This is a genomic window from Agromyces sp. Soil535, from assembly GCF_001428255.1.
In the GTDB taxonomy this organism is placed as follows: domain Bacteria; phylum Actinomycetota; class Actinomycetes; order Actinomycetales; family Microbacteriaceae; genus Agromyces.
In genome coordinates this window covers 1-57671 of sequence record NZ_LMRW01000010.1, presented here as the reverse complement: position 1 = coordinate 57671, position 57671 = coordinate 1, and the positions used below count along the sequence as shown (strand labels likewise).

Sequence of the window (57671 nt, the reverse complement as noted above, 5' to 3'; positions counted from 1 at the left end):
CGAGGATCGCGTCCTCTGCGGAGGGTGCGGTCGTCGGGTCGGGCGGGCCCTGCTGCATGGTGCCCGAGAGGGCCACGGCGATGCCGATCGCACCGACCACCACGACGCCGGCGGCGATGCCGACGACCGAACCGACACGCGAACGCCGCGGCGCGACCGTGCGCGTCTCGACGGCGACCGCATCGGCGCCTGCGCCTCGCGATCGCCCGTGCGTGGCGTTCACCGGCGCCGGACCCACCGGCGTGGAGCGCACGGGCCGCACGATCGTCTCGTCGCCGGGGTCGGGCTGCGAAGGTGCGCTCCGGGTGGCCGGGCCTCGGAGGACGCTGCCCTCGTCGGGCGTCGGCCCCGGATCGATCATGGGCTGCGCGTCGACCTGCTGCGGTTCGCGCACCCGCGTGGCGTCCTCGTCGGCCCGCGGCACGGGGCGCGGCTGCGCCTCGACCGAGCGCACCGCGCGGGCACGCGTGGCATCCGCGTCGTCGTCGGCGACCGTCGTGCGCTCCGACGCGAGGTTGGGCACTTCGATCGTCGTCGCCGCGTACCCGAGCTCGAGCTCGACGCGCTGCAGCGCGCGGGCGAATTCGATCGCGCTCGGGTACCGGTCGGCACGACGCTTGGCCATGCCCTTCGCGAGCACGGACGCCAGGCTGCGCGGCACGTCGGCGCGATCGATGGGCGTGATCGCGCCGCGCTCGATGCGGCCGATGAGGTCGAGCGAGCCGTTGGGGCGGCCCGGGATCTCGAACGGCGTGCGCCCGGCGAGCAGGGAGTGCACCGTCGCGGCCAGCGAGAAGACGTCGCTGCGCTGGTCGGGCTTCGGCTCGTCTTCGAACATCTCGGGCGGCGACCACGGCACGCTCATGCCGACGGCCGACTGCCCCGACGAGGTCGACGACCCGTCGATCGGGGAGGTGACCGTGTGCACCGGGAGCTCGCCCTCGAGGTTCGAGGAGATGCCGAAGTCGGTGAGCGCGGGCCATCCGTAGTCGTTGGTGAGCACGTTGGCGGGCTTGATGTCGCGATGCAGGATGCCGGCGGCGTGCGCCGTGGCGACCGCTCCCGCGAGCCGGATGCCGGTGCGCAGTGCGTCCTCGACCGCGAACCGCTCCCGCTTGTACCGCTCGGCGAGGCTCGGACCGGAGCAGTACTCCATGACGAAGTACGGCCGCCCGTCGCCCGAGACGTCGGCGTGGAAGATCGTGACGATGAACGGGTGCGCGCTCAGCTGCGCCATGAGGTTCGCCTCGGCGACGAACTGCGCGCGCGTGTCACGGCCGAGCTCCTCGGTGAGCAGCACCTTCACGGCGACCCGGCGTCGCGGCAGCCGCTGCTCGTAGAGGAACACGTCGGCGAAACCGCCGGAGCCCAGCAGCTGCAGCGGCGTGTATCCGGGCAGCTCGGGCGGGGTGGACGGCGCGCGGCGCATCACGCTCCGATCACCTGGATGGTCCAGCCGCCGCCGAGGTCGACGACCGTGCCTGCCAGCACCGGAGTGGGGTCGCCGGCGCGGAGCTTCACGGGCGGCTTGCCCGGTGCGACCACGTGGGTGCCGTTGCGCGAGTGCAGGTCGGTCACGACGACCGTGTCGCCCTCCACCGCGACCCGCAGGTGGTTGCGGGAGATGTCGGGGTCTCCGGCGCCGAGGGTGATGAGCCGCGGGATGCGACCTCCGGACACCTGGCTGACACTCGGCGCCCGACCGAGCACGACCTCGTGCCCGATCGCCTCGACCGATCCGTCGGGCATGCGAAGGCTCGACGACGCGGGCGGTACGGTGACGCCGCCCGCCGGCGTGGCCTCGCCGCCGCGGGACGCCCGCTCGGCGCGGAGTCGCCGCAGGTCGACGCTGGCGACGGTGAGTCCGTCGTGGTCGCCGTCGTACGGGGCAGGGGGCGCCTCCGGCAGCGCCGGCGTCGCATGCGGGGGCGTCGACGGGCCGGCGACCGTGTCCTCCGCCGGCACGATGGTCTGCTCGGCGAGCGCGGCCGGCGGTGCGGGGAAGGTCGGCACGATCGGGCTGGGCACGGATGCCGCAGGCACGGGCGCCACCGGCACGGCCGGCACGGATGCCGCGGTCGGCATACGCACTGGCGCGACCGGCTCGCGATCGCCCGAGCTCACGGCTTCGGCGTGCACCACGCCCTCCACCAGCGGCAGTCGACCCGCGGCGGCATCCGGCGAGGCGCCCTCGACTTCGACCTGGATCTCGGCGTCGCCGACCTCGACCATCCGCTCCGCCCACGTGGACACGCCAACGCCGGAGACCGTGACATCGCCGGCGCGCACCGAGAGTGCTCCGCGCACGACGACGCGTGCGGATCCGCCGTCGGCGTCCCGGACGACGAGTGCGAACGGCGGCGTCGCCGCCAGGCCGTTCGCGGCGAGGGCGTCGAGCACCTTCGGGGTGGGATCGGACTCGACGAGGTTGGGCCAGAGCGCGGCGACCTCGGCAGCGGAGTCCGACGGCGCCACTAGGACGACGCCGCCGCGCACCGCGGCGAGCCACCCCGCTGCAGGATCAGGCCGATACGTCGCCATGCTCGCCTTCCCCGGTACGCGGCGTGGTGTCCTCGGCGGCGCCGGACAGCGAGTCCGCCCGGTCGCGCGTGGTCTCGTCGTCGTCGTCGCCGTCGGAGCCGAGCTGGGACTCCACGACGATGACGGTGACGTTGTCGCGGCCGCCGTGCTCGAGCGCCGCGTCGACGAGCACTCCGGCCAGGCCTGCGGCGTGACCGGTTTCGCCCGCGAGGAGGTGCGCGAGCCGGTCGTCGTCGACCTCCTTCGAGAGCCCGTCGGAGCAGATGAGGAATACCTGACGGCCGCCGGCGGGAATCAGCCACACGTCGGGGTCGACGACGTCGTCGGCGCCGATCGCGCGCGTGATCACGTTGCGGTCGGGGTGGCGCTCGGCCTCCTCGGGGCGGATGAGGCCCGCGTCGACGAGCTCCTGCACGGCGGAGTGGTCGACGGTCAGCTGCTCGAGGGTACGGCCGTCCCACGAGTAGACCCGCGAGTCCCCGATGTTGAAGACCATCCAGTGGAAGCCCGCGTCGTCGCCCGCATCGACGAGCACGACGCCCGTGAGCGTCGTGCCGGCCACGGCGGTGCCCTCCTCGCCTTCGGCGCTCAGGGCGCGCACCGCCTCGTTGGAGCTGTGGATCGCATCGAGCACCTGCTCGGGCGAGGACGGCCGCCCCGCCTCGATGTGGCGGCGGAACGTCTCGACCACGGCGCGGCTCGCGGCGTCGCCGCGGGCGTGCCCGCCCATGCCGTCGGCCACGAGGAACACGGGCGCCTCGGCGAGGAACGTGTCCTCGTTGACGCTGCGCACGCGCCCGACGTCGGTCTGCGCACTGTGTGCGATCACCGCGGAACCGCGCGGGAGCGGGACGATGTCCTCGCCATCAGCGGACACGGTTCTCCTCGTCGCAACTGCCACCGGGCCCCCCGGCCCGGGCGCCCCACCCAGGCGCCGCCTCCCCACGCTAGCAAGTCCCGGCGGGTGTCGCGGACCGCTGTGCACAACCGAGCCCGCCGGACGGCCTCAATGCTCGCGGCGGGCGGCGTCCTCGGTGAAGTGGGGCACCTCGTCCATGAGCTTCGCGCCCCGGCGCTTCGAGTCGACGCGGGCCTTCACGAGGCTCGCGATCGTGGCAACCGCCATCGCCACGACGATCACGCCGAGCGAGGCCCACGTGGAGATCTCGGGCGCCCACTCGAAGGGCTCGCCGCCGTTGAGGAACGGCAGCTCGTTGACGTGCAGGGCGTGCAGCACGAGCTTCACGCCGATGAACGCGAGGATGAATGCGATGCCGTACTTGAGGTACTCCAGGCGCTCGAGCAGGCCACCGAGCAGGAAGTAGAGCTGGCGCAGTCCCATGAGCGCGAACACGTTGGCTGTGAACACGATGAACGCGCTCTGGGTGATGCCGAAGATCGCGGGGATCGAGTCGAGCGCGAACAGCAGGTCGGTCGTGCCGATCGCGATGAAGACGATGAGGATCGGCGTGAACATCCGCGTGCCGTCGACGGTCGTGCGCAGCCTGATGCCGTCGTAGTCGTCGGAGATGCGGACCCTCCTGCGCAGCATCCGCACCAGCCCGCTCTCGGTCTGCTCGGCGTTCTCCTCGCGGTGCAGGAACGCCTGTTGGATGGCCGTCCACACCAGCCACGCGCCGAAGATGTAGAAGATCCAGCTGAAGTTCTCGATGAGCTGGGCGCCGAGCAGGATGAAGACGCCGCGGAAGATGAGCGCGAGGATGATGCCCACCATGAGCACTTCCTGCTGCATCTTCTTCGGTACGGCGAACCGCGCCATGATCACCACGAAGACGAACAGGTTGTCGATCGAGAGGCTGTACTCGGTGAGCCATCCGACGATGAACTGGCCGGCGTGCTCGGCGTCGCCGAGGAGGAGCATCAACAGCGCGAAGATCAGCGCGAGCCCAACGTAGAACACGACCCACAGCGTCGACTCTCGGAACGACGGGACATGCGGCCGCTTGATCACGAGGAGCAGGTCGGCGACGAGGATGAGGGTGAGGACCACGAGGGATCCGATTTCGAACCAGGCGGGGAGCTCGAGCACAGGGTGCCTTCCGGGTGAGTCGAGGGTACAGATGGACCCGAAAGTCTCTCCCGACCGCGCCACCCGGCGTGCCGCCACGACCGGAGCGGCGTCTCTGACGCTCGTATTGACGAATCGTGGCTCGGGGCCTGCGCCCCGCGGGATACTCCCCTTCGCTCGGATGAGTCTATCGGATGCCCCGGCGCCTTCCCCGACGGGATGGCACGGGATCACCGGATGCCGCACGCCGCACCGACCCCGGAAATGCCGAATGCCCTCGCCGGAGCGAGGGCATTCGGTTGGTTGTCGTATGTCAGCGCGTGACCCCAGCGGGATTTGAACCCGCGCTACCGCCGTGAGAGGGCGGCGTCCTAGGCCGCTAAACGATGGGGCCGGATCGACAACTTGAAGAGTATGACACAGGCGCAGGGCTGCCGCAAAATCGAGGCCGCCGCGGCATCCGCGCCCAGGTCAGGCGAACACGGAGAGCGCACCGGGCACCACCTCGACGTCGATCGGAAGCGCACCGATGCGCTCCCCGTCGGCGTACGCGACGATGTCGTCGGCCTCGATCGTCACCCGCCTGCCCCGCACGAACTCGACGGCAGGATGGTCGGTGTGCTCCCCCGCGAAGACCTTCGGGAACACCCGGAGCAGCCCCACCCGCGACAGCGGATGCACGATGAACACGTCGAGCACCCCGTCGGCCAGGTCGGCGTGCGGCACGATCCGCATGCCGCCGCCCAGCGACGCGTTGTTCGCCACCGAGACGAGCATCGCCTGCTGCTCGCGGCGCACGCCGTCGATGGTGATCGTGTAGGTGCGCGGGCGGAAGGTGGCGAGCTCCCGCACCAGGGCGATCGTGTACCGGCTCGGGCCGTGCGGCCGCGACATCCGGTTCGCCCGCTCGTTCACGACGGCGTCGAACCCGGTCGAGACGACGACCGCGAACCACGTGCGCAGCTCGCCGTGCCGGATCACGCCGGCATCGATCGACCGCGGCTCCCGGGCGAGGGCGGCGATGAGCGCTTCGGTGGCCGCAGCCGGGTCGTCGTGCGGGATGCCGAGCCCGCGAGCGAGGTCGTTGCCCGTGCCGGCCGCGACGATGCCGAGCGGGACGCCCGTCTGCGCCACGAGGTTCACGCCGAGCGAGACCATTCCGTCGCCGCCGACGACCACGAGACCGTCGGTGCCCTGCGCGAACGCCGACTCGGTCTCGCGCCGCAGCAGCTCGAAGTTCGCCTCGCGGAGCATCGACACCTCGTAGCCCTCGGCCACCAGGCGCTCCGCGACCGCGGGACCGACCGCGCGGTTGCGACCGAACGAGGCCGCCGGGTTGACGGCCACGAGGAGGCGCAGGGGGGCTCGGATCATGGAGCGATTCTGGCAGGCGCCGGGCTTGCGTGCCGACCGGCGGGCGGTGTTGGCTCGACGCATGCGACTCACGAAGCTCGAACACGCCGCACTCGTCGTCGACGACTCGGGCGACAAGCTCTACATCGACCCTGGCAAGTTCACCACGCCCATCACCGAGTCGGCGGGCGCCGTCGCCATCGTCATCACCCACGAGCATGACGACCACTGGACGCCCGAGCAGCTCCGGCGCATCATCGCCGCGAATCCCGACGTGCGCATCCTCGGCCCCTCGGGCGTCGCCGCCGCGGCATCCGGGTTCCCGGTCGAGACGGTGTCGGCCGGCGACGAGGTCGAGGCCGGCCCGTTCCGGCTGCGGTTCTTCGGCGGCCTGCACGCGCAGATCCACCCGTCCATCCCGATCATCGACAACCTCGGCGTGCTCGTGGACGACGCGCTGTACTACGCCGGCGACTCCTTCACGGTGCCAGAGGGCGTCGCGGTGGAGGTGCTCGCCGCTCCTGCAGGGGCGCCGTGGATGAAGATCAGCGAGGCGATGGACTACATCATGGCGGTCGCGCCGAAGCGCGCGTTCCCCACGCACGAGATGCTGCTCTCGCAGGCCGGCAAGGCGCTCTCGAACACGCGCCTCGGCTGGGCGACCGAGCAGGGCGGCGGCGAGTACCTGCCGCTGCAACCGGGCGACTCGATCGACTTCTGACGCGACGGATGCCGCGCCCGTCGTGGGGCGACGGCCGACCCGACCTCGTCGTCGGGACGGCCGTCGTCGCTCAGCCCGGTCTGCCGCCGTTGCCGTTCCCGTTCCCGTTGCCGTTGCCGTTCCCGGGCCCCTGCTCGGGCGCCTGGTCTTGCGGTGCGGCCGGCTGCGGGGCACCACTGGACGGCGCCACCGGCCCGAGCCCCGCCTCCGTGAACGGATCGCCGCCGTACTTCGCGGCCGCCACCGACATCACGATCGGCCACATCCGGTGCCTGGCGGTCGCGGCCTGGCCGCTGCTGAACCTGATCCCGCGCTGGTTCGCCTCGCCGTTCACGCTGACCACGGCGGCGACCGTGGCGACCTTCGAGCTCGACCCGACCATCCAGGTGTCCTTGGCGCCGTCCGTCGTGCCGGTCTTGCCGATGAGCGGCACATGCGGAACTGTCAACCTGTTCGACTCGGTGGCCGTTCCGCCGGTCATCACGCGCCCCAGCGCGTAGTGCATCGCCGCGGCCACCTCGGGCGACACCGACTGCGCGCACGTGGACTTCGGCGCAGGGATCTCCTCGCCGTCGCGTCCGACGATGCGATCGATGGCGATCGGCGTGCACGTGACGCCGTTGTTCGCGATGCCCGCGAAGGCCACGGCCATGCTGAGCGGCGCGACCTCGTTGATGCCGATCACCGCCGCGGCGCTCTGCACGAGCGGGTCGCCGTCGGCCCGGTGCATCCCGAACGCCTCTGCCGTCTTGCGGATGCCGCAGAGATCGAGTCGCTTCGCCATGCCGATGAATCCCGTGTTGATCGAGCCGATGGTCGACTCGAGCGCGCTGTAGTTCCCACCGGACTCGTTGGCGTCATTCCTCGGCGCCCAGTGCTCGCTGTCGTAGTTCTGCGGCCCGAGGCAGCTGTCCTGGAACGTGCCCCAGGCGCTCTTGGGCCGGGAATCGACGCGCTCGGCCAGCCCGTGGCCCGTCTTCAGCCACTCGGCGAGCGTGAAGATCTTGTACGACGAGCCCGGCTGGAAGCCGCGGGAACCCCCGTAGTCGAAGTCGGTGTTGTAGTTGATGCTCGTGAACTGCGGTCCGGTCTGCAGCACCGCGGGATCCTGGCTGTAGGTGCGGTTCTGGGCCATCGCGAGCACCCGGCCGGTGCCGACCTGGACACTGGAGATGACCGCGCCGACGTCCCAGCCCGGGTACGTCTGCGGCACGTTCTGCGCGATCGCCGCCTCCGCGGTGTTCTGCAGGTCGACGTCGAGCGTGGTGTACACGTCGTACCCGCCACGCCGGAAGTTGAGCATGCGGGTTTCCTCGTCCTCGCCGAAGGCGGGATCGTTCTGCAGGATGTTCTTGACGTAGTCGCAGAAGTACGCGCTGCCGCCTGCGGTCTGGCAGCCGGTGCTCGGCTCGGTGATCGCGGGCTGCACCGGCGTGGCCATCGCCTCGTCGAACTCCGCCTGCGTGATCTTCCCCTGCTCCCGCATGCTCGTGAGGATGTAGTTGCGTCGGGCGGTGTTCTCGGCGTATCCGTTTGCGACGCCGTTGGTCTCGCTGTCGGGCTTGTCGAGCTGGAACTTGACCGGGTTGTTGACGATCGCCATGAGCGAGGTCGCCTGCGCCAGCGTGAGGTTCGCGGCGGTCGTGCTGTAGTAGTAGTTCGCGGCCGCCTCGATGCCGTAGACGGTGCCGCCGAATCCGGCGATGTTCAGGTACCCCAGCAGGATCTCGTTCTTGGTGTACCGCTTCTCGACGCCGATCGCGAGGCGCATCTCCTTGAGCTTGCGATCGATCGTGGTCTCCGTGACCTTGTCGTAGCATCCGAGACGCTCCTCCTCGACGAGCAGGTGGCGCTGATCGAAGGTCAACGCCGCGACCTCGTCCTCTGTCAGCTCGTCGAGTGCGGTGACGCTGGCCATGCCCTCGCATTCCTGCACGCGCACGTTCTTCACGTACTGCTGGGCGATGGAGGAGCCGCCCTGCGTCTCACGGCCGGTGGCGGTGGTGACGGCCGCGCGGACCGTGCCCTGAAGGTCGATGCCGCCGTGCTCGTAGAACCGCGGATCCTCACCGGCGATCGCGGCATCCTTCACGTACTGGCTGATCGCGTCCCAGCCCACCTCGACGCGGTTCTGGTCGTAGAACGACGCGAGGTGCGCGATACTGCCGTCTGAGCGGGTCGCGTAGATGTTGCTCTTCTCTGAGAGCTCGCCGATCTGGAGGTAGCCGGGCAGGTTCTCGAACATGCCGATGGTGCCGGATGCCGCGATGCCGACGGTCGCGATCGCCGGCGTCACCCCCACCACGACGAGCGTGGCCGCCGCCGCGCTCGCGGCGATGAGGCCGATGAACCCGCCGAGGATTCCCAAGGGCGTCCTCGTCTCCGCGAAGTCACGGTTCCGCATGTTCCTCACGGCCATGCACTCACCCCCGAGGCCCGCGAACGTGCGGATGACGTGATGCCCGATAGGGCGGGCACCATGTTGCTTCCATCACCATGGAACCCCAGCATGCCGTCTGTGTCCAGCCTTCGACGGGACATCCGGCTCCGTGTCATGGCCTCCCGGCTACGCGGCGTCACCCCCGGCTACGCGGCGTCGGCGAGGAACGGCTGGTGGTGGTACTCCCCTGCGTCGAGGATCGCCACGGTCGATTCGGGCACTTCGATAAACGCCCCGGGCAGGTCGTTGAGCGGCTCGGAGACGACGACACGGGCGCTGCGCCCGAAGATCTTGAGCCGCTCGATGTCGGGGTACATCTCGCGCAGCGTGTCGATGTCGACGGAGTGGAAGAGCGACCGCGACCTGCCCTGCGTCGAGTAGCGGAACGCCCAGATGGTCGCGCCGTCCGAGAGCGCGATCGTGCCCTGCATGGGGAAGTTGATGCCGTGCTCGTGCCCGACCGACTCGATCATCTGCACCGCCTTCGTGATGCCCGCAATCGGGTCGTCGCTCAGGCCCAGCGTGAGCGCCAGGTGGAACAGCACCTCCGAGTCCGTCGTGCCGTGGATGTACGGATACAGCGACGGGTCGACCGCGAACACGAGGTCGCGCTTCATCTTCGCGAAGTCGGTGAGGAACCCGTTGTGCATGAACATCCAGTTCTCGTAGCGGAACGGATGGCAGTTCGACTGCTGGATCGGCGGTCCGCCCGCCGCCCGCACATGGCTGAAGAAGAGGGGGCTCTCGATCGCCTGCGTCAGCTCGCGGAGGTTCTCGTCGTTCCAGGCGGGCTCGGTGCTGTGGAAGAGCGCGGGGACGCTTCCGGCCACCGAGTCGCGCGGGTACCAGCCGAACCCGAAGCCGTCGCCGTTCACCGTCTCGGCGCCGAGGGGCGAGTTCAGCGACTGTTTGACGAGTGAATGCTGGGCGTCGAGGATCACCGTCGACGGTTGGAGTGGTTCACCCGAGTATGCAAGCCAGCGGCACATGTCGTCATCCCCCTGCACATCTGCATCGATGCGTGCCGCGGCGCGAGACACGCCGCAGGCACATCCTAGCCGCGAGCTCCGCTCGCCGCCCCCCTCGTACGGACCGTGTACCGCGAGGCCAGGCCGGGGCCGCAGTCCGACACGCCGCGCGGCCCAGTTCTGGGGGCACCGGATGCCGCGCCCGCCCGCCTACCATGTGTTCACCGCGGTCGTCGTGGCTTTCTCGCATCCGCCACCCGGCCGCGGTCTCGAGCCCATCACCCAAGGGGAACGAGGGGCTCCGACCAATTTCTCCGGGTAGGGGTCCCTCGCTTTGGGGGTGTCGTGCCGATGCCGGACGTCCGCCGCGCGTTGTAGCGCCTGTGCGCCGAGCGTACCGTCCGCCGCATGGACTGGGTGACGTGGCTTGTGATCGCCGGCGTGATCGTGATCGCGGCTGTCGGCGTGGCTCTGTGGAACCGGTTCGGAAGCCGGGGCTCACCCGTCGACCGACTGGATCAGGACGCGGCCAAGAGCGTGCGGGACGCGCAGGCGAACATCGAAAGTTACCAGGGCCCTGGCGGCGGTGACGGGATCGGCGGGTAAGCATGAAAAAAGCCCGGATCATCCGAGCTTTCGTTCATCGTGGTTCTTGCTGGGGTACCTGGACTCGAACCAAGAACAACTGAATGCATTCTCGGCCGAGCGGCTTCACTCCGGTGAAGCAGAATTCCGCAGATTTCCGCGGTGTTCATAGCCTCAACCCTACCGGCCGGTACGGGTGCGCTCGGGCTCAATCAGGTCGCGGCTGAGCGGTTTGTGATGCGTTTATGGTCAACTTGGACGGCGGTCGGCGACCAGGTCGACAGCGAAGTGATCGCGGCTCGCATGCAGGTGGCGGCTGGTTCGGCTCCTTACTGCAATGCTTGAGCCGATGGATGTCACCAAGGAGACCGTGGCCGAGGCGTACCCGCTCGCACCGGTCTAACGGCGGCGGACGTCGACGAGGTGCTCGCGCGGTTCGCGATCGACGTAGTTGTCGTCTTCTGGCGCAACTCGCCGGTTGAGGACGCGCACGCAGGACCGGACAGCCGAATGTCGGACGGCGAGATGCTGCGGGTTAACAGCGAGGCGACCGCGGTCGTTCTAAACCTCCTTGACGAGTGGCGCGACCAATGGGGCGACTTCGACTCGATCGATGAGATCACGCAGGAAGCCTTCGAGGAGTTGCTAGACCTTATCGTCGACGAGTTCATGGATGACGAGCGTGAGCTGCCGACAAGGCTCACCGTCGCTGAGCAGCTCGGTGGGCATCTCAGCGAGTACTTCGATCACGTCGAGGAGTACGACCACAGACTGCGCACGCTCGCCTTGGGTATCACGCCTCCCGTGCGATCATGGCCGTCGACTTCCTCTCACTGGACAGCGGCGACGGCTGGTGGGGTTCGCGGGAGTGGCCTTCAATTGTCGAGGGTTTCGTCGCACGCCTCGACGATCCGGCCGATCCGTTCTGGGAAATCAAGGGCGCCCGCGAAGCGCTCGCCAACGCGCCGACCGAGGTGAAAGACCGCGACGCACTGTCCGAGGCGCTGCTGGAAGCGCCGTGGACACTGTCGACCGAAGTATGCAGTTGGCTTATCCGCGTTGGCATCGGATATGTGCGCTTCGACCGGAGAGAGGATTAGCTATTCCCAAGCCTCGATGCTCGCGTCGACCGTGCGGAGGCTGGGACTACTCGAATCGACCGCGGACGTCTCAGGCCAGCGATCGGCAGACTTCGCCCCGTTGAGGCCGAACTCCCTGGGGCTTTCGTGCTTGACTGGACCGATGTCGATCACGATGACGCGGCTCGCATCCGCGGGCTCTCGTCTCCGTGTGGGACCCGGCCTGGGTGTTCGTCTGTCCACCTGGTGGTCGCGATCGTCACGCCAGCATCGTCAGGGGCTGAACTCGATCCAGTCGAGGGCGGGGGCGAAGAACTCGCCGGTGCTGATTGCCCCGCCTACGCAGGCGGTTGCGCGCCATAGTCGCGCCCTAATCACCAATACCCCGAGGATTCCGATGGCGATGGGCAAGCCCAGCCAGAGAACATAGAGTTTGACGTTCGACCACAACGAGTAGTCTTTATCGTTCTCTTTCTTCGCATCTGCCCGCAACTGTGCTGTCGTTTTGCTTGCCGACCGCGGGAACACCAACACGTCTATCTGCGCTCGGGTCTTGCCCATGAGCGCGGTGTGGAAGCGGTTTCGCTCATATTGCTTGCAACTCAGCGCAGTCGCCACTGCACTCAACACGACGACGACCACGCCGGCCGATGTGTCGGCCGAGTCGAGGCCATCGACCCCCGCGATGCAAAGACAGCGGCTGCCATACCAGTCAGCCTGCCGGTCACAGTTGCTCGGAGCTTCTCGTGCTGTCCGGCTTGAGTTGCCTGCTCGTCGTAGTAGCGCCAGAGGGCATCGACCTGGTCAGATGATCCGTCCATTCCAACCCCTTCGCAGATTGTGTGACAGAGCACAAGGGAACGCATCCGCTGGTGATGCGCGGCCCCAGCTTGTCAGATTGATCCCTCAGCGGTTCGCGAACTCGAGAATGATATCCGCGTGGCACGCCTGATCTTCGGAGCAGCAGCAGGCACGGTTCATGCCGCGCAGCACCGATCGAGCCGCTGGTCAGATCGTTGCACTGTCGATCCCAGGGTGAGGCGCGGAGCCGGCAGGTGCGAGTTCCTCCCTCACCTTCCGGTGGGCTGCGGGGATCTGAACAATTACTCGAACAAACCATGTGGCGTACAGGATGAGGAAGCCGAGAAGGGCCACGACACCGATGATGCGCGCGACGGAAGTTGTGTCGCCGAAGTCCAGAAGAAGGAATGGTACGGCGGTGGCCCCGCACGCGATCGCCCATCCCAACAGCACCCAGTTCAATCCGGTGAACATCACGTGGATCGAGCGCCGTGACCGTGCGAGAGCGCCCACCGCCGCAACTTCCTCACGAGCGGCGAACGCCGCCACGACGGGGTTGTCTGATTTCTCACGGATCGCCTGCCATCTCGTCCACCGGTGGTAGGAATCGGTGGATCGGAAGAACTGAAAGACTGCAACGATCGCTCCGAGGGCGGCAGCGACCGCAGCAGCCGCAGTCCAGATGGTGGCGTCCATGTCGAGAGCGTACCGGGCCGCGCCCAACACCCTCGCGCCAACGCCGTTCCTGCTCGTTGTAGCATCGACGGCCGTCCTGACGACACACTCGATCGTGCCGCTGTCAAGTTCCATTGCCCGTTCGTTCCAACCGCTCGCCCCTTGGACCTCGCCAATATCGGTGGAATCTGACTTCGTGTGTATCGACCCATCACTGAGCCAGCCTCCACTTGGGAATTTCAGGAGCAGCGTTGCAAGCACTCATTGACCTTCGTTGTCCGACTTCTGGATTCTCAAACTGACCTGAAACAGCTCGAACCCACCGCGGGGTGCAGATCATCGAACTTCGGACTCGAACCAAGAACGTCGCGGCCTGCACTCGTACAGTCGCTTCGTCGGAACGGTCGGAGACGGCGGTTCGGTTGGATTCCGGGCGCAAAAGGTTTGCGCGCCTCGGCGAGCTGTCCCGTCTGGGCGGAGGCTAGTTGAAATCAGACACCGGCCGTCTCGCTGTGAAAAGCAAAACCCCCCGGTGACCGGGGGGTTTCGACTGGCTGGGGTACCTGGACTCGAACCAAGAACAACTGAACCAGAATCAGCCGTGTTGCCAATTACACCATACCCCAATGGCCTGGAACCGAAGCCCCGGGCCGACACGCAACTCTAGCCTACGCACCGCACCCCGACCAAACTGAGGAGGGGCTCGGCGGGCGGGCCGTCGGCGCGTCAGCCGAGCGTGGTCGCGAGCCGGTCGACGCGCTCGATCGAGTCGATCTTGCCGAGGATCTGCATCGACTCGAAGAGCGGCGGTGAGACCCGACGCCCCGAGATCGCGGTGCGCACCGGGCCGAACGCGACCCGCGGCTTCAGCCCCAGGCCGTCGACGAGGGCGCCGCGCAGCGCCTCCTCGATCTGGTCGTGGATCCACGCGTCGGCGGGCAGCCGGTCGAGCGCGTCGCGGGCCGCGGCGAGCACCGCGGGCGCGTCGGCGGGCAGCGCGTCGAGCGCGTCGAGGTCGAACTCGAGGCCGGCGGCATCCGTGAAGAGGAAGCCGAGCATGCCGGGAGCCTCGCCGAGCAGGCCGATGCGCTCCTGCACGAGCGGGGCCGCCTCGACGAGCACCGCCTCCTGCCCGGGGGTGATCGGCGTCTCGACCGCGCCGGCCGCCTGGAGGTACGGCACGGTGCGGGCGGTGAACTCTCCCACGTCGAGCCGGCGGATGTGGTCGCCGTTGATGGCCTCGGCCTTCTTCAGGTCGAAGCGGGCCGGGTTCGGGTTGACGTTCGCGACGTCGAACGCCTCGACCAGCTCTTCCCGGCTGAACACGTCGCGATCGGCCGAGTAGCCCCAGCCGAGGAGGGCAAGGTAGTTGACGAGGCCCTCGGGGATGAACCCGCGGTCGCGGTGGTGGAAGAGGTTCGACTCGGGATCGCGCTTTGACAGCTTCTTGTTGCCCTCGCCCATGACGTACGGCAGGTGCCCGAACCGGGGCACGAACGTGGTCACGCCGATGTCGATGAGCGCGTGGTACAACGCGATCTGCCGCGGTGTCGACGAGAGCAGGTCCTCGCCGCGGAGCACGTGCGTGATGCCCATGAGCGCGTCGTCGACCGGGTTCACGAGCGTGTAGAGGGGCGCGCCGTTGGGACGCACCACCACGAAGTCGGTGGTCGAGCCGGCCGGGAAGTCGATGCGGCCCCGCACGAGGTCGTCGAAGCCGAGGTCGACGTCGGGCACCCGCAGCCGCAGGGCGGGCTCGCGACCCTCGGCGCGGAACGCCGCGCGCTCGGCGTCGGTGAGGTCGCGGTCGAAGTTGTCGTACCCGAGCTGCTTGGGCCGGCCGGCGGCCTCGTTGCGCGCGTCGATCTCGTCGGCGGTCGAGTAGCTCTCGTACACGTGCCCGGATGCCTTCAGCCGCTCGACGACGGCGGCGTAGATCCCGCCGCGCTGCGACTGCCGGTAGGGCCCGTGGGGGCCGCCTGTGCCGACGCCCTCGTCCCAGTCGAGGCCGAGCCACGTGAGCGCGTCGAGGAGCTGCTCGTAGCTCTCCTCGCTGTCGCGCGCGGCATCCGTGTCCTCGATTCGGAAGACGAACGTGCCGCCGGTGTGCCGGGCGTACGCCCAGTTGAAGAGGGCCGTGCGCACGAGGCCGACGTGCGGCGTGCCGGTGGGTGACGGGCAGAAGCGCACGCGGACATCGGTGCCGGCCGCGGACGTGGTGGGGTGGGCTGTCTCTGACATACCCTTCAATGCTATCGAGCGGGGAAGTTCGGCCGCGTCGCCCGCGGTCACGTGGCGGCGACCGACTCGAGCGCGGCGATGGTCGCCGCGACGGCCGGCACGCGCTCGGCGCCGCGAGCCGTGACGAGGTGGAGCGAGCGCACGTCGGCTCGCGCCGTGGGGCGGATCACGATCCCCGGATGCCGCGGCGACGCGGCGAGCGCGAGGTCAGGCAGCAACGCCACCCCGAGACCCTGTGCGACCATCCCCTCGACGGCCACGAAGTTGTCGGTCTCGAAGGCGATGCGCGGCGTGAACCCGGCGGCGGCGGCGAGCTCGAGCAGATGGCCGCGGCACCGCGGGCATCCGGCGATCCACGGGTCGTCGCCGACGGCGGAGAGGTCCACGACGTCGGATGCCGCGGCCGGATGCCCCGCCGGCAGTACCAGCCGGATCGGCTCCTCGCCGAACGCGCGCACGTCGAGGCCGCGCGCGCTGGCGCGGTGGGGGTCGTCGCGGTCGCCGGGATAGCTGAACGTGATGGCGAGGTCGGCACGGTCGGCGCGCACGGCGGCGACCGCCTCGGGCGGCTCGGCCTCAACGTAGGTGACGGCCACGCCGGGGTGCGCGGCGCCGAGCGCGGCGATGAGCCTGGGCACGAGGGTCGCCGACGCCGAGGGGAACGCCACCAGCCGCACGCGTCCGGCACGGAGCCCGCGGATCTCGGCGAGCTCACCGGCCGCCGCCTCGAGTGCGGTCGCCACGGCATTGGCATGTCGGGCGAGCACCCGACCCGACTGCGTGAGGCGGATGCCGCGGCCGACGCGCTCGACGAGCGCGATACCGGTGCGCTCCTCGAACCGGCGCAGCTGTTGGCTCACCGCGGGCTGGCTGTAGCCGAGCGCCTCGGCCGCGGCGGTGAGTGAGCCGTGCTCGGCGATCTGGCGCACCACGCGGACGGTCTGCAGGTCGAGTGCGGCGGCGAGGCCTTCGATGGATGCGTCGGACATGCGCAAAGCATAACCGCATGGCATGGATGCGATCACTTACCTGCCCTTGTCGAATGGATCAGGCCCGCGGAGACTGGACGCATGCGCTCCCTTCGCAACCGTTTCGCCGCCGGCCGCGGGTACCTTGCCGCGTGCCTGCTCGGCCTGCCCGCAGACGTCACCCGCGACGCCGTGCGTCGTGACCTCGACCGGTGGGCGGTTGGCAAAGCCAGCGCGGACGAGTACTCCGCGATCCTCGAGCGGGCGCGCGGGCACGCCGCGACGCTGCTCGGCGTCGACGCCGGCCGGGTGGCCACCGGATCGCAGGTCTCGGTGTTCGCGAGCCTCGCCGCGTCATCCGCCCCGGCCGGCGCCGACGTCGTCTGCGTCGACGGCGATTTCTCATCCATCGTCGGACCGTTCCTCGCGCGGGGCGACCTGCGCGTGCGCCACGTGCCGCTGGAGGGGCTCGCCGACGCCGTCGGCCCCGGGACATGGATGGTCTCGTACTCGCTCGTGCAGTCCGCAACGGGCGAGGTCGCCGATGCGGCATCCGTCGCCGAGGCCGCCAGGGCCGTCGGCGCGCGCGTGCTGGTGGACACGACCCAGGCGACCGGATGGCTCCCCACCACCGACCTCGAAGCCGACCTGATCGTGTGCCACGCGTACAAGTGGCTCAGCGCCCCGCGCGGGGCGGCATTCGCCGCGTTCTCGGAACGCGCCGCCGCCGAGATCACGCCGCGCACCGCCGGATGGTACTCGGGCGCCGACCCGTGGGCGTCATGCTACGGGCCGGAACTCCACCTCGCCGATGACGCCAGCCGGTTCGACGTCTCCCCCGCCTGGCACGCGTGGGTCGGCGCCGAGGCCGCCCTCGGGCTCGCCGCGTCGCTCGACGCCGAGGAGGTGCGCTCGCACGCCGTCGGTCTCGCGAACGCCTTCCGCGAGCGGCTCGACCTGGCGCCGTCCGACAGTGCCATCGTCACCTGGCCCGACGAAGCCGGCATCGAGCTGGCGGCGCTCACCGCAGCGGGCATCACCGCGTCGGGCCGCGCCGGACGCGCGCGCGTCGCGTTCCACCTCTGGAACGACGACGAGGACGTCGACCTCGCCGCGAGCACGCTGGGCCGCTGACCGACCGGGTCAGCGTGCCGCGCGCACCGGGTTCGAGAGCGTGCCGAGTCCCGACACCGTGACCTCGACCGTGTCGCCGTCGACGATCGGGCCGACCCCCGACGGCGTGCCCGTGAGGATCACGTCGCCGGGCAGCAGCGTGAACACGCTCGACGCGTAGGCGACGATCGCCCCGATCGAGTGCACCATGTCGGCGAGCCGGCCCTCCTGGCGGCGTTCGCCGTTGACGCTCGTCTCGATCGTGCCGTGGGCGAGATCGAGCTCGGTGTCGATCACGGGACCGAGCGGGCAGAACGTGTCGAAGCCCTTCGCGCGCGTCCACTGGCCGTCGCGCCGCTGCAGGTCACGGGCGGTCACGTCGTTCGCGATCGTGTATCCGAAGACGACCGCCGCGGCATCCGCCTCGGCCACGTGCCTGGCGATGCGGCCGATGACGACCGCGAGCTCGCCCTCGTGCTCGACCTGCTCGCTCTGCTGCGGCAGCACGATCGGGTCGCCGGGCCCGATGACCGAGGTGTTCGGCTTCAGGAAGAGCAGCGGTTCCGCCGGCGCCTCACCGCCCATCTCTGCCGCGTGCTCGCGGTAGTTCTTGCCGACCGCGACGACCTTGGACCGCGGGATGACCGGTGCGAGCAGCTTCGCTTCCGCGAGCCGCACCCGCTCCCCCGTCGGCTCGTACCCGGCGAACATCGGATCGCCCTTCAGCACGACGAGCTCGTCCTCCTCCTCGTCGACGATGCCGAAGGCGATGGACTCGCCATGCGAGAAGCGCGCGATCTTCATGGTGCCCAGCCTATTGGGCCGTGACATCCGGGACGTCGGGGATCAGCCGCTTGCCGAGGCTCACCGCATGGTCGGGCTCGTAGCCGAGCGAGCGGTACCAGTCGATCACGCCCTGGTTCGTCGACCGCACCTGCAGGTTGAGCTTCGGGCATCCGCGCCCGGCGAGCAGTCGCTCGGCCTCGGCCATGAGCGCCGCACCGATGCCCTCGCTGCGGCGCGACTCGTCGACGGCGAGGTAGTTCACCCAGCCGCGATGCCCGTCGTAGCCCACCGTCGCGGCGCCGACGACGGCCATAACACCGTCGGGCGAGGCGTGCTCGGCGACCAGGAACAGCTCGGGCTGCACGGTGAGCTTGCGCTCGATGTCGCGGTACGGGTCGTTCCACGGCACCACCAGGCCGGAGGCGCGCCAGAGCGCCACGACCTGCTCCGTGTCCTCACGGCGGAAGGGCCGGATGAGAACGGGAGGTCTCGAGACGCTCGCTTCGCCCGCTCCTCGACCAGCGGGTTGCATCAGGCGTCGAGCCGCGTCATCCAGCCGTGGCGATCCTCGACGCGGCCGTACTGGATGCCCGTGAGCTCCTCGCGAAGCGAGAGTGCGAGCTCGGACGCCCCCTCGCCCGAGTGCACGATCTCGAAGTCCTCCGCGAGCAGGCGCCCGATCGGCGTGATCACCGCTGCGGTGCCGCACGCGAACGCGCCGACGATCTCGCCGGATGCCGCACCCTCGCGCCACTCGTCGAGGGTCACCTTCCGGCTCTCGACCGTGTGCCCGCGGTCCTTCGCGAGCTGCAGCACCGAGTCGCGCGTGATGCCCTCGAGGATCGAGTCCGACTCGGGCGTGACGACCGTGCCGTCCCGGTAGACGAGCACGATGTTCATGCCGCCGAGCTCCTCGAGGTACTTGCCCTCGTCGAGGAACAGCACCTGCTGGCATCCGTGATCTGCCGCCTCCGCCTGCGGGAGCAGGCTCGATGCGTAGTTGCCGCCCGTCTTCGCGGCGCCAGTGCCGCCCTTGCCGGCGCGCGCGTACTTCGTGGAGAGCCAGATGGAGACGGGCTGCACGCCGCCGTGGAAGTAGGCGCCGGCCGGGCTCGCGATGAGGTAGTAGGCCACCTTCTTCGCAGGACGCACGCCCAGGAACGCCTCCTTGGCGAACATGAAGGGACGCAGGTACAGGCTCGTCTCCGGCGCGGTCGGCACCCAGGCGCCGTCGACCGCGATCAGCTGCTTCAGGGAGTCGATGAAGTACGCGCTCGGCAGCTCGGGCAGCGCGAGGCGCGCGGCCGAACGCTGCATCCGGGCGGCGTTCTCGTAGGGACGGAACGTCGAGATCGACCCGTCGGCGTGACGGTAGGCCTTCAGGCCCTCGAAGATCTCCTGCGCGTAGTGCAGCACCGCGGCCGAGGGCTCGAGCTCGATCGGCCCGTACGGCGAGACACGCGGCCGGTGCCAGCCGCCCTTCTCCGACCAGCACAGGTCGACCATGTGGTCGGTGAAGTGGTTGCCGAAGCCGGGGTCGGCGAGGATGGCCTCGCGCTCGACGTCGCTCTTCGCCTCCTCATTGCGGGTGACGTTCCAGGTGAGTCCGGCGGCGGAGGGTGCCTGGAGCGGGAGGTTGATGGTCATGGTTCCGTCCTTCGGATGCGCTGGTTACTCGTGTGTGCCGATGCGGGCGACGATCGCGTCGCCGACCTCGGAGGTCGAACGTCTCGTGTCGCCGCGCCCGGCGATGTCCGCGGCGACCGCCCGCTGCACCTTTCCGGCCTGCTCCGAGTGACCGAGGTGGTCGAGCAGCAGGGCGACGGAGAGGATCGCGGCGGTGGGGTCGGCGACGCCCTTCCCGGCGATGTCGGGTGCTGAGCCGTGGACCGGCTCGAACATGCTCGGGAACCGGCCGTCGGGGTTGATGTTGCCCGAGGCCGCCAGGCCGATGCCGCCGCTGATCGCGCCGGCCAGATCGGTGAGGATGTCGCCGAAGAGGTTGTCCGTGACGATGACATCGAATCTAGCAGGATCCGTCACGAGGAAGATCGTGGCGGCGTCGACGTGCAGGTAGTCGACCGCGACGTCGGGGAACTCGGCGGCGACGGCGTCGACGGTGCGCTTCCAGAGGGAGCCCGCGAACACGAGCACGTTGGTCTTGTGCACGAGCGTGAGCTTCTTGCGAGGGCGGGCGGATGCCGCGGCGAAGGCGTAGCGCACCACGCGCTCGACCCCGAAGGCGGTGTTCACCGAGACCTCGTTGGCGACCTCGGCGGGCGTGCCGACGCGGATCGCTCCCCCGTTGCCGACGTAGGGACCCTCGGTGCCCTCGCGCACGACGACGAAGTCGATCTCGCCGGGGTTCGCGAGCGGACTCACGACACCGGGGTGCAGCACCGACGGGCGGAGGTTCACGTAGTGGTCGAGCTCGAAGCGGAGCTTCAGCAGCAGTCCGCGCTCGATGTTGGCGCCCGCGAGCCTCGGGTCGCCCGGCGCGCCGCCCACCGCGCCGAGCAGGATCGCGTCGTGATCCTTGATGGCGGCGAGGTCGTCGTCGGTCAGCACGTCGCCCGTCTCGAGGTACCGCGCCGCGCCCAGTGAGAACGGCGTCTGCTCGAAGACGACGTCGGTGCCGGCGACGGCCGCGTCGAGCGCCCTGAGGGCCTCCGCGACGACCTCGGGACCGATGCCGTCGCCCGGAATGACCGCGAGCCTGACCGTGCCTGCCATGGATTCTCCTTCGTGCGCCAGCCATCCCAGCGTACTGTCCGCCCGAGGAGTGCCTGATCACGCTCGATGCCAGGCGGTCACTCGCTGGGTGCCACCGCGCCCGTCTCGGGCGAGTGACCGGCCTGCGGCGCCGGGCCCGCGATGCGATGCCGGAAGACCACGTACGTGTAGCCCTGGTAGAGCAGCACGATCGGGAAGCACACCGCCGCGACGATCGTCATCACCGTCAGCGCGTAGTCTCCCGACGCACTTCCCGCAACGGTCAGGCTGTTGGCACTGCTGGTACTCGAGACGAGCACGTCGGGGTACAGGCTGGCGAACAGCGATCCGACCGTCGCGGCGATGGCGATCGTGCTCGCGATGAAGGCCAGACCGTCGCGGTGCCTGAGGAGGCCGATGGATGCGGCCAGGGTCCCGAGCACGGCGAGCGCGAGCAGGACGTAGGAGACCACTCCCGGCTGGGCGATCACCACCATCCACACCGCGAAGACGGCGACCGCCACGAGGACGATGATCCCGAGAATCCGACCGTATCGCTGCGCCCGCCGGCGGACGTCATCGGTGGTGCGCAGGGTGAGGAACGTCGACCCGTGGAGCAGGCAGAGCAACAGCACCGTGAGGCCGGTCCACAACCCGAATCCGGTGAACAGATCCCAGAAGCTGCCCGTGAACACCCCGTCCCCGTTGATCGGCAAGCCCGCCAGCAGGTCCCCCAGCGCGATCCCGAGCACCGTGGGGGCGACGACGCTGCCGAGCGTGAGGCACAGGCTCCACGACCAGCGCCACTGGTCGCCGCGCCCCCTCCCGCGCCATTCGAACGACAGGCCGCGCACGATCAGGGCGACGAGCAGCAGCAGCACGGCGAGGTACGCCGCCGAGAACCAGGTCGCGTACCAGGCCGGGAAGGCGGCGAAGATCGCCGCACCGCCCACCACCAACCACACCTCGTTGCCGTCCCAGAACGGGCCGATGGTGTTGATGGCCACCCTCCGTTCGGTCTCGGAGCGGCCGACCACGGAGTGCAGCGCCCCCACGCCGAAATCGAAGCCCTCCAGCACGAAGAACCCGGTCCAGAAGACGGCGACGATGACGAACCACAGGTCGGCGAGGTTCACGGGATCCTCCTCAGCGGGTCAGGTCAGTAGGTGAGGGCCGGGGCGCGGTCGCGTTCGACCTCTTCGTCGGGGGCAGCGAGGTCCCGGCGTCCGTACCGGAGCATCAGCACGACGTCCAGCACGATCAGGACGACGTACACGAGGAAGAAGGCGGACAGGCTGATGATCAGCTCGGTGGCGGAGACGCTGGCCGACACGCCGTCGGCGGTCTTCATCAGCCCCTGGACGATCCACGGCTGCCTGCCGTTCTCGGTGAGCATCCAACCGGCCGTGTTCATCAGGTACGGCAGCGGCACGGCCCACGTGGCGAGGAAGAGGAACACCCTCGAGGTCGGCAGTTTTCGTCGGAACGCGAGCCAGGCCCCCCATGCGGAGAACAGGAAGACGAGGGTGCCGAGGTAGGCCATCACGCGCATCGACCAGTACTGGATGAACACGTTGGGCACGTAGTCGCCAGGACCGTACTCCGCGACGTCCTGCGCCTGGAGCTCGTTGAGGCCGACGACTTCGCCGTCCCAGGTGCCCGTGGCCAACAACGACAGCAGATGCGGAACCTCGATGATCTTGGTGGGATCCTCGTCGTTCGCGCCGCCCCCGATCTGGAACAGGGAGAAGGAGCAGGGCTGGCAGGTCTCCCACTGCGCCTCGGCCGCGGCGATCTTCATCGGCTGGTAGGTCGTCTCGATCACGCCGAGGTGGCTGCCCACCGCCAGGGCCAGCGCAGAGGCCGGGAGCAGCACCACGATCGAGAGCAGCGCCGGCGTCTTGAATGACTCCCTCCCGCGACGGAGCTGCCACGCCGAGACCGCCAACATCACCATCGCACCGGTCACGAGCGAGGCCAGGATCACGTGGACGTACCCCCAGATGAACGCCCGATTGGTGAACAGATCGACGATCGAGGAGAGCACAGGGCGACCGGTATCCGGATCCGTCGTGTAGCCCCCGGGTGCTGCATCCAGGAGTTGGCGGCCATGATGAACGCCGCAGACAGCATGGCCCCGCCGGCCACGAGCCAGACGGAGAGCAGGTGCACACGACGTGGCAGTACCTTCCATCCGAAGAGCCAGAGTCCCAGGAACGTGGACTCCAGGAAGAACGCGGCCAGGCCCTCCATCGCCAATGGGGCTCCGAACACGTCTCCGACGAACAGCGAGTATGCCGACCAGTTCATGCCGAACTGGAACTCCTGCACCAGGCCGGTGACCACGCCGATCGCCACGTTGATCAGCAGCAGGGTGCCGAAGAACCTGGTCAGGCGCTCGTGCCGAGGATCCCCCGAGCGGTACCACGCGGTGTGCTGCAACGCGACCAGGAACGCCAGCCCGATCGTGACCGGCACGAAGAAGAAGTGGTAGATGCTCGTCGAGGCGAACTGAATACGGGCCAGATCGAGCTCGTCCACGAGGCCCCCTGCGGCAATTTCACCCGGCGTCGGTCCGACCGGGCTCGCGCAACGAGAACGCCCCCACGTCCGGAAGTCCTTGAACCGACTCTCGCCCTAGTGTGCTCCGCACACCGCCATCAGGCAACCGTGGGCGACGCCGTCACTCGGCGCGCGACGACCCGGGGTTGCGCAGCGCGACCGCGGCGACGATCGCCGCCGCGACCATGAGCGCGACCCCGATGAGCGAGGTCACCACGACGCCGCCGTCGAACGCGTGCGCCGCGGATGCCGCGAGCTCGGCCCCGATCGCGCCGGGCAGTTGCTCGGACACCGTGACGGCGCCTGCGAGCGTCTCGCGGGCGGCATCCGCCTGGGCGTCGGTCAGGATGGAGGGCAGCACGATTCCCGCCCGGAACTGCGAGGCGAGGATGCTGCCGAGCACCGCCGTGCCGAGCACCGCCCCGAGTTCGTAGGCCGTCTCGGACACCGCCGAGGCCGCCCCGGCCTTCGCGGGCGGTGCGCTCGAGAGGATGAGCTCGTTCGAGACCGTCTCGGCCGAGCCGATGCCGACGCCGAGCAGCACGAACGCGACGACGATCGGCGCGATCGACTCGGCGCTGGTGGTGAGGGCGATCACGAGGTAGCCGGCAGCCGAGAGCCCCAGCGCCACCGGCACCAGCACGCGCGGACGCACGCGCCGCGCGATCGGGACCACGACGAGTCCCGCCACGATCATCGCGACGAGGCCTGGCACGAGTGCGAGCCCGGCCTGCACCGGGCTGAGCCCGGCGATGAGCTGGAGGTGCTGCGACACGAAGTAGAGGAACCCGACGAGCGCGATGACGCTGAACAGGTTCACCAGCACGGCGCCGCCGAACGAACCCTGGCGGAAGAGCCGCACGTCGAGCATGGGCGAACCGCTGCGCAGCTGACGTCGCACGAACCAGAGCGCGCAGAAGGTGCCGAGCACGATCGCCTGCACGCCGAACCCGTCGACGCCCTCGGTCGCGAGCGACTTGATGCCGTAGACGATGGGCCCCATGGCCGCGAGCGAGAGCACGGTGCTCAGCACGTCGATGCGCCCCGGCGCGGGGTCACGGCTCTCGGGGACCAGCAGCGGCACGAGCACGAACATCGGCACGAGCACGGGCACCGCGAGCAGGAAGACCGACCCCCAGGCGAAGTGCTCGAGCAGCAGGCCGCCGACCAGCGGGCCGAGTGCACTGCCGGCCGCGAAGCCCGAGGCCCAGATCGCGATCGCGAGCCGGCGCTGCTCGCGGTCGGTGAAGACGGCGCGCAGCAGCGACAGGGTCGACGGCATGAGCATGGCGCCGAAGAATCCGAGCGCAGCTCGAGCGGAGATGAGGGCCTCGGCGGTCGGCGCGAAGGCGGCGACGATCGAGACCACCGCGAAGCCGGTGGAACCGATCAGCAGGAGACGACGCCGCCCGAACCGGTCGCCGGCGTTGCCCATCGCCACGAGCAGACCGGCGAGCACGAGCGGGTACGCGTCGATGATCCACAGCTGCTGGGCGGCGGTGGGCGCGAGGTCGCGAGAGATCGCCGGCAGTGCGAAGCTCAGCACCGTGTTGTCGACCGAGACGAGCAGCACGGGCAGCATGAGCACAACGAGTGCGAACCACGCGCGTCGCGGGGCGCGCGAGGTGCGACCGGGGTCGACGTGCGCGGCAGTGTTCGTCACGCGCTCGATCGGCTGGGTCACGGGTTCGGTGGTGTTCGTCATCTCGGCTTCCATTACTATACCGTCCAGTCGGTATAGTATCAGGCGATGAACGGATGCCGCTCGCTACGATCGAGCACATGAGCCGCCCCCCAGCCGCACGCGACGCCGTGCTCGACGCCTTCGAGGGGATCCTCGTGCACGACGGCGAACGTGCGGCGACCCTCGACGCCACCGCGCGCGCCGCCGGGGTCTCGAAGGGCGGCCTGTTGTATCACTTCGCGTCGAAGGAGGCGCTGATCGAGGGCCTCATCGGGCGCCTCGAGGCGCTCGTAGAGGGCGACGTGGAGGCGATCGACCACGCACCCGAGGGGGCGATCGCCTACTTCGTGCGATCGTCGGTCGCGATGGAGCATCCGCTCGACCGAGCCGTCGTGGCCACCGCCCGCCTCGCGCAGGGCGGCAACGCGGCCGCGGTCCGCGCCATCCGAGACGCGCGGACACGGTGGTTCGAGGCCATCGGGCGGTACGTGGCCGACCCCGCCGTGGCGCTGGCGATAACGCTGATCGGCGACGGCCTCTACTACGACTCCGCCCTGCACGGCGACGACGAACTCGGCGTCGACGCGCCCCGCGCCGCGGAGATGGACGCCCTGGTCGCGCTGCTCGAACGGCTCGCGAAGGAGCCGCCGCCCGCTACTCGGTGATGTCGATCTCCACGAGCACGTCGGCCTCGATCGCCGTGCGCACGCGCTCCAGCACGTCTGCCGGCACGGGCGAGTCCACTGTGAGCACGCTGAGCGCCTGGCCGCCGGCCTCGCGGCGCGCGATCTGCATGCCCGCGATGTTGATGGCGGCATCGCCGAACTCGCGGCCGTAGATCGCCACGATGCCGGGACGATCGGTGTACTCCATGACGATGTGCGTGGTGGCGATCGGCACCTCGATCTCGTAGCCGTCGATGCCGACGAGCTTCTCGATCTGCTTGGGTCCCGTGAGGGTGCCCGACACCGAGAGCTGGCGCCCGTCGCCGAGAGCGCCGCTCAGGGTGATGACGTTGCGGTACTCGGGCGAGTTCGTGTCGGTGATCAGGCGCACGTCGATGCCGCGCTGCTCCGCGAGCAGCGGCGCGTTCACGTACGACACGGTCTCGCTCACGATGTTCGTGAAGATGCCCTTGAGGGCGGCGAGCTTGTACACGCTGACGTCGAAGTCGACGAGCTCACCGCGCACCTCGACGTCGACGTTCGTGATCGCGGCGTTCGCGAGCCCCGCGAAGAGCTGGCCGAGCTTCTCGACGAGCGGGATGCCGGGGCGCACGTACGGGTCGATGATGCCGCCCGCGACGTTCACCGCGTCGGGCACGAGCTCGCCTGCGAGTGCCAGCCGCACCGACTTCGCGACCGACACTCCCGCCTTCTCCTGGGCCTCGTCGGTCGACGCGCCGAGGTGCGGGGTGACGATCACGTTCGGCAGCGCGAGCAGCGGCGACTCGCGCGGCGGCTCCGACACGAACACGTCGAGGCCGGCGCCGGCGATCCTGCGAGCGGCGAGCGCCTCGTACAGGGCGTCCTCGTCGATGAGGCCGCCGCGCGCGACGTTCACGACGAACGAGGTCGGCTTCATCTTGGCGAGCTGCTCGGCCCCGATCATGCCGGTGGTCTCGGGCGTCTTGGGCATGTGGATCGTGATGAAGTCGCTGCGCTCGAGGAGCTCGTCGAGGCTCACGGCCTGCACCCCGAGCTGCTGCGCCCGTGCCGCGGTGATGTACGGGTCGTAGGTGATGACCTCGGTGCCGAACGCCTGGAGGCGAGCGGCGATGAGTGCACCGATGCGGCCGAGGCCGATGATGCCGATGGTCTTCTCGTAGAGCTCCACGCCGGTGTAGTGCGACCGCTTCCACTCCCCCTGTGCGAGCGCCGAGTGCGCTGCGGGGATGTGACGGGCGAGGCTCAGGATGTGACCGACGGTGAGCTCGGCTGCAGAGATGATGTTCGAGGTCGGCGCGTTCACGACCATGACGCCGGCCGTCGTGGCCGCCTTGATGTCGACGTTGTCGAGGCCGACGCCCGCGCGCGCGATGACCTTCAGCTTCGGGGCGGCGGCGATCGCCTCGGCGTCGACCTTCGTGGCGGAGCGCACGAGGATCGCGTCCGCCTCGGGGAGGGCCGCGAGCAGCGCGGAACGGTCGGTGCCGTCGACGTTGCGGATGTCGAAGTCGGGCCCGAGGGCGTCGACGGTGGCGGGCGAGAGTTCTTCGGCGATCAGCACGACCGGCTTTGACACGAACGATTCCTTCGGGTGCGAAGCGCGCGCACGGCGCTCTGATGTGCGGTGGGGTGCGCCACACGCCTTGGGGCGCCTACCCGCACAACTCTACTGGAGGCCTCATGCGGCATCCGTTCTGTGACGACGCGAGCGTCACAGGCCGGTCAGGAGAAGTCGAGCCCGCCGAGCTCGAACAAGGCCGAGAGGTCGAGCGTGAGGGCTTGCACGACCGCGTACCCGGCGAGGAACAGCACGATCTGCGCGAGCGGACCGCGGTGGCGCCCCAACCAGAATGCGAGGCCGAACACGAGGAACGGCACGACGAGCGCGACGACGAGCAGCGCGATGCCCCAGCCGGTGAGCGAGACGCCGAGCGTGCCGGCCTCGATGTTCAGGCCGACGAGATTGCCGACGGCCTCCCACACGTCGTAGGCGTAGAGCACGCCGAAGACGACCGCGATCGTCACGGCGAGCCACAGCGGTGTCGTCGGTCGCGCCGATGTGGCCTTGGTCGCGCTCCTCGCGTCGGTCGTACCCGCGTCGTCGCCCAGTGGAACGGATGCCTCGGTCATCTCACCCTCGCAGCAGGAACGGGACGGGCACGAGTAGGACTGCACCGGCGAGGAGCCAGATCATGCGCGCACGGCGGCGCCCGGCGGCGAGCCACAGCACGGCGCCGAACCACAGCGCCGGCGCGAGCACGGCGAACCAGCGGCCGAGTCCGAACATGAACTGGGCGACCGGATCGGCGAGCTCGGGCGCGGGAGAGGTCGCCCAGAACAGCCAGCCGACGGCATACACCAGGTAGACGCCGCCGAGCATCCCGACGAGCACGAGCTCCGCGGAGCTCGGCTGGGCGGCGGCTTCCGCCTCGACGTCGGTGGCGCCGGTCGAGGCGGTCGTGCGCTCGGCGCCGGCCTCGTCGGATGCCGCGACGTCGCCTTCGACCGCAGCGGATGCCGCGGCATCCGTCGCATCCGACGCCGCATCGAGCGGCACCGGCTTGCCGACGGTCTTCCACCCTGGCGCGAGCGTGGGGTCGTCGTCACCCTCCCAGCGCAGCGCGTCGTCGTCGGGATCGCGGGTCATACGACCAGACTATCCAGTCCCATGGCCCGCGCCGACGTCGGTTCAGTGGCCGAGGCGGAGGCGTCGTTCGACCTGATCGAAGGTGTTCAGCGGTGGCTGTGTCGCCGCAGGAGCCTTGCCGGCCTGCACGTGGTGCTGGGCGCGTTCGACCTCGTGAGCGATCTCGCTGGCGAGCCGATCCGCTCGCGCCTCAGCGTCGCGGAGCTCTGCGCGCTGGTCGGCCTGCCGATGGGTGACTTCCTGTGTGTCTCGGAGGCCGGCGCATCCGACCATCCCGAGGCCGAGAGCGGCGGCGAGCGCCGCCGCGACGAGCTTCTTCTGGGTGTTCTGTGTGGTGTTCATGACGGCAGGTTCGCTCTCGCGGGTATGGTCCCGCGGATGGATCGGTATGGAACGGGTATGGGCGCGTTCCGCCTTTCGTTGACAACCGCCATGGCCGCGCCCACACTGCAGGGGTGGAGATCCGAGTGCTCGGTGACCTCACGATCGACGGCGGGCGACTCAGTCCGAAAGAGCGTTCCCTGCTCGCCGCCCTCGTCCTCCGGGCCGGCAACGTCGTCACACCGCCCGAGTTGGCCGATGCGGTGTGGGGCGACGAGCTGCCGAACACCTGGCCGAAACAGGTGCAGGCCTTCGTCGTCCGGATCCGCCGCGCGCTGGGCTCGACGTCCATCGCCACGACGCGTGGGGGCTACCGACTCCGGGTTGATCCCGACTCGATCGATGCCGTCCGCTATGAGCGGCTCATCGAGAGCGCCGGCCTCCACCGTGCGAACGGCGACCCCGTGCGTGCCATCGACGTGCTCGAGCGGGCGGCCTCGCTCTGGAGCGGAGTGCCGTACTCGGACCTCGGCGAATGGCCGGCCGCGACCGCAGAGGCGGAACGCCTCGAGGAGATCAGGACGTCCGCGGAGGAGGACCTGCAGGCGGCACGGCTCGAGGCTGGCGAGCATCGGGCCGTCGTCCCGGACGCGGAGCGCCTGGTCAGGGCCGACCCCCTTCGAGAACGGCGGTGGGCGATTCTCGTCACGGCGCTCTACCGCAGTGGACGACAAGCCGAGGCCCTCGCCACACTGCGGAGCGCACGCGAGCGGCTGGCCGACGAGCTCGGCATCGAACCCGGAGCGGAACTCGTTGCGCTCGAGTCGGCGATCCTGCACCAGGATGCCTCCCTCGTCACCCCACCGGAGCCGCAACTCACGAGTGGGAACTGCCCCTATCGGGGCCTGCAGCCGTTCGGCACCGACGATGCCGAGGAGTTCTTCGGACGCGACGCCGACATCCAGGCCGCGCTCGCCCGGCTCGCCGGGTCGCCGTTCCTCGCCGTCTCCGGGGCATCCGGGTGCGGGAAATCCTCGCTCGTGCTGGCCGGTCTCGTCCCCGCGCTCCGAGCTCGCGGTGACACCGTGGTCGTCCTCGGCTCGGGGGCGACGCCGATCGCACGACTCCGAGACGCCTTGTCCGGTCGAGGCCACGCCGACGTCGTCGTCATCGACCAGTTCGAGGAACTGTTCCACTCCGGCCTCCCTGAAGCGCACGTGGCGGAGTTCTCAGCGCTGATCGCGGGCGCCGTCGCGGAGGGACAGCGAGTGATCGTCGCCGTACGTGCTGACTTCCTCAGCTCATGCGCAGCCGAGCCGAGCATCGGGCCGCTCTTCGCGGCGGGGGTCCACCTCGTCGGGCCGCTCGGTCCCGACGGGCTCCGCAGTGCCATCGAGGAGCCGGCCCGCCTCGCAGGACTCCGCCTCGAGCCGGGGCTCGTCGAGCTGATCCTGCGAGATGCCGCTGGCGCGCCCGGCGTGCTCCCGCACGTCTCGCACGCCCTCGTGGAGACCTGGCTACGCCGTGAGGGTGCCACGCTGACGGTCGCCGGGTACGAGGATTCCGGCGGGATCTCGGGCGCGATCGCCAAGTCGGCCGACCAGCTCTACCTCTCGCTCGATCCCGAGGCGAGGGCGACGTGCCGCGCAACGTTCCTGCGACTCGTCGAGATCAGTGCGGACGGGGCGCCGATGCGCCGGCGCATCCCGATCACACCGATGCGGCAGGACGCTGCACATGACCGGGTGCTCACGAGTCTCGCGCGGGCCCGCTTGGTCAGCGCCGAGGAGGACTCGCTCATCGTCGCCCACGAGTCGCTCGCGACCGCGTGGCCACGCCTTCGAGGCTGGCTGGAGGATGACGCCGAGGGCCTGCGCGCGATGAGTGCGCTCGCAAGTGCGGCGAGCACCTGGGAGGCGGACGGTCGCCCCGACGAGGATCTGTATCGAGGAGCGCGGCTCAACGCCGTCATCGCATGGCGCGATGCCGCAGACCCCGAACTCACTGAATCGGAGGTCGCCTTCCTCGAGGCGTCCGCTGCGCAGGAGCGTGCCGCCGTCGAGGAGACCGAACACCGTGCCAAGCACGACCGCCGGCAGAACCGTCGACTGCGTGTCCTGCTGACCGCTGCCGTCGCGCTGTTCGCCGTCGCGGTCACCGCCGGAGGCTTCGTCGCGGCCGGGTCGAACGAGACCGCGCACCAGCGGGAGACGGCCCAGATCGAGGCGCTCACGAGTACGGCACGATCGCTGCTGGGAACGGACCGGGACGTCGCGGCCCTGCTCGCGGTGGAAGCCCACCGACGGTGGCCCGACGACCCTCGCGCGCGCTCCGCGCTCATGGGCGCGATGACGAGTTCCCACGGCCTCCTCGCGACGACGCATCTGGAAGGCGTCGAACACATGTCGGGCACGCTCATCCCGGGAACGCGGCGGGCGGTCGCCATGACCCCGGACTGGGCCGCGGTGTACGACATCGACTCCGGTACGCGCTTGTACACCGTCGACCTGCCCAATGCTATACGCGACTTCGACACTCGATACGGTCCGGCGGTCAGCGGGAATGGAGCCCGGGCCGCGTATGCGGAGCCGATCTTCGATGACACCGATACACGGGTGGCGATTCTGCTGTCCACCGCCGACCTTTCGACCGGCGCCCTGATACGGCCGACGATCGAGCTCGACTTCCCGCTCAGTTCCATCGCGATGAACCACGATGGCGACCTGATCGCGGCGATCGACGAGATCGGCATGCTGAGGCTCATCGATGCGAACACCGGCCTCATCCGGGAGGTCACCGGCACCTCCGTCCACGAGGCGCAAGAGAGCACGGACCGGGCCGGTGCGGTGCGCTTCACGCCCGGCGGACTCCTCGTGTACGGCACCGTCGAGGGGCCGTTGCACGTGGTGGACCCGGACGCGGCTGCCGTGGTCGCCACGGTGCCCATGCCCGCGGAGTCGACGAACGTCTCCATGACGGTCGTCTCCGACACGCGCGTCATCACCACGGGCGACCAGTGGATCTCCTCCGTCGACCTCGCCGCGGGCCGGGTCGACTGGTCGCAGCAGTTGGTGACCACGACCAACGATCCGTGCCCGTGGGTGACGGCATCCCTCGAACTCCGGACCGTGTATTGCGGTGACCTGTTCGGTCACATCGATGAGCGGAGCCTCGACACCGGCGCGCCGACCGAGCGCTCATTCGACCCGCAGCTCGGGTTCGTCGGCACGATGTCGGTCGTGGAGGACCGTCAGGAGCTCGTGGTCGTCGGCCGCACCGGGGCGATCACACGCTGGAAGCTCGACGGGTCCGGTGCCGTCACACGGGTCCTCGCGCCCGGTTGGGTGATCCGTGATAGGTATTCGCCGGCCGGCTCGAGCCTCGTCGTCGCCCGCCGCGCCGATGGCGTGGAGTGGTGGGGGGACTACCGCGAGTTCGCGGTGCTCGACACACGCACGGATGAGCTGCTCCTGCGCGTTCCCACCCCCTCGTTCGGGGTCATGTGGGCGGGCGAGTCAACCCTGGTCGGCGACTTCGGCGGCGTCGGGCCGCACCGAACGGGCTACCTCGACATCCGCACCGGTGAGACCTACTCGGGTGATCCACTTCCCGAGAACGTGGAGAGCGTCTGGATGAACGCCCCGGGCGACCGGATGTACGTCGGCCAGCCCGGCGGCGAGATCTGGACCATCGACCCGGCAACCGGCCGCCGCACCGAACCGACGATGCAGACCGACGGCGGCGATCCGGTCCTCATCTCGACGAGTCCCGATGGCAGCCGCGTGCTCGTGACGAGCTGGAACAGGGAGTACACGCCCGATTCGATCCTCTTCGATGCGGAGTCCGGCGAGCGGATCCGGGCCGGACTCGTGGGAATCGGCTTGACGGCTCTGACGGCACGGAACGAAGTCGCCGGCACGGTCCGGTACCAATCCGTCGTCCGCTACGACGCCGGCACGTTCGATCGGATCGGCGCCCTTCCAGGCTCCCCCGGCGGCCTCGACACCGTGAACGTGAGCGCCGACGGCCGCATCCTCAGCACGTACTCCCTGGACAACACCGTGACCCTCTACGACCTCGTCGGCGGCGTGCAGCTCGGTGGTCCCATCACCGTGTCCGGCGAGTGGAATTACCCCCTCGGGGGCGTGTACTCGGGAGTGCTTCGCGCCGATGGGACAGAACTCGCCGTGAACGTCCCGGCCGGCATCGCACTGTGGGATCTGCGGCCGTCATCGCATGCGGATGCGGCCTGCAGGATGGCCGGTCGCGACCTCACGCGTGACGAGTGGATCGCGTATCTCTCCGCACTCGGCCCCTACCGGTCGACCTGCGGATTCTCGGGGTAACGGAGCCTGATCGGGTGGACTCCAGGAATCAGCGCTACGCCGGTCGTCATCAGGTCGCTTCGTGCGCGGCGGTGACCGCTGCGCGCACGATCGCGGCATCCGTCACGTCGAAGCCCACCTCGCCTCCGCCAGACCCGCTGGCGCCACCCCGGCTGGACCTGCCGCGCGCCGACAGGTGCACCGCATCGACCCCGGCTGCCCAGAGCGCGCTGATGTCGTCGATTCGCACCCCGCCGCCGGCCATGATCTCGAGCGCGCCACGCGTCTCCGCCGCCATGGCGGCGATCACCTCGATCCCGGTGCGGCAATCGACGGCGCCGCCTGACGTGAGGACGCGCCGCACCCGGCTTCCGGCGAGCGCGGCGACGGCGGCGAGCGGGTCGGCCGCGGCATCCACCGCGCGATGCACCGTGACGTCGAGGCCCTCGGCTGCGTCGACGAACACGCCAATCGCCTCGACGTCGAGCTCGCCGGCCTCAGTCAGCGCCCCCACGACGACGCCGTCGACGCCGAGCGAGCGAGCGAAATGGATGTCGCGCACGATCGTGTCGAGCTCGTCGTCGTCGTAGAAGAATCCGCCGCCGCGCGGGCGCACGAGCACGTGTACGAATCCTCGAACGGATGCCGCGGCCGCGGCCTGGACCGTCGCCTCGATCAGCCCCGCCGATGGGGTCAGCCCGCCGAGCTCAAGGGCCTGGCAGAGCTCCACGCGCGAGGCGCCGGCCTCGAGCGCGACGCGCGCGCCTGCGGCATCCTGGACGGCGATCTCGACTGGGAGGGGACTCGGCACTCCGTCACCATATCGAGCCGGTGGAGTTCCATCGCTCCACGTTCGGCACCAAGACGGGCAAACTCGAGTCATGACCGACCGCAACGAGATCGTGCGCCTCGCGATCTACGCCGCCCTCGCCGCCACCGGCCGGCTCCCGTCTGCGATCGAACTGGCCGAGGAGACGGGGTACTCCCGATCCGAGCTCGACGAGGCGATGGAAGAGCTCGCGACGAAGCGCCACCTCGTGTTCGACGGCGACCACGAGATCGTGCTCGCCCACCCGTTCGCGACCCGCAACTTCGCGTTCTCGGTGATGGGCGACCGCACCCTCTGGTGGGGCGGCTGCGCTTGGGACGCGTTCGCGATCCCCAACCTCGTCCCCGACGAGCCGTCGGCGCTCGTCGCGACCATGTGCCCGGCCTGCGGCACGCCCCACTCATGGACTGTGACGCGCGACGGACCGCCCGACGGCACGCAGGTCGCCCACTTCCTGACGCCGATGGCCCACGTCTGGGACGACGTCGTGCACGCCTGCGAGAACCAGCGCATCTTCTGCGACGAGACGTGCGTGAACCGGTGGCTCGCGGACACCGGAAACGAGCGCGGTGCGGTGTTCGACCTCGCCACGCTGTGGCGGTTGGCGTCGCAGTGGTATGCGGGTCGCCTCGGCACGCCCTACCGGCGTCGGGAGCCGAAGGAGGCGGCGGAGTACTTCGCGAGCGTCGGGCTCGTCGGCTCGTTCTGGGGGAACGCCCCCTGAGACGCCGAGACCACCGCGAAACGGACACGGAAGAGCGGGCCGACAGTGGTCGGCCCGCTCGTATGGGTGGATGCTCGATGGCGCCCGAGTCAGCGTCCGTTCAACTGACTCGGGTAGTCGTCGACCGCTGCGGCTGATTCAGTCGCCATCCGGGCGCGCACGAGCAACTCGTTCACGTAGCGGTCGGCGGCGGAGCGCACCAGCGTGCGATGCATCGCGGGCGTCACGACGACTTGGGATGCCACGTGGGCACGGGACTCGCCGACGACGGACGCCTGCTCGGCGGTCGCACATCCGGCGAGGGTCACCGCCAGTGCGACGACGGACGCCGCGGCGGTGAGGCGAAGGGGTGTGGTTGTGGTGTTCATGCCATCCACGCTGCGCCGACCAGGTATGCATCCGGCCGCGGAAGGTATGCAGTCGGTATGCGCGGTATGCGCGTGTCGTTGACGGGAGACGCGGAACGGCGAACAATGCGGAGCATGAGCGTGGCAGTGTTCGGCCCGCTCACTCTCGAGGGGGTGACGCTCAGCCCGAGGGAGCGCACAGTGCTCTCGGCGCTGGTGCTTCGCGCGGGCAGACCCGTGACGACCGACGAGCTCGCGGACGCTCTCTGGGGCGACGACCTGCCCGAGACGTGGCCGAAGCAACTGCAGGCGTCTATCGGCCGGGTTCGGACCGCGATCGGACGCGACGCGATCGAGACGTCGCCCGGCTCGTACGCACTGCGCATCGACCCTGACACCGTCGACGTGGAGCGCTTCGAACGACTCGCGGCATCCGCCCGTCGGCACCTCGACGACGACCCGGCCCGCGCCGTCGATGCAGCCGAGCGCGCCCTCGCGCTCTGGCGCGGCGTCCCGTACGCTGACCTCGCAAGCTGGCCCCCCGCGCTCGTAGAGTCGGAGCGTCTCGACGAGGTACGGATGGAGATCGAGGAGGCGCGGGTCGATGGGCACCTGCGGCTGGGCGAGCACGCGGCATCCGTCGCCGACGCCGAGCGATTGGTTCGGGAGACGCCGCTGCGGGAACGACGCTGGGTGCTCCTCGCCACTGCGCTCTACCGGAGCGGCCGCCAGGCCGACGCGCTCGCGGCGATCCGCGCAGCCCGCGAACGCCTCGCCGATGAGCTCGGCGCGGAACCCGGCGCGGAGCTGTCGGAGCTCGAGCTCGGGATCCTGCGGCACGATGACTCGCTCGACCTCGGAGAGGCGCCGGCGACTCCCAGGGCCGATTGCCCATACCAAGGGCTGCAGCCGTTCGGCGTGGAGGACGAGGACGAGTTCTTCGGGCGGGATGCCGACATCGCCGCCGCGCTCGTCCGTCTCGCCCGATCCGGCTTCCTCGCCATTTCGGGCGCCTCAGGCAGCGGCAAGTCGTCGCTCGTGCGCGCCGGTGTGGTCCCCGCGTTGCAGCGACGTGGCGACCGGGTCGCGATCCTCTCCCCCGAGCACGACCTCGACGTCCGCATCCGCGATGCCGTCTGGGGTGCGGGTCGCGCCGACGTCGTGATCGTCGACCAATTCGAGGAGGTGTTCCACGCCGGCGAGGCCGATGTCGATGCCGCCGCGCGGGCGATCGCCGATGCGGCAGCGAACGGCACCACGGTCGTCCTGGTCGTGCGCTCGGACTTCCTCGACGAATGCGCCGGCCACCCGGTCCTCGCTCCCCTCGTCGCGGAGGGCGTCCACCTCGTCGGTCCTATGTCGCCCATCGCGCTGCGTGATGCCATCGAGCTGCCCGCTCGCCGGGCCGGCCTGCGGCTCGAGCCCGGGCTGGTGGAGATTATCCTCCGGGACGCCGCGGGTGAGGCCGGGGCACTCCCCCACCTCTCGCACGCGCTCGTCGAGACCTGGCTCCGACGGGAAGGCGGGACGCTCACGGTCGCCGGTTATGAGGCATCGGGCGGCATCTCGGGCGCGATCGCCCAGTCGGCCGACCGGCTCTACCAGTCGATGGACGCTGGACAGCGAGCGGTGTGCCGCTCGCTGCTGCTCCGCCTGATAGCGCTAGCCCCCGACGGCAGTCCTGTCCGCCGTCGGGTGTCCTCGAAACCCCTGCGAGCGGATGTCGCGCGCGACGAGGTGCTGACGATGCTCACCAGCTCGCGGCTGGTCAGCGCCGGAGCCGAATCGGTCGAGGTGTCGCACGAGTCCCTGGCGACCGCGTGGCCGCGTCTCCAGTCGTGGCTCGAGGAGGACGCCGAGAGCGCCCGCATCCTCACGGCCGTGGCGGCCGCCGCGGAGGCGTGGAACGCAGCCGATCGCCCCGAGGAGGACCTCTACCGAGGCACAAGGCTCCAGGCCGCGCTCGAGTGGCGCGATGCCGAGCCGCACGACCTGACCGACGTCGAGACGGCGTTCCTCGACGCTTCGGCCGCGCGCGCGACCGCCGAACAGAAGCAACTCGCCGCGCGGGCGCGTCGGGACCGGCGGCAGAACCGGCGCCTGCGCGTGCTGCTCGGGGTCGCGGCCGGCCTGATCGTGCTGCTGGCCGGCGCCGGATCGGTCGCGGTGGTGTCCTCGCAAGAGGCGAACGCGCAGCGGGACAGCGCGACGATCGAGGCCCTCGTCGGCACGGCGCTCGCGTTGCGGACGTCCGAGCGAGACGTCTCCGCCCTGCTCGCGGCCGAGGCGTATCGACGGTGGCCCGACGACCCACGAACGCGGTCGGGACTCATGGGCGTCCTGCAAGGCGCGGGCGGGTTCCTCGGCAACGCGTTCCTGGCTTCGAGCGGGAACGCGTACGGAAGCCTCATCCCTGGCACGGACCGCGTGGTGATCGTCACGACGGCCGGTGACGCCGCGATCCGCGATGCTGCGACCGGGGACGTGCTCCGGGAACTGGACCTCGGATTCGGCCCCGGCCCGATCGGTCCTCGCCCGCTCGTCGAGGTGAGCGGCGACGGCCGGGTGGCCGCAGTGCTGTGGCCGGTGCGCACGCAGCTTACCGGGCCCACCTGGTATGGGACATCCCCGCAATCCGAACTCGTCGTGTTCGATCTCGAGAACGGCGAGCGCCTGGTGGGCCCCACCCGCCTCCTGGCCGGGACCGGGGCACTGGCCGCGAACGCGGACGGCTCGATCATCGCCGTCGCAGATGCGCGCGATGGCGCAGTCACGCTGGTGTCGACCGCCGACGAGCGCATGTCGGAGATCGCCGGCGAGACGCCGGTCGCACTCGATCGGGACTCCTACGCGGCCGCACTCGCGTTCGACGACAAGGACCGCCTGCTCGTCGGGCGCCTCGACGATCGCGTGGACGTGATCGACGCGGCCACCGGCACGATCTCGGCGACCATGCCCGTGCCCGCCTCCTCGGCGCATGTCGCCATGGCGGTCGGCCCGTCCGGCACCGTCGTCGCCTCCGGCGACCAGCACCTGATCGCATTCGATCCCGACGAGGGGCGGGTGCGCTGGTCCACCGACATCGCGCGGCCGTTCCCTGCTCCCTGCAATTGGCTTGCCGTCTCGGAGACCATGCAGCACGCGTACTGCGGCAGCCTGTTCGGGAGGATCAGCGCGTTCGCCCTCGCCGAGGGCGCACCCCTCCCCGAGGAGGAGCTCGGTCCCCTGTACGGCGAGGTCGGCACCATCGACGTGAGCGCCGATGGCACCCGACTGACGACGATCAGCGGCAGCCACCCGATGATCTCGGGTTGGCAGCTCGACGGCGTCGGCCTCGGGCGTCGGCTCATCGCTCCCGGCCAGATGGTGGTCGGACCGTACTCGTACGAGGGCAGTTCCGTGGTGATCGCGCCGCAGGCCGTCGTCTCGGGTTCACCCCAGGTTTGGAAGGGCGTCGCCGTACAGGACACGTCGAGCAGCGAGGTCACCTACCGGTTCGATGAACCGGTGAGCGACGTGGGCTGGACACGCGACCGACGTCTCTTCGCACGGTACGCCGAGGAAGACCTGTTCCGCTTCGTCGACGCGGAGAGCGGGGAGCAGGTCGGGAAGTCGATCTGGAACGTCGCCCAATTCTGGCCGTCCTTGGACGGTGAACGCCTTGATGCGGTGAGGGTCGACGGGAGGATCCAGGGCTTCGATCCTCGGACCGGCGAACCAGTCGGCCACTCTTGGAGGTTGGACGGGTGGCCGGCCTGGATCTCGGTCGCGCCGCGCGGCGACCGGATGGCCGTGACGCACGTGAATGTCGAGACGACGAGAGCACCCCAGGACGGGACGACGAACGAACGTCTGGAGATCCGGTTGGCGATCGTCGCCACCCAGGATCACCGCGTGCTCTACGACGAACCCATGCTGGTCAGCGGTCAGGTGCTCCTCGACGACGGCGACCTCATCGGCCTGGAGGACAACCGCATGGGCCGGTACGAGACAGAGCCGCTTGCTCGCGTCGGGACGGTGGCCGGCGCGGCGGGGGGTCTCGCGAGTCCGTCGCTGAGCCGTGACGCCCGGACCCTGCTGGTCATGGCCGCCGACGGCTCCGCGCTGCTCTATGACACTCCGACCGGCGCTCGCATCGGCGAGCCGCTGGACACCGACAGCCGCACCCTCGGCCTGGCGGTACTTCGTTCCGACGGGATGGAGATGGCGGTGTCGATGCCCGACGGCGTCATGGTGTGGGACATCGATCCCGACCATCAGTTCGAGCACGCCTGCCGGATCGCGGGCCGCGACCTCACGGACAACGAATGGCGCACGTACCTCGGCGGCCTCGGCGAGCCGCAGAGCACGTGCGGCTTCGACTGACGTCAGCGGCGCCCGAACGACGACGGCGGGGCCGGCCCGAGCCGACCCCGCCGCGCGGGATGTCGATCTGCGAGCAGCAGGTCCGCTCCCGACTAGCGAGCGACCTCGCCGTCCACGTAGTCGTCGTCGTTCGACGCGTTCCAGGCGAACAGCTTGCGCAGCTCCCGGCCGGTCGCCTCGATGGGGTGCGCCTCGCCCTTGGCGCGGAGCGCGAGGAACTCGGGGGCACCCGCGTCCTGGTCGGCGATGAACCGCTCGGCGAACGCGCCCGACTGGATGTCGGCGAGCACGGCCTGCATGTTCTCCTTGACGTGCGGGTCGATGACGCGCGGGCCCGAGACGTAGTCGCCGTACTCGGCCGTGTCGGAGACCGACCAGCGCTGCTTGGCGATGCCGCCCTCCCACATGAGGTCGACGATGAGCTTCAGCTCGTGGAGCACCTCGAAGTACGCGACCTGCGGCTGGTAGCCCGCCTCGGTGAGGGTCTCGAAGCCGTACTGCACGAGCTGCGAGACGCCGCCGCAGAGCACGGCCTGCTCGCCGAACAGGTCGGTCTCGGTCTCCTCGGTGAAGGTGGTCTTGATGCCGCCGGCGCGGAGGCCGCCGATCGCCTTCGCGTACGAGAGCACGAGCGGCCAGGCGTTCCCCGAGGCATCCTTCTCGACGGCGACGATCACGGGCACGCCGCGACCGGCCTCGTACTCGCGGCGCACGGTGTGGCCCGGGCCCTTCGGCGCGACCATGACGACGTCGACGCCCTCGGGCGCCTCGATGTAGCCGAAGCGGATGTTGAAGCCGTGGCCGAACACGAGGGTCTTGCCCTCGGTGAGGTTGTCCTTGATGGACTCGGCGTAGATGTGACGCTGGTACTGGTCGGGCGCGAGGACGACGATGACGTCGGCGGATGCCGCGGCGTCGGCGACGCTCAGCACCTCGAAGCCGGCCTCCTCGGCCTTGGGCTTCGACTTCGAGTCCTCCTTGAGCCCGATGACGACCTCGACGCCCGAATCGCGGAGGTTCTGCGCGTGCGCGTGGCCCTGCGAGCCGTAGCCGATGACGGCGACCTTCTTGCCCTGGATGAGCGAGAGGTCTGCGTCCTTGTCGTAGTAGATCTCAGCCATGTGCCGTTTCTTTCTCCTTGTTGCGGATGATTGGGGTTTCGAGACGCGCTCCGCGCTCCTCGACCCGCGGTTCTGTTCAGCCCTTGAAGACGCGCTCGGTGATGGACTTGCCGCCACGGCCGATCGCGAGGAGGCCCGACTGGGCGATCTCCTTGATGCCGTAGGGTTCCAGCACCTTGAGGAACGCGGTGGTCTTGCCGGAGTCGCCCGTGACCTCGATCACGAGCGCGTCGGTCGACACGTCGACCACGCGCGCCCGGAAGAGGGTGACGGCCTCGAGCACCTGTGAGCGCGTCGCGTTGTCGACGCGCACCTTGATGAGCAGGTGCTCGCGGTGCACCGACTGCCCAGGGTCGAGCTCGACGATCTTGATGACGTTGATGAGCTTGTTCAGCTGCTTGGTCACCTGCTCGAGCGGCAGATCCTCCACGTCGACGACGACCGTGATGCGGGAGAGTCCGTCGATCTCGGAGTGGCCCACAGCGAGGCTCTCGATGTTGAAGCCGCGACGGGCGAAGAGGCCCGCGACGCGCGTGAGCAGGCCGGGCTTGTCCTCGACGAGGAGTGAGAGCACGTGTGTCGACATGGTCAGTCCTCCTCGCTGAATGCCGGCGAGTGGTCGCGGGCGTACTGGATGTAGCTGTTCGACACGCCCTGCGGCACCATCGGCCACACCATCGCGTCGGCCGAGACGACGAAGTCGATCACGACGGGCCGGTCGTTGGTCTCGAGCGCGAGCTTGATCGCGGCGTCGACCTCGTCCTCCTTCGTGACCCGGATGCCGAGCGCTCCGTACGCCTCGGCGAGTGCCACGAAGTCGGGCACGCGAGCGGTGTCGTGTCCCGTGTTCAGGTCGGTGTTCGAGTAGCGGCCGTCGTAGAAGAGGGTCTGCCACTGGCGCACCATCCCGAGCGAGGAGTTGTTGATGATCGCGACCTTGATCGGGATGTCGTTCAGGGTGCAGGTCGCGAGCTCCTGGTTGGTCATCTGGAAGCATCCGTCGCCGTCGATCGCCCAGACCACGCGATCGGGTTCGGCGACCTTCGCCCCCATGGCCGCCGGTACGGCGTAGCCCATGGTGCCGGCGCCACCCGAGTTGAGCCACGAGTTCGGGCGCTCGTACTTGATGAACTGCGCGGCCCACATCTGGTGCTGGCCGACGCCGGCGGCGTACACGCCCTCGGGGCCGGTCATCTCGCCGATGCGCTGGATCACATACTGCGGGGCGAGCAGCCCGTCGGACGGCTGCGAGAAGCCGAGCGGGAACTCCGAACGCAGGCCGTCGAGCGTCGCCCACCACTCCTCGAGGTCGGGAGCGGTGGTCGCGGTCGCATCTCGGTATGCGGCGAGCAGGTCGACGAGCACGTCCTTCAGGTCGCCCACGATCGGCACGTCGGCCGTGCGGATCTTCGAGATCTCGGCCGGGTCGATGTCGACGTGCACCACCTTCGCGTTGGGTGCGAAGAGCGGGGCCCTGCCCGTGACGCGGTCGTCGAAGCGTGAGCCGAGCGCGACGAGGAGGTCGGCCTCCTGCAGCGCGATGACGGCGGGGACCGTGCCGTGCATGCCGGGCATGCCGAGGTGCTGCTGATGGGAGTCGGGGAACGCACCGCGCGCCATGAGCGTGGTCACGACCGGTACGTTGGTGGCCTCGGCCAGCGCGAGCAGCTCCTCCGAAGCCTTCGCGCGGATGACTCCGCCACCCACATAGAGCACCGGGCGCTTGGCCTCGGCGAGCATCTGGGCCGCCGCAGCCACTTGCTTGCCGTGCGCCTTCGTGATCGGGCGGTAACCGGGCAGGTCGACCTTCGGCGGCCAGCGGAACTGGAACTTCGCCTGCTGAGCATCCTTCGTGATGTCGACGAGCACCGGACCGGGGCGTCCGGTGGTGGCGATGTGATATGCCGCCGCGATCGTTGCGGGGATGTCGTCCGCCCGCTTCACGAGGAACGAATGCTTTGTGATGGGCATGGTGATGCCGACGATGTCGGCCTCCTGGAAGGCATCCGTGCCCATGAGGTTCGAGAACACCTGGCCGGTGATCGCAAGGATCGGGACCGAGTCCATGTGCGCATCCGCGATCGCCGTGACCAGGTTGGTCGCACCTGGGCCGGACGTCGCAATGGCGACGCCGAGCTTGCCCGATGCGGAGGCATAGCCCTCTGCCGCGTGCCCCGCGCCTTGCTCGTGGCGCACGAGGATATGCCGCAGCTTCCGGCTGTCGAGCAGCGGGTCGTAGACGGGGAGGATCGCGCCGCCGGGCAGCCCGAAGACGTCGGTGATGCCGAGCATCTCGAGTGAGCGGACGACCGCCTCCGCACCCGTCATCTCCACGGGCGCACCTGGCGGCACTGGGGCGGGCGAAGGCACGGGAGTTGATTCCGTGGTCATTCGATTCCTGTTCTTGGTGGACGGTGTGCGGGAGCGCAGCACTCAGCCCGTCGTGGCGCCTTCTGCGGCGGAACGCACGAGCTTCGAGTACTTCGCGAGGACGCCACGGGTATAGCGCGGGGGAAGCGGAGCCCAGCCGTCACGGCGGGCAGCCAGCTCGGCATCGTCGACCAGTAGGTCGATGGAACGAGCTGCGATATCGACCCGTATCAGATCACCATCGCGCACGAAGGCGATCGGACCTGCGTCCACCGCTTCGGGTGCCAGATGGCCGATGCAGAGGCCGGTTGTGCCGCCTGAGAATCGACCGTCCGTCAAGAGTAGTACATCTTTTCCGAGCCCTGCGCCCTTGATGGCCGCCGTGATGGCGAGCATCTCGCGCATGCCGGGCCCGCCCTTCGGGCCCTCGTAGCGGATGACGACGACGTCGCCGTGCTTGATCTCACCGGCAGTGAGGGCGTCCATGGCGGCGCGCTCCCGCTCGAACACCCGGGCGGGGCCCTCGAACGTGGCGGCGTCGAATCCGGCGGTCTTCACGACCGCGCCCTCCGGCGCGAGCGAGCCGTGCAGGACCGTGAGGCCGCCGGTCTCGTGGATGGGGTTGTCGAGGGTGCGCAGCACCTCGCCGTCGAGCGGCGGGATGTCCATCTCGGCGAGGTTCTCGGCGAGCGTCTTGCCCGTGACCGTGAGCGCGTCGCCGTGCATGAGCCCTGCATCGAGCAGGGCCTTCATGAGCACAGGCAGTCCGCCGCGGCGGTCGACGTCGTTCATGACGTACCTGCCGAACGGCTTCAGGTCGCCGATGTGCGGCACCTTCGCGCCGACGCGGTTGAAGTCGTCGAGGGTGAGCTCCACGTCGGCCTCGCGGGCGATGGCCAGCAGGTGCAGCACGATGTTCGTGGAGCCGCCGAGCGCCATGCCCACGGCGATGGCGTTCTCGAACGCCTCCTTCGTGAGGATCTGACGGGTTGTGATGCCCAGCTCCAGCAGGTTGACGACCGCCTCGCCCGAGCGGTGCGCGTAGTAGTCGCGGCGACGGTCGGCGGCTGCCGGCGACGCCGACCCCGGCAGCGAGAGCCCGAGGGCCTCCGCGACCGACGCCATGGTGTTGGCGGTGTACATGCCGCCGCACGCGCCCTCGCCCGGGGCGAACGCGCACTCGATGCGCTTCGCGTCGGCCTCGCTCATGGTGCCGGCCCTGACCGCGCCGACCGCCTCGAACGAGTCGATGATCGTGATGTCCCTCTCGGTGCCGTCGGACAGCCGCACCCAGCCGGGTGCGATCGAGCCGGCGTAGAGGAAGACCGAGGCGAGGTCGAGCCGCGCGGCCGCCATGAGCATGCCGGGGATCGACTTGTCGCAGCCGGCGAGCAGCACCGAGCCGTCGAGTCGCTCGGCCTGCATGACGACCTCGACCGAGTCGGCGATGACCTCCCGCGACACGAGCGAGAAGTGCATGCCCTCGTGGCCCATCGAGATGCCGTCGGAGACCGAGACCGTGCCGAACTGCAGCGGGTACCCGCCGCCGCCGTGCACGCCTTCCTTCGCCGCCTGCGCGAGGCGTGCGAGGGAGAGGTTGCACGGCGTGATCTCGTTCCACGAGCTCGCGATGCCGATCTGCGGCTTGTCCCAGTCCGCATCGCCCATGCCGACGGCGCGGAGCATCCCGCGGCTCGTCATGGCCTCGATGCCGTCGGTGACGGTGCGACTACGCGGTTTGGGATCGAACTGCGACATGCATCCGAGTCTATGGCCAGGGCGAAGCGCCCTGGCGCGCTGCGTCACGCGCATCAGCGAGGCGCTCGAGCAGCTCCGCGACATCCTCGGGGCTGCGCACCCGATGGGTGGCGATCGACTTGCCCTGGCCGACCTTCACGCCCACGTCGTCGCCGTCGAGCGCCGCGAACGCGTCTTCGTCGGTCACGTCGTCGCCGATGTAGATCGCGGCCGTCGCCCCGACGTGCTGGCGGAGCCGGGTGAGCGACTCCCCCTTGTCGCTGGAACGCACGGCGAATTCGAGCACCGCCTTGCCAGTGCGCACCGTGACGCCGAGCAGCTCGGCCTCGACCTTGTCGCGGGCGACGTGCTGGAGGGCCGTGCCCGCGGTCGCGCTCAGGCGGCGCGTGTGCAGCGCGAGGCCCGCCGGCTTGCGTTCGATCCATGCCCCGTCGGCGCCGGCCGCAATCTCCTCGACGATGGACGAGAGGCGCTCGAGCTTCGCCACCTCGGAGTCGCGGAGGTCGATCGTGACGCCGGCGGGGTCGAGCTGCAGCTCCACGCCGTGCGAGCCGCTGAGGAGCGTGCCCTCCGGCGGACTCGCGACCTCGCCGAGGCTCTCGAGCGCACGGCCCGACACGATCGCCACACGGGTGTCGTCGGCGGCGGCGAGCCGCTCGATCGCCGCGCGCGATCGGTCGGTCGCGCGAGCGTCCTCGGGGCGGTCGACGAGCGGCGCGAGCGTGCCGTCGAAATCGATGGCGACGAGGAGCCGCTCGGTGCCGGCGAGGCTCGTGATGGCCGACTGGAGGCGGTCGGAAACCCCCGGCTCGATGATCCCGGCACCCGTGAGCGTCTCGAGGAACGTCGCCGACCACTTCGCCACGTCGTTCTCGCGAACGCGCCTGCGCAGGGCGCGCATGCGGCGGGCGCGTTCGCGCTTCGGCATGCGGGCGGCCTCGACGATGGCGTCCTTCAGACCCTCGATGTCGTGGGGGTTCACGAGCACGGCCTGCCGCAGCTCGTCGGATGCCCCCGTGAACTCGCTGAGGACCAGCACGCCGTCGGTGTCGAACCGGCAGGCCACGTACTCCTTGGCCACGAGGTTCATGCCGTCGCGCAGCGCGGTCACGAGCATGACGTCGGCGGCGAGGTAGAGGGCGACCATCTCCTCGCGCGGGTAGCCGTGGTGGAGGTATGCGATCGCCTGGTGGCCGAGCGTGGCGTAGTCGCCGTTCAGGCGCCCGACGGCGAGCTCGATCTCGTCGCGGAGCTGCCGGTAGGTCTCGACGCGCTCGCGCGACGGGCTCGCGACCTGCACCAGGGTGGCGTCCTCGACCTTCACCCGCCCGTCGCGCAGCAGTTCGCCGAACGCCTTCATTCGGTGCCGGATGCCCTTGGTGTAGTCGAGCCGGTCGACGCCGAGCATGATCGTCTCGGGGTTTCCGAGGCTCTCGCGGATCTCCCGCGAACGTGCTTGCACCTCTGGGCGCCGGGCGATCTCCTCGAAGCCGGCGGCGTCGATGGAGATCGGGAAGTGCCGGGCCACGACCCGGCGCGTCTCGCCGCGGTCGTCTGGCACGTCGATGACGGTGCCGCGCGTGGAGTAGCCGAAGAGGCGCCGCACCGCGCGGGAGAAGTTGCCCGCATCCGCGGCCCGCTGGAACCCGATGACATCGGCGCCGAGCAGTCCGTCGACGACCTGCCGCCGCCACGGCAGCTGCGAGTAGATGCCGTACGCGGGGAACGGGATGTGGTTGAAGAACCCGATGACGAGGTCGGGCCGGCTCTCCCGAAGCATCCGCGGCACGAGCTGCAATTGGTAATCCTGCACCCACACGACGGCGCCGTCGGATGCCGCGCGCGCGGCGGCCTCCGCGAAGCGGCGGTTGACCCGCACGTACGCGTCCCACCACTCACGGTGGAACGACGGCGGTGCGATCACGTCGTGGTAGAGCGGCCAGAGCGTGTCATTGGAGAAGCCCTCGTAGTACTCCTCGAGCTCCGATGCCGACAGCGGCACCGGGATGATGGAGATGCCGTCGTGCTCGAACGGGTCGAAGTCGCGGTCGGCGACGCCGGTCCAGCCGATCCAGGCGCCGTCGGCGGCGCGCATGACGGGCTCGAGGGCGGTGACGAGGCCGCCCGGGGAGCTCTTCCAGCGGGTCTCGCCGTCGGGCCCCTCCTCGTAGTCGACGGGCAGGCGGTTGGAGACCACGATCATGTCGTAGACGTGATCGACGTAGAGCTCGTCGCGTTTCGATTCAGGGGCGTGCATGCGGCGGATGTCCCTCCCTCGCGCTTCGTTCAGGCTAACAGTCCGCCCCTCACGCGTTCAGGCCGCGCGGCTAGACTGCGAGCCTGATGATCCGCGTCGGCATGAGCACCACCAGTGTGTACCCGCTCGAGCTGGAGGGCGCCTTCCGCCTCGCCAAGCTCGCGGGGTTCGACGGCATCGAGGTCATGGTCTCCCAGGAGGAGTCGACGCAGCAGGCCGAGCGGCTGCACGAGCTCTCGAGGCGGTACGCGCTGCCGATCCTGTCGATCCACGCGCCGGTGCTGCTGCTGACGCATTTCGTGTGGGGTCGCGACCCGCGCGTGAAGCTCGAGCGCACCGCCGAGCTCGCCGCGTCCGTCGGCGCCGACACGGTGGTGGTGCATCCGCCGTTCCGCTGGCAGTCGGGCTACGCCGGGAGCTTCCTCGCGATCGTGCGGGAGCTCGCGGCGCAGTACGACATCGAGATCGCCGTCGAGAACATGTTCCCGTGGCGCGCGGCGGGCAAGAACCTCAAGGCCTACTCCCCCAGCTGGGATCCGCGCCGCATGGACTGCGACGCGGTCGCCCTCGACTTCTCGCACGCGGCGCTCTCGGGCGTCGACAGCCTGCAGTTCGCGAACGACCTGGGCGACAGGCTTCGGCACGTGCACCTCTGCGACGGGACGGGCGCGATCGGCGAGGGCCAGGTCTTCGACGAGCACCTGCTGCCCGGCCGGGGCCGGGAGCCCGTAGCGGGGGTGCTCGAGGCGCTTGCCGGGCGAGGCTGGGACGGCGCGATCGTGGCCGAGGTGAACACCCGCAAGGCGAAGTCCGAGCGGGAGCGCATCGACCTCCTGCGGGAGGCGCTCGAGTTCGCCCGCACGCATACCCACCAGACGCGGCGGCGCCGGGCGATCACGCGGTCGCGCCGCGCGCTCGAGGCGATCCTCCCCGGCCGCCGGCACTGACCTTCGGGCTCAGCCGAGCGCGGTCGCCGCGAACCCGATCGAGCGGATGCCGCGTCTCCGAGCCACGACGAGGGCGGTGCCGATCACCCCGATCAGGCCGAACAACGCGACCACGCCGGCTGCAGCGGCCACCGCTCCCCCGGATGCCCCGGCGACGATGAGCTGCATGCCCTGCACCGCCCAGGTGAGCGGCAGGAACGGGCTGATGGCCTGGAAGGGCCCGCTCAGCACCTCCACGGGGTAGAGCCCGCCGGATGCCGCGAGCTGCAACGCCACGAGCACGAGCGACACGAGCATCCCGGCCCGCCCGAGCGCGACTGTGAGGAACGCGTGGATCGCCGTGAACGCGAGCGCGAGCAGTGCCGCGAACGCGAGTGTCTGCGGGAGCAGGCTCCAGGCCACGCCGAGCGCACCGTGCAGGAGCAGCACGACCGCGACGGCCTGCGCGAGGGCGAGGAGGCCCGCACGCCCGAGTGCGCGCACCACGAGGCCGCCGGTGGACGCGGTGCTGCGCAGCGCCTCGCGGCCGAACGGCCGGAACACGAGGAACATCGCCATGGCACCGAGCCAGAGCCCGATCGGCACGAAGAGCATGCCGATGACCTCGCCGGTCGAGCCGATCTCGTTGTCCCGTTCCGTCGTCGACGTGACGGGCTCCGACACGACATCGGCGGTCGTCGCGGCGTCGATGTCGGTGAGGGCCTTCGCCTCCTCGGCGCCCGAGGCGAGGCCGTCGGCCAGGGCGTCGGCTCCGCTCGCGAGCTGCGTCGCGCCGCTCGCGGCATCCGCTGCGCCCGTCGAGAGCGACCCGAGGCCGACCGCGAGCTCGTCGATGCCCGAGGCGAGGCCGTAGCCGCCGTCGCGGATGCCGGCCGACCCGGCCGAGACCTGCGCTGCGCCGTCGGCCAGGCCGGAGATGCCGCCCTGGACGCCGTCGATGCCCGACTGCGTCTGTGCCGCGAGCGTGTCGCCGCCCTGCGTGAAGGCTGCGAGTTGCTCGGTCAGCGGTGCCGACTGCGCCGCGAGCTCGGCGAGTGTCTGCTCGATGACCGGCTCCAGCTCGGGGTACTGCACGGCGATCTCCTGAAGGCCGGTCGTCACCCCGCCGAATGCACCCTCGATCTGGCCGACGGCGCCGTTGACGCCCGCCACGTACTGGGACACGCCGTCCGAGATGCCGTCGAGCCCCGCCGCACCGGCGTTCAGCTCGGCGAGACCGCCGGCGATGCCGTCGACGCCCTGCGTGTACTGCGCGACTCCGTCGGCGTACGCGTATGCGCCAGCCGCGGCATCCGTCGCTCCGGAGGCCGCCGACGCGACGCCGCTCGAGAGCTCGCCGAGGCCGCCGGCCAACGAGCCAACACCCGACGAGATCTGGGTGGCGCCGTCGGCTGCGTCGCCGAGCGAGCCGCCCATCGCGGCGAGGTTCGAGTAGAACCCCTCGAGGTACTGCGCGGTGAGCTCGCGCCCGAAGGCGCTCGTCATCGCGTCGCCGACCGACTGCGCCACGGACCCGGCGAGGTAGCCGTGCGCGTCGTCGGTGCGGATGTCCAGGTTCGCCTTGGTGGGAGCGTCGCCCGAGAGCGAGGTCACCGACGACGAGAAGTCGCTCGGGATCGTGAGCACCGCGTAGGCGTCGCCTGAGGCGAGCAGCTCGGCGGCCTCCTCGTCGTTCGAGATGGTCCACGAGAACCCGGCGGTGTCGGGCGCGGTGAGCTCGGTGACGAGCTGTCGCCCGGCGAGCACTGGCTGCTCGGTGCCGTCGGGGAGGGTCATCGTCACCATCTCGTCGTTGTTGACGACCACCGCGGGGATGGTCTCGACGTTGTCGGTCGCACCGGCGAACGCACCGGAGACAAGGCCTGCGACGGCGAGCGGCACGGCGATGACCGCGGCGACGAGCAGGCCGTAGCGGGTGCGTCGCTGGGCCGGGGTGGAGCCGAAGAGCCGGGAGAGACGGGTGCTCATCGGGCGACCTCCTTCATGGTGGACACGGGTTCGAGGGTTCGGATGCCGCGGGCGGCGAGTTCGGGCGAGCCGTCGGGGTCGACGGCCGACGGGCCGAGACCGACGATGAGGGTGACCGACACCGGTACGAGCCGGGCGAGCGCGCCCCAGAGGTCGGCGGTCGAGGTGCCGGGGTCGTCGTCGAGGTCGACCACGACCGCGGTCGGGCGCTCCGCGAGCGCCGCGGCCACCGCCACGAGGGTGCGCGCCTCAGCGCCGAGGGCGGACAGTGGGGTGTCCGCGCTGAAGCGCGGACCGTCGGGGCCGTGGCCCGCGGCCTCGACCGCACGGTCGACCCAGGTGCGCACCAGGGCGTTCGAGGGGGCGATGCGATACCACGGGCGGGTGGCGTCGACGCGCCGGGCGACGAGCTCGCCGACCGTGCCGCCGGTCGCGGCATCCGCGGCCACCTCGGCGATCGCGACCCCGCGCATGACGGTGGAGGCACCAGAGGGCAGCGGAGCGCCGAGCACGGCGAGGCGCCCGGCGACGGGTGCGAGCCGGCCGGCGAGCGTCGCAGCGACCACCCGGCGGTCGACCGAATCGCCCCGGACGACGAGCACGCCGCCCGCGGGAACCTCGACGGAGAGCGGGCCGATCGGCCGCTCCGGCAGGCCGAACACGGCGTCGGCGGCGTTCACCGCTGCGGGGCGGGACGCGGCCCAGTCCTCCTGTTCGAGGTGGGCGCGTAGGCCCTCGCCCTCGATGTCGACGTCGGGCAGGCGCCTGGCGAGCCACTTCGGCAGCCACCAGGCCGCGTTCCCCGCGAGCGCCATGGCGGCCGGCACGAGCGTCATGCGCACGAGGAACGCGTCGAAGACGACGCCGACGGCCAGCGCGAAGGCGATGCCCTTGATCGCGCCCGAGCCCTCGGGCACGAAGGCGAAGAAGACGAAGAACATGATGAGTGCCGCAGCCGTGACCACGCGGGCCGCGTGCTGGAAGCCGTGCACGATCGACGAGCGCGGATCGCGGGTCTTCACGAATTCCTCGCGCATGCCCGACACGAGGAACACCTCGTAGTCCATGGCGAGGCCGAACAGCACCGCCATGAGCAGGATGGGTAGGAAGCTGAGGATCGGGCCGGGCTCCACCTGGAGCAGGTCGGCGAACCAGCCCCACTGGAAGATCGCGACCGTCACGCCGAGCGCGCCGAACGCCGAGAGCAGGAAGCCGAGCGCCGCCTTGATCGGCACGAACACCGACCGGAACACGAGGAGCAGGAGCAGGATCGACAGGCCGACCACGATGAGCGCGAACGGCACGAGGGCGTCGGTCAGTCGGTTCGAGATGTCGATCGCGACCGCGGTGTAGCCCGTGACGGCGATCGGCGTGCCGTAGTCCGCCTCGATGTCTGGTGCGAGTTCGCGGATCTCCTCGACGAGCGCCTTGGTCTCGGGGGTGTCGGGCGCGCTCTCGGGCACGACCTGGATGATCGCCGTGTCCACGGTCTCGTTCGGCAGGCCCTCGCCCACGTAGGCCACGCCGTCGAGCTCGGCGAGGCGGGCGCCGATCGCGTCGAGGTCGTCGAAGATGTCGGTGGTCTGCGTGATGTCGACCGTGACGATGAGCAGGCCGTTGTACCCGGGCCCGAAGCCGTTCGCGATGAGCTCGTTCGCGTTCGCCTCGCTGGCCTCCGACGTGTCGGAGCCGCCGCTCGGCAGGTTCAGGTCGAGGCTCGCCGCCGGGATCGCCGCCGCGCCGAGGAGCCCCACGACGAGCACGACGAACACGACGGGCGCCTTCAGCACGAGGTCCACCCAGCGGCGCCCGAGCGTGCGCTTGGCGCCGTCGTCCGCCGCGTTCGCCCTGCGGTGTGCACGGCTGCCGGGCTTCGGCACGAACCGTCGCCCGAACACGCCGAGCAGTGCGGGCAGCAGGGTGACCGCGCCGACCACCGCGATGAGCACCGCGAACGCCGCGGCGACGCCCATGACGCTGAGGAACGGGATGCCGACCACGAGCAGGCCGAGGAGCGCGATGATCACGGTGAGGCCCGCGAACACGACCGCGCCGCCGGCGGTGGCGACGGCCTCCGCGGCGCTCTCCTCGGGATCCTGCCCGCGGGCGAGCTGCGTTCGGTGCCGCGAGAGGATGAACAATGCGTAGTCGATGCCGACCGCGAGCCCGATCATGACCGCCAGCATCGGCGCCGTGTTCGATACGGGCGCGAACGCCGCGACGATCGAGATGCCGCCGAAGGCCGCGCCCACGCCGACGAGCGCGGTGATGAGCGGCATCCCTGCCGAGAGCATCGAGCCGAACGTGATGAGCAGCACGACGCCCGCGAACAGCACGCCGAAGAGCTCGGTGATCGTGAGCCCGAACTCGGTGTCCTGGAACACCTCGCCGCCGAACGCGACGACGAGGCCCGCATCGCGGCCGGCCTCCCCCGTCGCCGTGACCGCCTCGATCGACGCATCCGTGACGTCGGTCGTGGGGCTGTCGAACTGCACCTGGATGTACGCCGTGCGCGCGTCATCCGACACCTGGTCACCGGCGTACTCGTCGAACGGGCCGAGCACGCTCGCCACGCCGTCGACCTGCTCGAGCTCGCCCTCCATGGCGGTGATCGCCGAGCGGTAGGGCTCGTCGTCGACGGATGCCCCCTCGGGCGCCTCGACCACGGCCTTCACCGCGGCCCCCGCCGTCTGGGGGAAGACCGCGGCGAGCTTGTCGATCGCGGCCTGGGATTCGGTGCCAGGGATCGTGTAGGACTCCTGGAGCTGGCCGCCGAGGCCGATGCCGGCGCCGAGGAGCGCGGCGAGGGCGACCGCCCATGCGGCGATGACGAGCCAGGCCCGTCGGAAGGCGAATCGTCCGATTCTGTGCAGGAAGAGTGCCACGGATGTCTCTCAGTCGGTGGTCGGGGTCGAGTCGCGGTCGGCCGGTGCAAGGGATTCGCCGAGCACGGCGTGCAGGGCGACCCGGAACTCGTCGTCGGTGGGGCGCTGGTCGTCGCCGACATACGAGCGGGCGGCCGTGAGGAGGAACGCGGCGCCGCCCAGTGCGATGCCGAAGCGCACCTGGTCGGTCACGCTCACGCTCTGTTCGTTGATCGCCTCGGTGAGCCGGCGCACGGCGGCGTTGGCGCGGGCGATGATCGGCAGGTGCGAGAGGCTCGGTCCCTGGATGATGAACACGTGCACGGCCTCGCGGTGCTCGAGGAGCAGGTCGACGATCCGGTCGACGAGGAGCCGGCGCCCCCCACTCCCCCGGCCCCCGACGAAGTCGTCGAGCACGGCCTCGAACTCGGCGATCGCGGGCTCGATCGCGGCCTCGAGCAGCGCCTCCTTGGACGCGTAGTGGTAGAGCACGCTCGACTTCGAGTAGCCGGCGTCGTCGGCGATGTGCTGCAGCGACGTGCCGGCGAACCCGACGGTCGCGAACTGCTCGAGGGCGACCTGCTTCAGCTCGTCGGCGGCGCGCACGCGAGACGTCGGTTGTGCATCGGTGGGCATGCCATCGAAGATAGTTGACCGATCGGTCAGATCCTGCACGATCGGTCAGATTCACGGATGACTCCCAGTCGCGCGTAGCGACCCGGTAGCGTTGCGGCATGCGCAAGTACCTCTTCAGCGGAGCAGTGATCGGTGCGATCTTCGGCGCTGTCGGGGTGATCAGGGCCACGGTCTCGGGCCCGCGGGACTGGCGACTGCTGCTCATGTGGATCTCGTGGGCGGCTACCCTCGCAGTCGCGATCGGGACCGTCGCCGACGAGTCGAAACGGGCCGAGCTCACCGAGTAGCATCGTCGGCGGAGCTCACCCGCCCGAGCTCGACCGGTCGCACGCAAGCCGGCCGCCGCGGCGTGTCACCCGCGATCCGCGGCCCGAGGGCAGAGACTGAAGGAGACCCGCCGTACGTCCCGAACCGTACGGGCCGAACTCCACCGAGAGGGGCCACTGATGTTCCGCCGCTGGCGCAGAGCGAGGCTCGCAGCCCAAGCCTCAGCCCACGCTGCCGCCGCGAAGCCGCGCCCCACCGCGGCCGACCTGCGTGGCGAACACCTCTTCGAGCTGCTGAACGCGAAGCTCTCGGAGTTCATCGGCCCGAACGGCGCCTGGTCGCTGGTGCGTCGCACCGACGCCGACACCGACCGCATCTTCCACGCCATGCTGACGCATCAGATCGCCGCGGAGCTCACCCGCACGGTACTCGACGAGCGCGACACCGTGGCCGTCGTGGTGCCCGCCGAGAACGAGCCGCTCGCCCTCACCTGGGTGCCCGCGCCGCTCGTCGTGTGGGCCGACCCGGTGGTCGTTCCGACGTCGGAGGCGGATGCCGCTTCGCTGCCGTCGATCGGATCGTCGCAGGAGATCGAGGTCCGCGCCGCCTGACCGCGGCCACCGCGCTCCAAAATCGCCCCGCGATTCTTGTACGACCGGATCAAGAACCCGTTCCTCGCCTTTCGTAGCGTGAACACCGGGCACGATGCCCGCACACGCCACGAGAGGGAGATCCGATGAGCGCCGCCCAGAGCACCTCGCACGACGCATCCGAGCCGTCCGCGCCGGAATCCACCGCACCCCGTCCCCGACGCCGCGGCACCGCCACCGACCTCGCGCAGATCGCCGTCTTCGCGGCACTCATCGCCGCGCTCGGCTTGCCGGGTGCGCTGTACCTCGGCGGCACGGCCGTGCCGATCACGTTCCAGACGCTCGGCGTCATGCTCGCCGGCGCCATCCTCGGCGCTCGCAAGGGCTTCCTCTCGGTGCTGCTGTTCCTCGCGCTCGTGGCGGCCGGCCTGCCGCTCCTCTCGGGCGGCCGAGGCGGCATTGCCGTCTTCGTCGGGCCGTCCGTCGGCTACCTCATCGGCTGGCTCGTCGGTGTCGCCGTGATCGGCTGGTTCACCGCCCGCCTGCTCCCCCGCTACCACGTGCTTCCCGCGCTGGGCCCCACCGCGCTCGGCGGCATCGTGGCCGTGTACCTCGTGGGCGTGCCCGTGTTCGCCGCGATCATGCCCGCGCCGCTCGACGTGGCGTTCCTCGGCTCGACCGTGTTCCTGCCCGGCGACATCACCAAGGTCGTGGTGACCGTGCTCGTGGCCAAGGGCGTGCACCGCGCGTGGCCGGGGCTCATCACCCCGCGGCCGTGGCCGTGGCGGCGCGCCGCGGAGGCAACCGTCGCGGCATGAGCGACTGGCTCCGCGGCTCGTACGACGACGCCGCCCTCGCCTTCGGCGGCGGCGTCGTGCGGTACGGCGAGCTCACCCGCTCCGTTGGCGCCACGATGCTGCCCTCGGGTGAAGGGCCGGTCGGATGCCCCGCCGGCGCCGACCCCGTCGCGCTCGTCACGACCCTGCTCGCCGCACTCGAGCGCGGCCGCCCCGTGCTCGTCGGCGGCACGCAGGCCGAGGCCGACCGGATCGCCGACCGCCTGCCCGCCGGCACGGAGCTCGCCGTGCTCACGTCGGGGTCGTCTGGCCCGTCGGGCACGCCGCGCGTCGTCGCCCGCACCAACGCATCCTGGCTCGCGTCGGCCGCCCCGCTGGCCGCGATCACCGGGCTCGACGCCCGGGACCGCATCGCCGTCACCGGACCGCTGCACGTGTCCATGCATCTCTACGCCGCGCTGCATGCGCTGTGGCTCGGGGCATCCGTCGGCGACGAGTTCGCCGGGGCGACCGCGATGCACGCCACGCCGACGCGGCTCTCGCGGGCGCTCGACGACCCGGCCTGCCCGCCCGCGGCGGTCGTCGCAGGGGCCGCGATGAGCTCATCGCTGCGGTCGCGGGCCGCCGAACGCGGCATCCGCATCACCGAGTACTACGGGGCCGCGGAGCTGTCGTTCGTGCTGGCCGGGCGCGGCGGCGAGCTGGCCCCGTTCCCCGGCGTCGAGGTCGACCTGCGCCCCGCTGGCGCAGGCGACGAGCTCTGGGCGAGATCGCCGTACCTCGCGATCGGGGTGGTCGGGGGCGGGATGCTGCGACGCGACGCCGTGGGCTTCGCCACCGTCGGCGACCTCGCCGAGCGCATGGCCACGGACTCCGTGCGCGTGCTCGGTCGCGGCGACGCGGCGATCACGACGGCGGGCGTCACCGTGCTCGCCGAGCAGGTCGAGGCGTGCATCGCCGCACTGCCCGGCGTCTCCGCCGCCGCCGTGCTCGGCGAACCGCATGAGCTCCTCGGCGAGCGGGTGCTCGCGGTCGTCGAGCTCGCCGACGGCGTGGAACTCGACCACGTCGTGACGGCGGCGCGCTCCGCGCTCTCGCCGGTCGAGCTTCCCCGGCGCTGGTTCGTGCGGGCGGTGCCGCGCACCGCGTCGGGCAAGGTCGCCCGCGGGATGCTGCGCGACGAGCTCGCCGCCGGCACCCTGGGCGACGTCTACCCTGCGCCGTTCGAGCGGAGTGCCTCATGACCTCCGCCCCCGTCATCGTCGCCGCACGACGCACCGCCATCGGCACCGCCGGCCGCACGTTCGCCGCACGTACCGTCGACGCGCTCGCGGCGCCCGTGCTCGCCGAGATCGCGCACATGGTGGGTGCGTCCGGCTTGGCGATCGACGACGTCGTGCTCGGCAACTGCATGGGTCCGGGCGGCGACGTCGCCCGGGTCGCCGCCCTCCGCGCCGGCCTCGGCGATGAGGTGCCGGGCGTCACCGTCGACCGGCAGTGCGGCTCGGGCCTCGACGCCGTCGCCCAGGCCGCCTCCCGCGTGCGGGCCGGCGACGCGCGCCTCGTGCTCGCCGGCGGGGCCGAGTCCGCGTCGACGGCGCCGCACCGGTCGTGGCCCGGCACGGGTGAACGCTACGCGCGTGCGCCGTTCGCGCCCCTCGGCTTCCCCGACCCTGACATGGGGCCCGCCGCCGACCGCCTCGCCGCGGTGCTCGGCATCTCGCGGGCCCGTCAGGACGCGTGGGCGGCGAGGTCGCACGCCCGGGCGTCGGCGGCGCAGTCGGCCGGCGCGTTCGATGCCGAGATCGTCGCCGTCGACGGCGTCGTCCACGACGACCGTCCACGCGCCACGATGGACCTCGCGCTGCTGGCGCGCTTCGCGCCCGCCTTCGCCGACGACGCCGAGACGGATACCACGCGGACGGCGCCGCGCGCCGCGGCATCCGGTCGCGGCACCGTCACCGCCGGCAACTCATGCGGGTTCGCCGACGGTGCCGCGGCGATGGCCGTGACCACCGAGGCGGTCGCGCGCGAGCTGGGCCTGCCCGCGCTCCGCGTGCGGGCCGCCGCTGTCGCGGCCGGCGACCCGGGCCTGCCCGGACTCGGCGCCGCCCCCGCGGCGAGAGCCGCGATCGCGCGTGCGGGCATGACCGCCACCGACCTCGGCTTCGTCGAGATCACCGAGGCATTCGCGTCGCAGGTGCTCGCGGTCAGCGACGAGCTCGGCCTCGACGAGGACCTCATCTCCGCCGACGGCGGCGCGATCGCGCTCGGGCATCCGTGGGGGGCATCCGGTGCCGTCCTGCTCGTGCGGCTCGCCGCGCGCATGGCCGCAGCCGACGACGCGCGCCCAGGGCTCGCCGCCTGCTCGATCGGCGGCGGACAGGGCGTCGCCATGATCGTGGAGCGGGTGGCATGAGATTCCCTAGGTCAACCTCAGGCGGCGTTTTGTTGCATGGCGCCTCCGTGGAGTTGGGGGTTGTAGATGGTGTGGTCTTGCCAGCATCGCCGGGTGGCATGAGATTCCCTAGGTCAACCTCAGGCGGCGTTTTGTTGCATGGCGCCTCCGTGGAGTTGGGGGTTGTAGATGGTGTGGTCTTGCCAGCATCGCC

Annotated in this window: 46 protein-coding genes, 2 tRNA genes and 1 pseudogene (1 of these 49 running past the window's edge); 14 read left to right on the top strand and 35 right to left on the bottom strand. The window is 70.3% G+C overall.

Annotated elements, in window-relative coordinates:
• The 6 genes from ASG80_RS08925 to ASG80_RS08900 all read right to left on the bottom strand — a co-directional run.
• Nucleotides 1-1429, bottom strand: the 5' portion of a protein-coding gene (locus ASG80_RS08925; RefSeq protein ID WP_056729825.1) for a serine/threonine-protein kinase. 263 nt of this gene lie to the left of the window's left edge; the window shows 1429 of its 1692 coding nt (coding positions 1-1429); the start codon lies at nt 1427-1429; its stop codon lies beyond the left edge, outside the window.
• A complete protein-coding gene (locus tag ASG80_RS08920; RefSeq protein ID WP_056729824.1) occupies nt 1429-2541 on the bottom strand; it encodes an FHA domain-containing protein in 1113 nt (370 codons plus the stop codon). The genes ASG80_RS08925 and ASG80_RS08920 overlap by 1 nt, the downstream gene beginning before the upstream one ends.
• The gene (locus ASG80_RS08915; RefSeq protein ID WP_235508251.1) at nt 2522-3418 is read right to left on the bottom strand and encodes a PP2C family serine/threonine-protein phosphatase; all 897 of its coding nucleotides are present in this window, start codon (nt 3416-3418) and stop codon (nt 2522-2524) included. The genes ASG80_RS08920 and ASG80_RS08915 overlap by 20 nt, the downstream gene beginning before the upstream one ends.
• A gap of 129 nt (nt 3419-3547) precedes the next feature.
• Nucleotides 3548-4591, bottom strand: coding sequence for a TerC/Alx family metal homeostasis membrane protein (locus ASG80_RS08910; protein ID WP_056729823.1), 1044 nt, complete (start codon nt 4589-4591; stop codon nt 3548-3550).
• A gap of 300 nt (nt 4592-4891) precedes the next feature.
• Nucleotides 4892-4964, bottom strand: a tRNA-Glu gene (locus tag ASG80_RS08905).
• Nucleotides 4965-5041: 77 nt separating this feature from the next.
• Nucleotides 5042-5944, bottom strand: coding sequence for a diacylglycerol kinase family protein (locus tag ASG80_RS08900; protein WP_056729822.1), 903 nt, complete (start codon nt 5942-5944; stop codon nt 5042-5044).
• A gap of 61 nt (nt 5945-6005) precedes the next feature.
• On the opposite strand from ASG80_RS08900, the gene ASG80_RS08895 reads away from it, so the two are divergent.
• Entirely contained in the window at nt 6006-6644 is a 639-nt protein-coding gene (locus ASG80_RS08895; RefSeq protein ID WP_056729851.1) for an MBL fold metallo-hydrolase, read from the top strand.
• 70 nt (nt 6645-6714) lie between these two features.
• On the opposite strand, the gene ASG80_RS08890 is transcribed toward ASG80_RS08895, so the two are convergent.
• Nucleotides 6715-9063: a transglycosylase domain-containing protein gene (locus ASG80_RS08890; protein ID WP_082590008.1), complete on the bottom strand. Its 2349-nt coding sequence runs from the start codon at nt 9061-9063 to the stop codon at nt 6715-6717.
• 167 nt (nt 9064-9230) lie between these two features.
• Entirely contained in the window at nt 9231-10073 is an 843-nt protein-coding gene (locus ASG80_RS08885) for a class II glutamine amidotransferase (protein ID WP_056729850.1), read from the bottom strand.
• A gap of 387 nt (nt 10074-10460) precedes the next feature.
• On the opposite strand from ASG80_RS08885, the gene ASG80_RS08880 reads away from it, so the two are divergent.
• On the top strand, nt 10461-10658 hold the full coding sequence (locus ASG80_RS08880) for a hypothetical protein (RefSeq protein ID WP_056729820.1): 198 nt from the start codon (nt 10461-10463) through the stop codon (nt 10656-10658).
• 791 nt (nt 10659-11449) lie between these two features.
• Nucleotides 11450-11737 (top strand): hypothetical protein, encoded by a 288-nt coding sequence (locus ASG80_RS23500; RefSeq protein WP_156401733.1) that lies wholly within the window; start codon nt 11450-11452, stop codon nt 11735-11737.
• Between the two features lie 252 nt (nt 11738-11989).
• Here the strand turns inward: ASG80_RS23500 and ASG80_RS08870 are convergent, their stop codons facing one another.
• The 6 genes from ASG80_RS08870 to ASG80_RS08850 all read right to left on the bottom strand — a co-directional run bounded on the left by ASG80_RS08870 (nt 11990) and on the right by ASG80_RS08850 (nt 16422).
• Nucleotides 11990-12358 (bottom strand): hypothetical protein, encoded by a 369-nt coding sequence (locus ASG80_RS08870; protein WP_056729818.1) that lies wholly within the window; start codon nt 12356-12358, stop codon nt 11990-11992.
• Nucleotides 12359-12622: 264 nt separating this feature from the next.
• Nucleotides 12623-12709, bottom strand: coding sequence for a hypothetical protein (locus ASG80_RS24875; RefSeq protein ID WP_369816239.1), 87 nt, complete (start codon nt 12707-12709; stop codon nt 12623-12625).
• Nucleotides 12710-12724: 15 nt separating this feature from the next.
• Nucleotides 12725-13327 carry a hypothetical protein gene (locus ASG80_RS08865; RefSeq protein ID WP_056729817.1) on the bottom strand — a complete coding sequence of 201 codons (603 nt, stop codon included), beginning with the start codon at nt 13325-13327 and terminating at the stop codon, nt 12725-12727.
• A gap of 416 nt (nt 13328-13743) precedes the next feature.
• Nucleotides 13744-13818, bottom strand: a tRNA-Gln gene (locus tag ASG80_RS08860).
• Nucleotides 13819-13918: 100 nt separating this feature from the next.
• Nucleotides 13919-15433, bottom strand: coding sequence for a glutamate--tRNA ligase (gene gltX / locus ASG80_RS08855; RefSeq protein WP_056729816.1), 1515 nt, complete (start codon nt 15431-15433; stop codon nt 13919-13921).
• Nucleotides 15434-15480: 47 nt separating this feature from the next.
• Nucleotides 15481-16422, bottom strand: coding sequence for a LysR family transcriptional regulator (locus ASG80_RS08850; protein ID WP_056729815.1), 942 nt, complete (start codon nt 16420-16422; stop codon nt 15481-15483).
• An 81-nt stretch (nt 16423-16503) separates the two neighbouring features.
• Between ASG80_RS08850 and ASG80_RS08845 the strand changes: the two genes are divergently transcribed.
• Nucleotides 16504-17535 (top strand): aminotransferase class V-fold PLP-dependent enzyme, encoded by a 1032-nt coding sequence (locus tag ASG80_RS08845; protein WP_056729814.1) that lies wholly within the window; start codon nt 16504-16506, stop codon nt 17533-17535.
• A gap of 9 nt (nt 17536-17544) precedes the next feature.
• On the opposite strand, the gene ASG80_RS08840 is transcribed toward ASG80_RS08845, so the two are convergent.
• From ASG80_RS08840 to ASG80_RS08810, 7 genes and pseudogenes are all read right to left on the bottom strand, one after another.
• On the bottom strand, nt 17545-18318 hold the full coding sequence (locus ASG80_RS08840; RefSeq protein WP_056729813.1) for a fumarylacetoacetate hydrolase family protein: 774 nt from the start codon (nt 18316-18318) through the stop codon (nt 17545-17547).
• Between the two features lie 10 nt (nt 18319-18328).
• Nucleotides 18329-18832 carry a GNAT family acetyltransferase gene (locus ASG80_RS08835; RefSeq protein ID WP_056729812.1) on the bottom strand — a complete coding sequence of 168 codons (504 nt, stop codon included), beginning with the start codon at nt 18830-18832 and terminating at the stop codon, nt 18329-18331.
• Nucleotides 18832-19947 carry a branched-chain amino acid aminotransferase gene (locus tag ASG80_RS08830; protein WP_056729811.1) on the bottom strand — a complete coding sequence of 372 codons (1116 nt, stop codon included), beginning with the start codon at nt 19945-19947 and terminating at the stop codon, nt 18832-18834. Before ASG80_RS08830 ends, ASG80_RS08835 begins: the two co-directional genes overlap by 1 nt.
• 24 nt (nt 19948-19971) lie before the next feature.
• Nucleotides 19972-21033, bottom strand: a complete 1062-nt coding sequence (locus ASG80_RS08825) for a 3-isopropylmalate dehydrogenase (RefSeq protein ID WP_056729810.1) — start codon at nt 21031-21033, stop codon at nt 19972-19974.
• A 77-nt stretch (nt 21034-21110) separates the two neighbouring features.
• Nucleotides 21111-22148 (bottom strand): cytochrome d ubiquinol oxidase subunit II, encoded by a 1038-nt coding sequence (gene cydB, locus ASG80_RS08820; protein WP_082590006.1) that lies wholly within the window; start codon nt 22146-22148, stop codon nt 21111-21113.
• A gap of 23 nt (nt 22149-22171) precedes the next feature.
• Nucleotides 22172-23490: pseudogene (locus tag ASG80_RS24115) on the bottom strand (cytochrome ubiquinol oxidase subunit I).
• Nucleotides 23491-23695: 205 nt separating this feature from the next.
• On the bottom strand, nt 23696-25279 hold the full coding sequence (locus ASG80_RS08810) for an MFS transporter (protein ID WP_082590004.1): 1584 nt from the start codon (nt 25277-25279) through the stop codon (nt 23696-23698).
• 77 nt (nt 25280-25356) lie between these two features.
• Between ASG80_RS08810 and ASG80_RS08805 the strand changes: the two genes are divergently transcribed.
• Complete coding sequence (locus ASG80_RS08805; RefSeq protein WP_056729848.1) at nt 25357-25923, top strand: TetR/AcrR family transcriptional regulator; 567 nt, start codon at nt 25357-25359, stop codon at nt 25921-25923.
• Here ASG80_RS08805 and serA read toward each other — a convergent pair.
• The 4 genes from serA to ASG80_RS08785 form a co-directional block, all read right to left on the bottom strand.
• Nucleotides 25913-27502 (bottom strand): phosphoglycerate dehydrogenase, encoded by a 1590-nt coding sequence (gene serA, locus ASG80_RS08800; protein ID WP_056729809.1) that lies wholly within the window; start codon nt 27500-27502, stop codon nt 25913-25915. The two genes, ASG80_RS08805 and serA, sit on opposite strands and share 11 nt — an antisense overlap.
• Nucleotides 27503-27648: 146 nt before the next feature.
• The gene (locus tag ASG80_RS08795; RefSeq protein WP_056729808.1) at nt 27649-28056 is read right to left on the bottom strand and encodes a hypothetical protein; all 408 of its coding nucleotides are present in this window, start codon (nt 28054-28056) and stop codon (nt 27649-27651) included.
• Nucleotide 28057: 1 nt separating this feature from the next.
• Nucleotides 28058-28573, bottom strand: coding sequence for a hypothetical protein (locus ASG80_RS08790; RefSeq protein WP_056729807.1), 516 nt, complete (start codon nt 28571-28573; stop codon nt 28058-28060).
• Between the two features lie 42 nt (nt 28574-28615).
• Nucleotides 28616-28915, bottom strand: coding sequence for a hypothetical protein (locus tag ASG80_RS08785; RefSeq protein WP_056729806.1), 300 nt, complete (start codon nt 28913-28915; stop codon nt 28616-28618).
• Nucleotides 28916-29028: 113 nt separating this feature from the next.
• Between ASG80_RS08785 and ASG80_RS08780 the strand changes: the two genes are divergently transcribed.
• Entirely contained in the window at nt 29029-33240 is a 4212-nt protein-coding gene (locus ASG80_RS08780) for a BTAD domain-containing putative transcriptional regulator (protein ID WP_082590002.1), read from the top strand.
• A 49-nt stretch (nt 33241-33289) separates the two neighbouring features.
• Here the strand turns inward: ASG80_RS08780 and ASG80_RS08775 are convergent, their stop codons facing one another.
• Nucleotides 33290-34030: a copper homeostasis protein CutC gene (locus ASG80_RS08775; RefSeq protein ID WP_056729804.1), complete on the bottom strand. Its 741-nt coding sequence runs from the start codon at nt 34028-34030 to the stop codon at nt 33290-33292.
• A 70-nt stretch (nt 34031-34100) separates the two neighbouring features.
• On the opposite strand from ASG80_RS08775, the gene merB reads away from it, so the two are divergent.
• Complete coding sequence (merB, locus tag ASG80_RS08770) at nt 34101-34772, top strand: organomercurial lyase (RefSeq protein ID WP_056729803.1); 672 nt, start codon at nt 34101-34103, stop codon at nt 34770-34772.
• Nucleotides 34773-34861: 89 nt separating this feature from the next.
• Here the strand turns inward: merB and ASG80_RS23900 are convergent, their stop codons facing one another.
• Nucleotides 34862-35140: a hypothetical protein gene (locus tag ASG80_RS23900; protein WP_056729802.1), complete on the bottom strand. Its 279-nt coding sequence runs from the start codon at nt 35138-35140 to the stop codon at nt 34862-34864.
• A gap of 114 nt (nt 35141-35254) precedes the next feature.
• Between ASG80_RS23900 and ASG80_RS08760 the strand changes: the two genes are divergently transcribed.
• Nucleotides 35255-39484 (top strand): BTAD domain-containing putative transcriptional regulator, encoded by a 4230-nt coding sequence (locus ASG80_RS08760; RefSeq protein ID WP_162256612.1) that lies wholly within the window; start codon nt 35255-35257, stop codon nt 39482-39484.
• 92 nt (nt 39485-39576) lie between these two features.
• Here the strand turns inward: ASG80_RS08760 and ilvC are convergent, their stop codons facing one another.
• From ilvC to ASG80_RS08735, 5 genes are all read right to left on the bottom strand, one after another.
• Entirely contained in the window at nt 39577-40605 is a 1029-nt protein-coding gene (gene ilvC, locus ASG80_RS08755; protein WP_056729800.1) for a ketol-acid reductoisomerase, read from the bottom strand.
• A 76-nt stretch (nt 40606-40681) separates the two neighbouring features.
• Nucleotides 40682-41191, bottom strand: a complete 510-nt coding sequence (gene ilvN / locus ASG80_RS08750; RefSeq protein ID WP_056729799.1) for an acetolactate synthase small subunit — start codon at nt 41189-41191, stop codon at nt 40682-40684.
• A 2-nt stretch (nt 41192-41193) separates the two neighbouring features.
• Entirely contained in the window at nt 41194-42996 is a 1803-nt protein-coding gene (locus ASG80_RS08745) for an acetolactate synthase large subunit (RefSeq protein WP_056729798.1), read from the bottom strand.
• A gap of 42 nt (nt 42997-43038) precedes the next feature.
• Nucleotides 43039-44733 carry a dihydroxy-acid dehydratase gene (gene ilvD / locus ASG80_RS08740; protein ID WP_056729797.1) on the bottom strand — a complete coding sequence of 565 codons (1695 nt, stop codon included), beginning with the start codon at nt 44731-44733 and terminating at the stop codon, nt 43039-43041.
• A 10-nt stretch (nt 44734-44743) separates the two neighbouring features.
• Nucleotides 44744-46990, bottom strand: a complete 2247-nt coding sequence (locus tag ASG80_RS08735; RefSeq protein WP_082589996.1) for a bifunctional alpha,alpha-trehalose-phosphate synthase (UDP-forming)/trehalose-phosphatase — start codon at nt 46988-46990, stop codon at nt 44744-44746.
• 101 nt (nt 46991-47091) lie between these two features.
• On the opposite strand from ASG80_RS08735, the gene ASG80_RS08730 reads away from it, so the two are divergent.
• Nucleotides 47092-47937, top strand: coding sequence for a sugar phosphate isomerase/epimerase (locus tag ASG80_RS08730; protein WP_235508249.1), 846 nt, complete (start codon nt 47092-47094; stop codon nt 47935-47937).
• Nucleotides 47938-47946: 9 nt separating this feature from the next.
• On the opposite strand, the gene ASG80_RS08725 is transcribed toward ASG80_RS08730, so the two are convergent.
• The 3 genes from ASG80_RS08725 to ASG80_RS08715 are packed head-to-tail and all read right to left on the bottom strand — an operon-like array spanning nt 47947 to nt 53405.
• Nucleotides 47947-49905, bottom strand: coding sequence for a YhgE/Pip family protein (locus tag ASG80_RS08725; RefSeq protein ID WP_082589992.1), 1959 nt, complete (start codon nt 49903-49905; stop codon nt 47947-47949).
• Nucleotides 49902-52790, bottom strand: a complete 2889-nt coding sequence (locus ASG80_RS08720; RefSeq protein WP_056729796.1) for an MMPL family transporter — start codon at nt 52788-52790, stop codon at nt 49902-49904. Before ASG80_RS08720 ends, ASG80_RS08725 begins: the two co-directional genes overlap by 4 nt.
• A 9-nt stretch (nt 52791-52799) precedes the next feature.
• Nucleotides 52800-53405, bottom strand: coding sequence for a TetR/AcrR family transcriptional regulator (locus ASG80_RS08715; protein ID WP_056729795.1), 606 nt, complete (start codon nt 53403-53405; stop codon nt 52800-52802).
• Nucleotides 53406-53503: 98 nt separating this feature from the next.
• Between ASG80_RS08715 and ASG80_RS08710 the strand changes: the two genes are divergently transcribed.
• From ASG80_RS08710 to ASG80_RS08690, 5 genes are all read left to right on the top strand, one after another.
• Nucleotides 53504-53692, top strand: a complete 189-nt coding sequence (locus tag ASG80_RS08710; RefSeq protein ID WP_056729794.1) for a hypothetical protein — start codon at nt 53504-53506, stop codon at nt 53690-53692.
• A 159-nt stretch (nt 53693-53851) separates the two neighbouring features.
• Complete coding sequence (locus ASG80_RS08705; protein WP_056729793.1) at nt 53852-54283, top strand: hypothetical protein; 432 nt, start codon at nt 53852-53854, stop codon at nt 54281-54283.
• Nucleotides 54284-54408: 125 nt separating this feature from the next.
• Nucleotides 54409-55080, top strand: coding sequence for a biotin transporter BioY (locus ASG80_RS08700; RefSeq protein ID WP_082589990.1), 672 nt, complete (start codon nt 54409-54411; stop codon nt 55078-55080).
• A complete protein-coding gene (locus ASG80_RS08695; RefSeq protein ID WP_156401732.1) occupies nt 55077-56303 on the top strand; it encodes an AMP-binding protein in 1227 nt (408 codons plus the stop codon). The genes ASG80_RS08700 and ASG80_RS08695 overlap by 4 nt, the downstream gene beginning before the upstream one ends.
• Nucleotides 56300-57478 (top strand): thiolase family protein, encoded by a 1179-nt coding sequence (locus ASG80_RS08690; protein ID WP_056729791.1) that lies wholly within the window; start codon nt 56300-56302, stop codon nt 57476-57478. The genes ASG80_RS08695 and ASG80_RS08690 overlap by 4 nt, the downstream gene beginning before the upstream one ends.
• Nucleotides 57479-57671: the final 193 nt, after the last annotated feature.

Coding starts and splice junctions, on each gene's coding strand:
- ASG80_RS08920 (WP_056729824.1), bottom strand. CDS start 2,541: ATGGCGACGTATCGGCCTGATCCTGCAGCGGGGTGGCTCGCCGCGGTG.
- ASG80_RS08900 (WP_056729822.1), bottom strand. CDS start 5,944: ATGATCCGAGCCCCCCTGCGCCTCCTCGTGGCCGTCAACCCGGCGGCC.
- ASG80_RS08895 (WP_056729851.1), top strand. CDS start 6,006: ATGCGACTCACGAAGCTCGAACACGCCGCACTCGTCGTCGACGACTCG.
- ASG80_RS08890 (WP_082590008.1), bottom strand. CDS start 9,063: ATGGCCGTGAGGAACATGCGGAACCGTGACTTCGCGGAGACGAGGACG.
- ASG80_RS08885 (WP_056729850.1), bottom strand. CDS start 10,073: ATGTGCCGCTGGCTTGCATACTCGGGTGAACCACTCCAACCGTCGACG.
- ASG80_RS08880 (WP_056729820.1), top strand. CDS start 10,461: ATGGACTGGGTGACGTGGCTTGTGATCGCCGGCGTGATCGTGATCGCG.
- ASG80_RS23500 (WP_156401733.1), top strand. CDS start 11,450: ATGGCCGTCGACTTCCTCTCACTGGACAGCGGCGACGGCTGGTGGGGT.
- ASG80_RS08865 (WP_056729817.1), bottom strand. CDS start 13,327: ATGGAACTTGACAGCGGCACGATCGAGTGTGTCGTCAGGACGGCCGTC.
- gltX (WP_056729816.1), bottom strand. CDS start 15,433: ATGTCAGAGACAGCCCACCCCACCACGTCCGCGGCCGGCACCGATGTC.
- ASG80_RS08850 (WP_056729815.1), bottom strand. CDS start 16,422: ATGTCCGACGCATCCATCGAAGGCCTCGCCGCCGCACTCGACCTGCAG.
- ASG80_RS08845 (WP_056729814.1), top strand. CDS start 16,504: ATGCGCTCCCTTCGCAACCGTTTCGCCGCCGGCCGCGGGTACCTTGCC.
- ASG80_RS08840 (WP_056729813.1), bottom strand. CDS start 18,318: ATGAAGATCGCGCGCTTCTCGCATGGCGAGTCCATCGCCTTCGGCATC.
- ASG80_RS08835 (WP_056729812.1), bottom strand. CDS start 18,832: ATGCAACCCGCTGGTCGAGGAGCGGGCGAAGCGAGCGTCTCGAGACCT.
- ASG80_RS08830 (WP_056729811.1), bottom strand. CDS start 19,947: ATGACCATCAACCTCCCGCTCCAGGCACCCTCCGCCGCCGGACTCACC.
- ASG80_RS08825 (WP_056729810.1), bottom strand. CDS start 21,033: ATGGCAGGCACGGTCAGGCTCGCGGTCATTCCGGGCGACGGCATCGGT.
- ASG80_RS08810 (WP_082590004.1), bottom strand. CDS start 25,279: ATGACGAACACCACCGAACCCGTGACCCAGCCGATCGAGCGCGTGACG.
- ASG80_RS08805 (WP_056729848.1), top strand. CDS start 25,357: ATGAGCCGCCCCCCAGCCGCACGCGACGCCGTGCTCGACGCCTTCGAG.
- ASG80_RS08795 (WP_056729808.1), bottom strand. CDS start 28,056: ATGACCGAGGCATCCGTTCCACTGGGCGACGACGCGGGTACGACCGAC.
- ASG80_RS08790 (WP_056729807.1), bottom strand. CDS start 28,573: ATGACCCGCGATCCCGACGACGACGCGCTGCGCTGGGAGGGTGACGAC.
- ASG80_RS08785 (WP_056729806.1), bottom strand. CDS start 28,915: ATGAACACCACACAGAACACCCAGAAGAAGCTCGTCGCGGCGGCGCTC.
- merB (WP_056729803.1), top strand. CDS start 34,101: ATGACCGACCGCAACGAGATCGTGCGCCTCGCGATCTACGCCGCCCTC.
- ASG80_RS23900 (WP_056729802.1), bottom strand. CDS start 35,140: ATGAACACCACAACCACACCCCTTCGCCTCACCGCCGCGGCGTCCGTC.
- ASG80_RS08760 (WP_162256612.1), top strand. CDS start 35,255: ATGAGCGTGGCAGTGTTCGGCCCGCTCACTCTCGAGGGGGTGACGCTC.
- ilvC (WP_056729800.1), bottom strand. CDS start 40,605: ATGGCTGAGATCTACTACGACAAGGACGCAGACCTCTCGCTCATCCAG.
- ilvN (WP_056729799.1), bottom strand. CDS start 41,191: ATGTCGACACACGTGCTCTCACTCCTCGTCGAGGACAAGCCCGGCCTG.
- ASG80_RS08745 (WP_056729798.1), bottom strand. CDS start 42,996: ATGACCACGGAATCAACTCCCGTGCCTTCGCCCGCCCCAGTGCCGCCA.
- ilvD (WP_056729797.1), bottom strand. CDS start 44,733: ATGTCGCAGTTCGATCCCAAACCGCGTAGTCGCACCGTCACCGACGGC.
- ASG80_RS08735 (WP_082589996.1), bottom strand. CDS start 46,990: ATGCACGCCCCTGAATCGAAACGCGACGAGCTCTACGTCGATCACGTC.
- ASG80_RS08730 (WP_235508249.1), top strand. CDS start 47,092: ATGAGCACCACCAGTGTGTACCCGCTCGAGCTGGAGGGCGCCTTCCGC.
- ASG80_RS08725 (WP_082589992.1), bottom strand. CDS start 49,905: ATGAGCACCCGTCTCTCCCGGCTCTTCGGCTCCACCCCGGCCCAGCGA.
- ASG80_RS08715 (WP_056729795.1), bottom strand. CDS start 53,405: ATGCCCACCGATGCACAACCGACGTCTCGCGTGCGCGCCGCCGACGAG.
- ASG80_RS08710 (WP_056729794.1), top strand. CDS start 53,504: ATGCGCAAGTACCTCTTCAGCGGAGCAGTGATCGGTGCGATCTTCGGC.
- ASG80_RS08705 (WP_056729793.1), top strand. CDS start 53,852: ATGTTCCGCCGCTGGCGCAGAGCGAGGCTCGCAGCCCAAGCCTCAGCC.
- ASG80_RS08700 (WP_082589990.1), top strand. CDS start 54,409: ATGAGCGCCGCCCAGAGCACCTCGCACGACGCATCCGAGCCGTCCGCG.
- ASG80_RS08695 (WP_156401732.1), top strand. CDS start 55,077: ATGAGCGACTGGCTCCGCGGCTCGTACGACGACGCCGCCCTCGCCTTC.
- ASG80_RS08690 (WP_056729791.1), top strand. CDS start 56,300: ATGACCTCCGCCCCCGTCATCGTCGCCGCACGACGCACCGCCATCGGC.